Source organism: Streptomyces sp. NPDC043896, from assembly GCF_056435605.1.
In genome coordinates this window covers 616-56,448 of record NZ_JBWKEE010000010.1, presented here as the reverse complement: position 1 = coordinate 56,448, position 55,833 = coordinate 616, and the positions used below count along the sequence as shown (strand labels likewise).

General features: G+C 74.6%; 48 protein-coding genes and 1 pseudogene (1 of these 49 only partly in view). 25 read left to right on the top strand and 24 right to left on the bottom strand.

All coding sequences use genetic code 11. The features are described from left to right. Both exaC and AC069X_RS16750 read right to left on the bottom strand, forming a co-directional pair. Positions 1-1,420, bottom strand: partial view of an acetaldehyde dehydrogenase ExaC gene (gene exaC / locus AC069X_RS16755; RefSeq protein WP_478729319.1) — the 5' portion only. 104 nt of this gene lie to the left of the window's left edge; the window shows 1,420 of its 1,524 coding nt (coding positions 1-1,420); its start codon is at positions 1,418-1,420; its stop codon lies off the left edge, out of view. 56 nt (positions 1,421-1,476) lie between these two features. Then, on the bottom strand, positions 1,477-2,763 hold the full coding sequence (locus AC069X_RS16750; protein WP_478729318.1) for a helix-turn-helix domain-containing protein: 1,287 nt from the start codon (positions 2,761-2,763) through the stop codon (positions 1,477-1,479). Between the two features lie 265 nt (positions 2,764-3,028). Between AC069X_RS16750 and AC069X_RS16745 the strand changes: the two genes are divergently transcribed. Then, the gene (locus AC069X_RS16745) at positions 3,029-3,598 is read left to right on the top strand and encodes an MOSC domain-containing protein (RefSeq protein WP_478729317.1); all 570 of its coding nucleotides are present in this window, start codon (positions 3,029-3,031) and stop codon (positions 3,596-3,598) included. A 12-nt stretch (positions 3,599-3,610) separates the two neighbouring features. After that, a complete protein-coding gene (locus AC069X_RS16740) occupies positions 3,611-4,132 on the top strand; it encodes an SMI1/KNR4 family protein (protein ID WP_478729316.1) in 522 nt (173 codons plus the stop codon). A 22-nt stretch (positions 4,133-4,154) separates the two neighbouring features. Here the strand turns inward: AC069X_RS16740 and AC069X_RS16735 are convergent, their stop codons facing one another. Together AC069X_RS16735 and AC069X_RS16730 are read right to left on the bottom strand one after the other, a co-directional pair. Continuing rightward, positions 4,155-4,613: an SAM-dependent methyltransferase gene (locus AC069X_RS16735; protein WP_478729315.1), complete on the bottom strand. Its 459-nt coding sequence runs from the start codon at positions 4,611-4,613 to the stop codon at positions 4,155-4,157. 98 nt (positions 4,614-4,711) lie between these two features. After that, on the bottom strand, positions 4,712-5,500 hold the full coding sequence (locus AC069X_RS16730; protein ID WP_478729314.1) for a hypothetical protein: 789 nt from the start codon (positions 5,498-5,500) through the stop codon (positions 4,712-4,714). 134 nt (positions 5,501-5,634) lie between these two features. On the opposite strand from AC069X_RS16730, the gene AC069X_RS16725 reads away from it, so the two are divergent. After that, positions 5,635-6,549, top strand: a complete 915-nt coding sequence (locus tag AC069X_RS16725; protein WP_478729313.1) for an oxygenase MpaB family protein — start codon at positions 5,635-5,637, stop codon at positions 6,547-6,549. Between the two features lie 72 nt (positions 6,550-6,621). Here the strand turns inward: AC069X_RS16725 and AC069X_RS16720 are convergent, their stop codons facing one another. Then, positions 6,622-7,230 carry a class I SAM-dependent methyltransferase gene (locus tag AC069X_RS16720; protein WP_478729312.1) on the bottom strand — a complete coding sequence of 203 codons (609 nt, stop codon included), beginning with the start codon at positions 7,228-7,230 and terminating at the stop codon, positions 6,622-6,624. A gap of 253 nt (positions 7,231-7,483) precedes the next feature. Here AC069X_RS16720 and AC069X_RS16715 point away from each other — a divergent pair, with 253 nt between their 5' ends. From AC069X_RS16715 to AC069X_RS16695, 5 genes are read left to right on the top strand one after another with little or no spacing between them, the layout of a single operon-like run. Further along, the gene (locus AC069X_RS16715; RefSeq protein ID WP_478729311.1) at positions 7,484-8,374 is read left to right on the top strand and encodes an MHYT domain-containing protein; all 891 of its coding nucleotides are present in this window, start codon (positions 7,484-7,486) and stop codon (positions 8,372-8,374) included. A gap of 48 nt (positions 8,375-8,422) precedes the next feature. Further along, positions 8,423-11,119, top strand: coding sequence for a sensor histidine kinase (locus AC069X_RS16710; RefSeq protein ID WP_478729310.1), 2,697 nt, complete (start codon positions 8,423-8,425; stop codon positions 11,117-11,119). Next, on the top strand, positions 11,119-11,562 hold the full coding sequence (locus AC069X_RS16705; RefSeq protein WP_478729309.1) for a roadblock/LC7 domain-containing protein: 444 nt from the start codon (positions 11,119-11,121) through the stop codon (positions 11,560-11,562). Before AC069X_RS16710 ends, AC069X_RS16705 begins: the two co-directional genes overlap by 1 nt. 17 nt (positions 11,563-11,579) lie before the next feature. Next, positions 11,580-11,960 carry a DUF742 domain-containing protein gene (locus AC069X_RS16700; RefSeq protein WP_478729308.1) on the top strand — a complete coding sequence of 127 codons (381 nt, stop codon included), beginning with the start codon at positions 11,580-11,582 and terminating at the stop codon, positions 11,958-11,960. Beyond that, positions 11,960-12,691, top strand: coding sequence for a GTP-binding protein (locus tag AC069X_RS16695; RefSeq protein WP_478729307.1), 732 nt, complete (start codon positions 11,960-11,962; stop codon positions 12,689-12,691). Before AC069X_RS16700 ends, AC069X_RS16695 begins: the two co-directional genes overlap by 1 nt. 24 nt (positions 12,692-12,715) lie before the next feature. On the opposite strand, the gene AC069X_RS16690 is transcribed toward AC069X_RS16695, so the two are convergent. Then, positions 12,716-13,144 (bottom strand): PPOX class F420-dependent oxidoreductase, encoded by a 429-nt coding sequence (locus tag AC069X_RS16690; RefSeq protein WP_478729306.1) that lies wholly within the window; start codon positions 13,142-13,144, stop codon positions 12,716-12,718. A gap of 106 nt (positions 13,145-13,250) precedes the next feature. Here AC069X_RS16690 and AC069X_RS16685 point away from each other — a divergent pair, with 106 nt between their 5' ends. Further along, positions 13,251-13,649 carry a roadblock/LC7 domain-containing protein gene (locus AC069X_RS16685; RefSeq protein ID WP_042800536.1) on the top strand — a complete coding sequence of 133 codons (399 nt, stop codon included), beginning with the start codon at positions 13,251-13,253 and terminating at the stop codon, positions 13,647-13,649. A gap of 164 nt (positions 13,650-13,813) precedes the next feature. Beyond that, the gene (locus tag AC069X_RS16680; RefSeq protein ID WP_478729305.1) at positions 13,814-14,602 is read left to right on the top strand and encodes a DUF6397 family protein; all 789 of its coding nucleotides are present in this window, start codon (positions 13,814-13,816) and stop codon (positions 14,600-14,602) included. On the opposite strand, the gene AC069X_RS16675 is transcribed toward AC069X_RS16680, so the two are convergent. From AC069X_RS16675 to AC069X_RS16665, 3 genes are all read right to left on the bottom strand, one after another. Continuing rightward, positions 14,566-14,967, bottom strand: coding sequence for a YchJ family protein (locus AC069X_RS16675; protein WP_478729304.1), 402 nt, complete (start codon positions 14,965-14,967; stop codon positions 14,566-14,568). The genes AC069X_RS16680 and AC069X_RS16675 overlap by 37 nt on opposite strands. A 104-nt stretch (positions 14,968-15,071) precedes the next feature. Beyond that, the gene (locus tag AC069X_RS16670) at positions 15,072-15,974 is read right to left on the bottom strand and encodes an acyl-CoA thioesterase (protein WP_478729303.1); all 903 of its coding nucleotides are present in this window, start codon (positions 15,972-15,974) and stop codon (positions 15,072-15,074) included. Positions 15,975-16,041: 67 nt separating this feature from the next. Next, positions 16,042-18,564 (bottom strand): DEAD/DEAH box helicase, encoded by a 2,523-nt coding sequence (locus AC069X_RS16665; RefSeq protein ID WP_478729302.1) that lies wholly within the window; start codon positions 18,562-18,564, stop codon positions 16,042-16,044. Positions 18,565-18,709: 145 nt separating this feature from the next. Between AC069X_RS16665 and AC069X_RS16660 the strand changes: the two genes are divergently transcribed. Next, positions 18,710-19,501, top strand: a complete 792-nt coding sequence (locus AC069X_RS16660; protein WP_478729301.1) for a metal-dependent hydrolase — start codon at positions 18,710-18,712, stop codon at positions 19,499-19,501. Between the two features lie 101 nt (positions 19,502-19,602). On the opposite strand, the gene AC069X_RS16655 is transcribed toward AC069X_RS16660, so the two are convergent. The 4 genes from AC069X_RS16655 to AC069X_RS16640 form a co-directional block, all read right to left on the bottom strand. Continuing rightward, positions 19,603-21,384 carry an ABC transporter ATP-binding protein gene (locus tag AC069X_RS16655; RefSeq protein ID WP_478729300.1) on the bottom strand — a complete coding sequence of 594 codons (1,782 nt, stop codon included), beginning with the start codon at positions 21,382-21,384 and terminating at the stop codon, positions 19,603-19,605. Beyond that, entirely contained in the window at positions 21,381-23,225 is a 1,845-nt protein-coding gene (locus tag AC069X_RS16650; RefSeq protein WP_478729299.1) for an ABC transporter transmembrane domain-containing protein, read from the bottom strand. The genes AC069X_RS16655 and AC069X_RS16650 overlap by 4 nt, the downstream gene beginning before the upstream one ends. Positions 23,226-23,386: 161 nt before the next feature. Further along, positions 23,387-26,323: an FAD-binding and (Fe-S)-binding domain-containing protein gene (locus AC069X_RS16645; protein ID WP_478729298.1), complete on the bottom strand. Its 2,937-nt coding sequence runs from the start codon at positions 26,321-26,323 to the stop codon at positions 23,387-23,389. Between the two features lie 63 nt (positions 26,324-26,386). After that, complete coding sequence (locus tag AC069X_RS16640) at positions 26,387-26,857, bottom strand: MarR family winged helix-turn-helix transcriptional regulator (protein WP_478729297.1); 471 nt, start codon at positions 26,855-26,857, stop codon at positions 26,387-26,389. Positions 26,858-26,942: 85 nt separating this feature from the next. Between AC069X_RS16640 and AC069X_RS16635 the strand changes: the two genes are divergently transcribed. Together AC069X_RS16635 and mltG are read left to right on the top strand one after the other, a co-directional pair. Beyond that, the gene (locus AC069X_RS16635) at positions 26,943-28,883 is read left to right on the top strand and encodes an ABC transporter ATP-binding protein (protein WP_478729296.1); all 1,941 of its coding nucleotides are present in this window, start codon (positions 26,943-26,945) and stop codon (positions 28,881-28,883) included. Between the two features lie 62 nt (positions 28,884-28,945). Further along, positions 28,946-29,788 (top strand): annotated as a pseudogene (gene mltG / locus AC069X_RS16630) (endolytic transglycosylase MltG); the annotation flags it as partial. A gap of 1,134 nt (positions 29,789-30,922) precedes the next feature. On the opposite strand, the gene AC069X_RS16625 reads toward mltG, so the two are convergent. Then, the gene (locus AC069X_RS16625; protein ID WP_478729488.1) at positions 30,923-32,128 is read right to left on the bottom strand and encodes an FAD-dependent oxidoreductase; all 1,206 of its coding nucleotides are present in this window, start codon (positions 32,126-32,128) and stop codon (positions 30,923-30,925) included. A gap of 99 nt (positions 32,129-32,227) precedes the next feature. After that, a complete protein-coding gene (locus AC069X_RS16620) occupies positions 32,228-33,082 on the bottom strand; it encodes a helix-turn-helix transcriptional regulator (protein WP_478729295.1) in 855 nt (284 codons plus the stop codon). Between the two features lie 101 nt (positions 33,083-33,183). Between AC069X_RS16620 and AC069X_RS16615 the strand changes: the two genes are divergently transcribed. Beyond that, positions 33,184-34,671, top strand: coding sequence for an MFS transporter (locus AC069X_RS16615; protein ID WP_478729294.1), 1,488 nt, complete (start codon positions 33,184-33,186; stop codon positions 34,669-34,671). A gap of 260 nt (positions 34,672-34,931) precedes the next feature. On the opposite strand, the gene AC069X_RS16610 is transcribed toward AC069X_RS16615, so the two are convergent. Next, entirely contained in the window at positions 34,932-35,615 is a 684-nt protein-coding gene (locus AC069X_RS16610) for an HAD family hydrolase (protein ID WP_478729293.1), read from the bottom strand. A 46-nt stretch (positions 35,616-35,661) separates the two neighbouring features. Continuing rightward, positions 35,662-36,141, bottom strand: coding sequence for an Lrp/AsnC family transcriptional regulator (locus tag AC069X_RS16605; RefSeq protein ID WP_478729292.1), 480 nt, complete (start codon positions 36,139-36,141; stop codon positions 35,662-35,664). A gap of 120 nt (positions 36,142-36,261) precedes the next feature. Between AC069X_RS16605 and AC069X_RS16600 the strand changes: the two genes are divergently transcribed. Both AC069X_RS16600 and AC069X_RS16595 read left to right on the top strand, forming a co-directional pair. Further along, positions 36,262-37,659: a cryptochrome/photolyase family protein gene (locus tag AC069X_RS16600; RefSeq protein WP_478729291.1), complete on the top strand. Its 1,398-nt coding sequence runs from the start codon at positions 36,262-36,264 to the stop codon at positions 37,657-37,659. A gap of 4 nt (positions 37,660-37,663) precedes the next feature. Beyond that, positions 37,664-38,650 carry a MerR family transcriptional regulator gene (locus tag AC069X_RS16595; RefSeq protein WP_478729290.1) on the top strand — a complete coding sequence of 329 codons (987 nt, stop codon included), beginning with the start codon at positions 37,664-37,666 and terminating at the stop codon, positions 38,648-38,650. Here AC069X_RS16595 and AC069X_RS16590 read toward each other — a convergent pair. Continuing rightward, positions 38,574-39,182 carry an RNA polymerase sigma factor gene (locus tag AC069X_RS16590; RefSeq protein WP_478729289.1) on the bottom strand — a complete coding sequence of 203 codons (609 nt, stop codon included), beginning with the start codon at positions 39,180-39,182 and terminating at the stop codon, positions 38,574-38,576. The two genes, AC069X_RS16595 and AC069X_RS16590, sit on opposite strands and share 77 nt — an antisense overlap. A 97-nt stretch (positions 39,183-39,279) precedes the next feature. Further along, positions 39,280-40,068 carry a YoaK family protein gene (locus AC069X_RS16585; protein ID WP_478729288.1) on the bottom strand — a complete coding sequence of 263 codons (789 nt, stop codon included), beginning with the start codon at positions 40,066-40,068 and terminating at the stop codon, positions 39,280-39,282. Here AC069X_RS16585 and AC069X_RS16580 point away from each other — a divergent pair. Continuing rightward, positions 40,067-40,660 carry a histidine phosphatase family protein gene (locus AC069X_RS16580; RefSeq protein WP_478729287.1) on the top strand — a complete coding sequence of 198 codons (594 nt, stop codon included), beginning with the start codon at positions 40,067-40,069 and terminating at the stop codon, positions 40,658-40,660. The genes AC069X_RS16585 and AC069X_RS16580 overlap by 2 nt on opposite strands. 66 nt (positions 40,661-40,726) lie before the next feature. Here AC069X_RS16580 and pdxR read toward each other — a convergent pair whose 3' ends face one another. After that, complete coding sequence (pdxR, locus tag AC069X_RS16575; protein WP_478729286.1) at positions 40,727-42,178, bottom strand: MocR-like pyridoxine biosynthesis transcription factor PdxR; 1,452 nt, start codon at positions 42,176-42,178, stop codon at positions 40,727-40,729. 46 nt (positions 42,179-42,224) lie between these two features. On the opposite strand from pdxR, the gene AC069X_RS16570 reads away from it, so the two are divergent. The 3 genes from AC069X_RS16570 (at position 42,225) to AC069X_RS16560 (ending at position 44,728) form a co-directional block, all read left to right on the top strand. Continuing rightward, complete coding sequence (locus tag AC069X_RS16570) at positions 42,225-42,677, top strand: carboxymuconolactone decarboxylase family protein (protein WP_478729285.1); 453 nt, start codon at positions 42,225-42,227, stop codon at positions 42,675-42,677. Between the two features lie 95 nt (positions 42,678-42,772). Beyond that, positions 42,773-44,296, top strand: coding sequence for an APC family permease (locus AC069X_RS16565; RefSeq protein ID WP_478729284.1), 1,524 nt, complete (start codon positions 42,773-42,775; stop codon positions 44,294-44,296). 9 nt (positions 44,297-44,305) lie between these two features. Next, complete coding sequence (locus tag AC069X_RS16560) at positions 44,306-44,728, top strand: universal stress protein (protein ID WP_478729283.1); 423 nt, start codon at positions 44,306-44,308, stop codon at positions 44,726-44,728. A 115-nt stretch (positions 44,729-44,843) separates the two neighbouring features. Here the strand turns inward: AC069X_RS16560 and AC069X_RS16555 are convergent, their stop codons facing one another. Further along, complete coding sequence (locus tag AC069X_RS16555; RefSeq protein WP_478729282.1) at positions 44,844-46,463, bottom strand: FAD-dependent monooxygenase; 1,620 nt, start codon at positions 46,461-46,463, stop codon at positions 44,844-44,846. A 359-nt stretch (positions 46,464-46,822) separates the two neighbouring features. Here AC069X_RS16555 and AC069X_RS16550 point away from each other — a divergent pair, with 359 nt between their 5' ends. The 4 genes from AC069X_RS16550 (at position 46,823) to AC069X_RS16535 (ending at position 51,438) form a co-directional block, all read left to right on the top strand. After that, positions 46,823-48,319: an FUSC family protein gene (locus tag AC069X_RS16550; RefSeq protein ID WP_478729487.1), complete on the top strand. Its 1,497-nt coding sequence runs from the start codon at positions 46,823-46,825 to the stop codon at positions 48,317-48,319. Positions 48,320-48,400: 81 nt separating this feature from the next. Then, complete coding sequence (locus AC069X_RS16545) at positions 48,401-48,970, top strand: GNAT family N-acetyltransferase (RefSeq protein WP_478729281.1); 570 nt, start codon at positions 48,401-48,403, stop codon at positions 48,968-48,970. 205 nt (positions 48,971-49,175) lie between these two features. Beyond that, positions 49,176-50,315, top strand: coding sequence for a nitric oxide synthase oxygenase (locus tag AC069X_RS16540; RefSeq protein ID WP_478729280.1), 1,140 nt, complete (start codon positions 49,176-49,178; stop codon positions 50,313-50,315). A gap of 55 nt (positions 50,316-50,370) precedes the next feature. Then, the gene (locus AC069X_RS16535; protein WP_478729279.1) at positions 50,371-51,438 is read left to right on the top strand and encodes a lactonase family protein; all 1,068 of its coding nucleotides are present in this window, start codon (positions 50,371-50,373) and stop codon (positions 51,436-51,438) included. A 109-nt stretch (positions 51,439-51,547) separates the two neighbouring features. Here AC069X_RS16535 and AC069X_RS16530 read toward each other — a convergent pair whose 3' ends face one another. The 3 genes from AC069X_RS16530 to AC069X_RS16520 all read right to left on the bottom strand — a co-directional run bounded on the left by AC069X_RS16530 (position 51,548) and on the right by AC069X_RS16520 (position 54,395). After that, positions 51,548-52,468, bottom strand: coding sequence for a sirohydrochlorin chelatase family protein (locus tag AC069X_RS16530; protein ID WP_478729278.1), 921 nt, complete (start codon positions 52,466-52,468; stop codon positions 51,548-51,550). Positions 52,469-52,578: 110 nt separating this feature from the next. Then, positions 52,579-53,265, bottom strand: a complete 687-nt coding sequence (locus tag AC069X_RS16525) for a uracil-DNA glycosylase (protein WP_478729277.1) — start codon at positions 53,263-53,265, stop codon at positions 52,579-52,581. A 41-nt stretch (positions 53,266-53,306) separates the two neighbouring features. Further along, the gene (locus AC069X_RS16520) at positions 53,307-54,395 is read right to left on the bottom strand and encodes a WD40/YVTN/BNR-like repeat-containing protein (protein ID WP_478729276.1); all 1,089 of its coding nucleotides are present in this window, start codon (positions 54,393-54,395) and stop codon (positions 53,307-53,309) included. A 216-nt stretch (positions 54,396-54,611) separates the two neighbouring features. Here AC069X_RS16520 and AC069X_RS16515 point away from each other — a divergent pair, with 216 nt between their 5' ends. Continuing rightward, positions 54,612-55,712 carry an NADH:flavin oxidoreductase/NADH oxidase gene (locus AC069X_RS16515; RefSeq protein WP_478729275.1) on the top strand — a complete coding sequence of 367 codons (1,101 nt, stop codon included), beginning with the start codon at positions 54,612-54,614 and terminating at the stop codon, positions 55,710-55,712. Positions 55,713-55,833 lie beyond the last annotated feature (121 nt).

The following is a 55,833-nucleotide window of genomic DNA, read 5'->3' as shown; positions in this document are numbered from 1 at the left end:
GCTTGTAGCCGCCGAAGGCGGCGTGGGCCGGGTAGGCGTGGTAGCAGTTCGTCCAGACCCGGCCCGCCTGGATGGCGCGGCCCGCGCGGTACGCCGTGTTGATGTCGCGGCTCCAGACGCCCGCGCCCAAGCCGTAGGCCGTGTCGTTGGCGATGCGGATCGCGTCGTCGAAGTCCTGGAAGGAGGTCACCGACACCACCGGGCCGAAGATCTCCTCCTGGAAGATCCGCATCCGGTTGTCGCCCTCGAAGATGGTCGGCTCCACGTAGAAGCCGCCCGCCAGCTCCCCGCCGTGCTCGATGCGGCCGCCGCCCGTGAGGATCTTCGCGCCCTCCTGCTGGCCGATCTCCACGTACGAGAGGATCTTCCGCAGCTGCTCCTCCGAGGCCTGGGCGCCGATCATCGTGTCCGTGTCCAGCGGGTGCCCCGGGACGATGCGTTCCGTACGGGCCACCGCCGCGTCCAGGAAGTCCCCGTAGCGGCCGCGTTCGATCAGCGCGCGCGACGGGCTCGTGCACACCTCGCCCTGGTTCAGGGCGAACATCGTGAAGCCCTCCAGGGCCTTGTCGCGCAGGTCGTCGTCCGTCGCCCAGATGTCGTCGAAGAAGAGGTTCGGGCTCTTGCCGCCCAGTTCGAGGGTGACCGGCTTCAGGTGCTCCGCCGCGTACTGCATGATCAGGCGGCCCGTCGAGGTCTCCCCGGTGAAGGCCACCTTCGCCACGCGCGGGCTCGACGCCAGCGGCTTGCCGGCCTCCTCGCCGAAGCCGTTGACGATGTTGACGACGCCCGGCGGCAGCAGGTCGGACACCAGGCTCAGCCAGTAGTGCACGGACGCCGGGGTCTGTTCCGCCGGCTTGAGGACCACGGTGTTGCCCGCCGCCAGCGCCGGGGCCAGCTTCCACACGGCCATCAGGATCGGGAAGTTCCACGGGATGATCTGGGCCACCACGCCCAGCGGTTCGTGGAAGTGGTAGGCCACCGTGTCGTCGTCGAGCTGGCTGAGCGCGCCCTCCTGGGCGCGCAGCGCACCCGCGAAGTAGCGGAACTGGTCGATGGCGAGCGGAAGGTCGGCCGCGAGGGTCTCGCGCACCGGCTTGCCGTTCTCCCAGGTCTCCGCGACCGCCAGCGCCTCCAGGTTCTGCTCCATGCGGTCCGCGATGCGCAGCAGGATCGTGGACCGCTCCGCGACCGACGTACGGCCCCACGCGGGCGCCGCCGCGTGCGCGGCGTCCAGGGCCCGCTCCACGTCCTCCGCCGTACCGCGTGCGACCTCGGTGAAGGGCAGGCCGGTGACGGGGGAGGGGTTCTCGAAATACCGGCCGCGGGCGGGCTCGACGTACTCGCCGCCGATGAAGTGCCCGTAGCGGGACTCGTACGACATCAGCGCGCCCTCGGTGCCGGGTGCGGCGTAACGGGCCATGGGTGTCCTCCCCTTGCCGGGCGCCGGCCGCCGTCGGCCCGCGCTCGAGGGGGACGCTAGGGGCGCGCAGGTTGCGGGTACGTTGCACGCCCCGCGCCGAGTTCCTCGTCGAGGGAGCGTACGCGGGCCAGCGCGGCCGGCCGGCCCTGCGGCGGCAGCGCCTCGGCCAGCGCCCGCCACACCACCGGGTCCTCCGCACCCCACGGGCTGCACACCCAGTCCGCCAGCAGCCCCGCGTCCGCCCGGGCGACGACCGCCGCCCGCGCCTGGTCCTCGATCCGCCGCCGGAGCCGCACGATGCCCGGGGCGCAGGAGGACGGCAACAGCGGCCCCGGGTACCGGGTGAGCGCGGCCGACACGGCTCCCGCCGCCAAGTGCCGGGTCACGGCGGTGAAATCGGCCTCCAGCGGGGCGGCGGTGCGGTACGGGCGGGAGAGCAGGTTCCCGGCGCCGAGCAGGGCCCGCAGCCGGGACACCTCCGCCCGCAGCGTCACCGCCGCGACCGACTCGTCCTCGTACAGGGCGAAGGCCAGTTCCTCCCCGGACAGCCCCTCGGGGTGGTGCGCGAGCAGCGCCATGATCTCGCTGTGCCGCCGCCCCAGCGGGATCCGGCGGCCGCCGAGCACCAGCAGCGCCTCGTCCCGGCCGAGCGCGGTGAGGGTGTCGCGGGGGGCGGGCGGCTCCGGGGCCAGCAGCGCCAGCTGGGCCTCCGCGGCCCGCGCCACGGCCTGGACGAAGGCCAGCGAATGGGGGTGGGCCAGCCCGTCGCCGCCGGTGATGTCCACCGCCCCGAGCACTTGCCCGGTGCGCGGGTCCCGCACCGGCGCCGCCGCGCACGTCCAGGGGTGCACCAGGCGGCTGAAGTGCTCGGCGCCGAAGACCTGTACGGGCTCCCCGACGGCGACCGCCGTGCCGGGCGCGTTCGTCCCCATCGCCGATTCCGCCCAGCGCGTGCCCGGTACGAAGCCGAGCCGCTCGGCCCGCCGGAGGGTGGCCGTCTCCCCCTCGACCCAGAGCAGTTCGCCCCGCGCGTCGCACACCGCCAGCAGGTGCGCCCCGTGGGCCGCGAACGCCCCCACCAGGTCCCGGAAGAGCGGCATCACCGGGGCCAGCGGATGCTGCTCGCGGTACGCCGGCAGCTCCGCCTCCGCCCGGGCCCGCCGGGGCGCGCACTCCGGGCTGACCCGCGCCCGCGCGCACCGCCGCCAGGACTTCGCGATCACCGCCCGCACCGGCGGCTCGACCCGCCCCTCGCGGGTGAAGGCCTCGTGCGCCCGCCGCATGACGCGGGTGCGCTCGACGGGATCGGCCCCGCCCGGCAGCGCCAACGACGGATCGCCCATGTCACCCTCCCGAAGGCCGTGGAGCCGCGGTACGCGGAGCGCCCCCATCGTCATGCGGCTCCCGTACCCCGGCAAGGGCCGCGTCGGCCAGTCCGCGTCGGCCGGTCCGCGTCGGCCGGTTCGCGTCGGCCGGTTCGCGTCGGTCCGCGTCGGAACCAGGCGGCCGGCGGCCGGGCCGGGAACGATCAGCCGTCGCGCCGCGTTGACCATGGCGGAAGCACGTGCACGGCCGCCGTGGGCGGCAGGGGGGACGGACGAGGCCATCATGAACACCACCGGGCACAGCACGGGGGACGTCGCACACGTCGCGGCGGTCAGCAGCAACGCCGCATACGCGTTCACGAAGCCGAACCGGGAGAGCATCACGCTCCTCGCCGGGCTCGGCGTCGAGGGCGACGTCCACGCCGGAGTCACGGTCAAGCACCGTTCACGGGTGGCGCAGGACCCGAGCCGGCCCAATCTGCGGCAGGTCCACCTGATCCACCGGGAGCTGTTCGACGAGGTGGCCGAGGCCGGCTTCAGCGTCGCCCCGGGCCAGCTCGGGGAGAACGTGACCACCGAGGGCATAGACCTGCTCGCCCTGCCGACGGGCACACTGCTGCGCATGGGCGAGGAGGCGGTGGTGGAGGTGACGGGCCTGCGCAATCCGTGTCCGCAGATCAACGCCTTCCAGGACGGCCTGCTCAAGCAGGTCGTCGGCCGGGACGAGGAGGGCCGGGTGATCCGCAAGGCCGGGATCATGGGCGTGGTCCGCCGGGGTGGCCGCGTCCGCCCCGGCGACACCATCACGACCACCCTCCCGCCGCTGCCGCACGTCCCGCTCGAACGGGTCTGAGGGGGCCGGGCGATGGCGACGCTGCGGCAGATCACGGCCCTGCTGGGGGAGCCCGGTTTCAACTGGTCGGATCCGGCTCCGTGGAGCGAGCTGGAGCGCGAGCTGGGTGTCGGGTTCCCGGCGGACTTCCGCGAGATCGTGGACGCCTACGGTTCGGTGATCGTCAACGACCAGCTGTACCTGTCCCACCCCGCCAGCCACCTCCTGCACGACATGGGGCGGGCCATCCGGGGAGACCTCGAACTCTGGCGCGACGAGGACATGGCGGAGTACCTGCCGAGCCCGGTCGGGCCGCGGCCCGGGGAGCTGATACCCGTGGCGACGGCCACCACGGGCGAAGCGGTCTTCCTGCGCGTACCCGACGGCCCCTCGTCGCGCTGGCGCGTCGTGGTCCAGGAGTTCGACAGCCCTGCCTGGACCCTGTACGAGATGACGTTCGGGGAGTGGCTGCTGTCCTACCTCAAGGGCGGGGACGTGACGTTGTGCGCGCGCGACCGCGCGCCCGACGGCCCGTTCTGGGCGTTCCTGCCCTGAGGACGGCCACCTCGGACAACCCCTAGTAGTAGTCCCGCATCAGGGCCGTCGCCCACTCCGGCTGGCGGGTCTCGCCGCGGGGGCCGAATTCCTCCATGTACGGCTTGAGGTCGAGCACGGGGGTGCCGTCCACCGCGTCCAGGCCCTCCACGTGCACGTCCAGGCCGTCCACCTTCAGCACCCGGCACCGCGAGAGGCCGATGCGGTTGGGCCGGTTCTTGCCGCGTTGGGCGAAGATCCCGACCAGCGGCCAGTCCCGGTTGCCCCGGGGGTGCCGGGCGCCCGTCTCGATCTTCTCCGCGGGCACCCGGTCGAAGTGGTAGACCACCTCGACGTGGGAGAAGTCCTCCAGGCCGTAGAGGGCTTCCGGGCCGAAACGGCCGGCGTCCAGCCGGATCACCGCCCGCTCCCGTCCCCAGTCGTCGTCGACGACCTCCGCCCGGCCGCCCACGACCACGCCCACCGGTTCCGACTCCACCATCACGTTCCCCCGTCCTTCGCTTCCTGTGTGCTGTGTCCGTGTTGCGTGTTGCGTGTTCCCTGGTGTGTGTTGCGTGTTCCGCGGTGTGGTGCGGGTGGTCAGGCCGGCCGTGCCGCCACGCCGTCCAGTGCCGCCAGCAGGCCCGCCAGCTCCGGCAGGCCGCCCACCGGCGTGCCGGGGACGGCCAGGACACCGCCCGGTTCCTCGTCCAGCAGGACGAACGCAGGGCCGCCGGTCCGGGCCACCAGCGACCAGCCGGGCCCGTCGGCCCGGAGGGTCCGCACGCCCTCGCCCGCGAAGGCCGACCGGACCCGCCCCGGCGGCGGTGCGTCGCGCGTGTACCCGTCGGCCTCCCGCAGGGCCCGCGCGAGCCCGGGGTGCGCGGCCGCGGCCGCCCCGCCGTCCTCGGCGACGCGCCCGCTCCACTGCGCCCAATCCCGGGCGATCTGGTCCGCGCCCAGGCGCCGCTGCACCGGCCCCCACACCTCCGCCGAGGGCGGCGCCAGCGGCACCCGCCCCGTGCCGTCCGCGCCCTGCTCGGGGTCGTGCGGCTCCGGAATGCCCGCCGTCGACACCGTCAGCTCCAGCGGCCAGCCCGCCAGCGAGACCACGATCGTGTGCTCGTCGGGCGAGAGGTCGTACTCCATGCCGCAGTCCCAGGAGGCGATGGCGGAGGCCACCAGCGAGACGTCGTCCACGACGACCGTCCAGCGCGCGCCCTCCTCGTCCTGTCCCAGCACCAGCCCGTACCCGTCGGCGACCGGCGGCACCCCCAGCAGCGCGCAGGCCTCCGGGAAATCGTCGCCGAGCACCGCCGGGAACCGGGTGGGGGTCAGCAGTGCGGCCGTCAGCACGTACAGCGAGCCCCCGTCCTCCTCATCGGACACGTGGCCTCCCGATCGCGTTCTCGTCGGCGCACCTTAACCAGCGGGTAACTCGCACGTCGAGACCCGGCGGGGGCCGATTTCCAAGCCCGCTACCTGCACGTAGAGTTGGGGACCCGCCACAGAAAGGGAGACCGGTGCAGCGTTACGACCGGCTGAGGGAGATCCTCCGGCTCGACCCCGACAAGGACTTCCTGGCCATCTACCGGCTCACCGCCACCTACGAGTTCCCCTGGGACTTCACCCGTGCCCTGGAGCTCGCCCTCTTCAGGACCTACGCCGTCCCCTCCATCGGCGCCCTGCTCGCCGAGACCGCCGAGTTCACCGACCGGGCGCAGAAGCGCTACGACGACACCGCGCTGCTCCTCGACGCGGTCGTGGAGCACGGCTTCGAGAGCGACACGGCGCGCACGGCGATCCGCCGCGTCAACCAGATGCACCGCAGCTACGACATCTCCGACGACGACATGCGGTACGTCCTGTGCACGTTCGTGGTGATTCCGGCCCGCTGGCTGGACGACTACGGCTGGCGCCCGCTGACCCACCACGAGCGCCGGGCCTGCGCCAACTACTACGCCACCCTCGGCCGGCACATGGGCATCACGGACATCCCGGGCTCCTACGAGGAGTTCGAGACCACCCTGAACGCCTACGAGGAAGCCCACTTCGGCTGGGACGAGGGCGGCCGCCAGGTCGCCGACTCCACCCTCGCCCTGATGGCCTCCTGGTACCCGGCGCCGCTCGCCCCCGCCGTGCGCGGCGCGAGCCTCGCCCTGCTCGACGAGCCGCTCCTGAACGCCTTCCGGTACGCGGCCCCGCGCCCCGGCGTCCGGCGGCTGGTCCGGGGAGCCCTGCGGCTGCGCGGCCGCGCGGTACGGCTGCTGCCGCCGCGCTCGGCCCCCCACTACGCCCGGCAGAACCCGGAGATCAAGGGCTACCCCGACGGCTACGACGTCGGCGAACTCGGCACCTTCCCCGTGCCCGGTACGGGGGGCTGCCCGGTGCCGCACCCGCGCCGCCCGGCCGGAGCCGAGGCCCAGCCTCCCGCGTAGCCCCCGGGCCCGGGCGGGTGCGGGCGCGCGGGCCGACGTACGAAAGGTTCTCCGCGGGGTCGGGCGGCGCCCTCAGGCTCCGCGCACGGCCAGGACCAGGAAGCGGGCGTCCTCGTCGGCGTACGAGGTCATCCGCCAGCCGGAGCCGGACAGGAGCGGGCCGAGGTTGTGCTCGGCCCGCAGGTCGTCCGGGGTCAGCTCGCGGCCGTGGCGCGCGGCGAGGGCGGCTCGCCCGATCGGGTGAAAGAGCGCGAGCCGCCCGCCCGGGCGGACCACGCGGGCGAGCTCGCGCAGGTTCGCGGCCGGATCGGGCAGGTGGGCGATCAGCCCGGCGGCGAAGACGGCGTCCAGCACCCCGTCGCGCAGCGGCAGCCGGGCCACGTCGGCGCGGAGCAGCGTCCCCTCCCGGTCCCGCCCGGCCTCCTGCGCGGCGGCCAGCATCTCCTCGGTCAGGTCCACGCCGAGCACGGTTCCGGCCGGCCCGACGGCCGCGCGCAGCGGGACGAGCGCGCGGCCGGTCCCGCACCCCGCGTCGAGCACCCGGTCGCCGGGCCCGATGCCGAACTCCGCCACGGCGGTCGCGAAGGCGGGCGCGTCCTCGGGGAACTTCCCGTCCCAGGCGGCTGCGCGCGCCCCGAAGAACTCCTGCACCTGTGCGCGGTCTTCGTTCATACGGCTCATAGGGCTCATAGGGCTCATGCGCCCATGATCCCGCACCGTGCGGTCCGTGCGACCGTGCGGTCGGTCCGTGAGACCCGCGCGGTCTGGGCGGTCTGTGGGGTCTGCGCTGTCTGAGCGGTCCGTGCTCTCCGTGCGCAAGGTGGCACGTGGCGTGATCGGAGATGAACGTATCTCTGTCATATTCCAGCAGTTACAGCGTCTTTCGAAATGCGCCCCTTGTTCGCGCCCTCACCCGGACTAGCGTCCCGTGGCCATGGGACACCTGGACCACGCCGCCTATGGCTGGCTGACCCCCGCACTGTCATATGTGATGGCATCGATCGGCGCCGCCCTCGGCCTGCGCTGTACCGTCCGCGCGCTCGCCGCGACCGGCGCCTCCCGCCGCAACTGGCTCCTCACCGCGGCCTCCGCCATCGGCACCGGCATCTGGACGATGCACTTCATCGCCATGCTCGGCTTCCACGTCACCGGCACGGAGATCCAGTACGACGTGCCGATGACCCTCCTCAGTCTGCTCGTCGCCATGCTCGTCGTCGGCGCGGGGGTGTTCGCCGTCGGATACGGCAAGGACCGCGGCCGCTCCCTCTTCCTCGGCGGCCTCACCACCGGACTCGGCGTCGCGAGCATGCACTACCTCGGCATGGCCGCCCTGCGCCTGCACGGCCGCATCGCGTACGACCCGCTCACCGTCACGCTCTCGGTCGCCATCGCCGTCGTCGCCGCCACGGCGGCGCTCTGGGCCGCCCTCAACATCAAGTCGCCGGTGGCCGTCGCCGTGGCCTCCCTCGTCATGGGCGCCGCGGTCAGCAGCATGCACTACACGGGGATGCTGGCGGTCTCCGTACGCGTCACCCCCTCGGACGCGGCACTGCCCGGAGCCACCGCCCTGCAGTTCATCTTCCCGCTCGCGGTCGGGCTCGGCTCCTACTTGTTCATCACCGCCGCCTTCGTCGCGCTCTCCCCGACGGCGGACGAGCGGGCCGCCTCGCTCTCCGCGGCCGGTGCAGGTGCCGGTTCCGGTGCCGGTTCTGCCGCGGCCGGCTCCGGCCGCCCGGCGCCCGGGACCGAGGCGGCGCCCGGTCCCGGCCACGCCCCGGCCGCCGCCGTCCGGCGCCTCGGTGAGGGCCCCCTCCCCTCACGCTGACCCCCGCCCCGCCCCCTGTGGATCCGTACCGCCCGGAACGAGGAGCCCATGCGCAGACCCCGCAGACGACCGGAAGCACCGCCACCGAGACCCCCCGAGCCCCCGGCGCGCGGCCGCCGCGCACACGCCGGTCCCCCCGCGCCGGAGCCGACGGCGCACGCGGAGCCCGGCCCCGCCCGTTCCGCCCCGGCCGCGGGGCCGGGCCCCGGCGGGAGCGCGGGCGGCGGCGGGAGCGCGGGCGGCGGCAGCGGCGGCCAGGGCGGCCCGTGGGCCCGGCTGCGGCCCGCCACCGTCCGCGCGAAGGTCGTCTCCCTGCTGATGGTGCCGGTCGTCTCGCTCCTCGCCCTCTGGGGCTTCGCCACCGTCAGCACCGCCCAGGAGATAGCCCGGCTCAGCCGCATCCGCCAGGTCGACGCCGAGATACGCACCCCCGTCGCCGCCGCCCTCACCGAGATCCAGGCCGAACGCCGGGCCGCCGTACGGTTCCTGGCCGACCCCGCCTCCGACGGGGCGGCCGCCCTCGAACAGCAGGCCCGGCGCACCGACGCGGCCGTACGCCGGCTGCGCCTCGGCGACCGGCACACCGTCGCCGACTCCGGTGACCACCGCGCCGACACCGTCGTGCGGCTCGGCGCCTTCGTCGCCGGCGCGGAGGCGCTCGGCTCCGCCCGCAAGGACATCGCCGCCCGCCGCGCCACCCCCGAGGGCGCGTACGAGACGTACACCCGCGTCGCCGACTCCGCCCTCGCCGCCGAGGGCGCCCTGTCCGGTGGCACCGACGCCGAACTCGGCCCCGACGCCCGCGTCCTGCTGGAGTTCGCCCGCGCCGGCGAGCTGCTGTCCCGGGAGGACGCGCTGCTGGCCCTGCCCGGCCCGCGCACCGCCGAGGCGCTGCGCCGCCTGGCCGGCACCGTGGAGGCCCGCCGCTCCCTGACCGCCGCCACCGCCCGGGACCTGCCCGCCGACCGGCGATCGGTCTGGGAGTCCGCGTCGAAGAGCACCGCCTACGCCGAGCTCACCGCCGCCGAGGACAAGGCCCTCGCCGCCGGCCCCGTCCCCGCCGCCGCGAGCTCCCCGGCCGCGGCCGCGGCTGCGGCCTCCGCGCCGCGGGAGGCCCACGGGGTGCCGCCCGGCTGGGACGCCGCCCACGCCGCCGTCAGCGCTTCGATGCGCGAGGTCCGGCAGGCAGCGCCCGTCCGGGCGGCCGGGGGCTCCGGCCCGCTCGCCGAAGGCGCGTTCAGTCCGGCCGGTGCCGCCGTCCTGCTGGGCCTGGCGGCGGTGGCCGCCTCGCTCGTGATCTCCGTACGGATCGGCCGCGCTCTGGTGGTCGAGCTGGTGTCGCTGCGCAACACGGCCCTGGAGATCGCCCACCGCAAGCTCCCGCAGGCCATGGAGCGGCTGCGGGCCGGCCGGGCCGCGGACATCGACGTCGCGGCCGAGGCCCCGCCCGGGCCGCCTGCCGAGGACGAGATCACCCAGGTCGGCGAGGCCCTGTCCACCGTCCACCGGGCGGCCCTCAGCGCCGCCGTCGAGCGCGCCGAACTCGCCAGCGGCGTCAGCGGGGTCTTCGTCAACCTCGCCCGCCGCAGCCAGGTGCTCGTGCACAAGCAGCTCGACCTCCTCGACTCCATGGAGCGCCGCGCCGACGACCCGGGCGAGCTCGGCGACCTCTTCCGGCTCGACCACCTCACCACCCGGATGCGCCGCCACGCGGAGAGCCTGATCATCCTCTCGGGCGCCGCCCCGGGCCGGGCCTGGCGGATGCCGGTCCCGCTGACCAACGTCGTGCGCGCCGCCGTCTCGGAGATCGAGGACTATCCGCGCGTGGAGGTCCGCCGGCTCGCCGAGGCCGCCGTGACCGGGGGTTCGGTCGCCGACCTCACCCACCTGCTCGCCGAACTGATCGAGAACGCCACCCAGTTCTCCCCGCCGCACACCAGGGTTCGCGTCAGCGGCGAGCCCGTCGGCGCCGGGTACGTCCTGGAGGTCGAGGACCGCGGACTCGGCATGGGGCGCGAGGCGCTCGCGGAGGCCAACCGCCGGATCGAGCACTGCGAGGACCTGGACCTCTTCGACAGCGACCGGCTCGGCCTGTTCGTCGTCAGCAGGCTCTCGGCCCGCCACGGCATCCAGGTGCACCTGCGGCCCTCGCCCTACGGAGGCACCACCGCCGTGGTGCTGCTGCCCAACTCCCTCCTCCAGGGAGCCATTGAGGCCCCTCCGGCCGATGTGCCCGAGCCCGGTCCGGGATCCGGTCCGCAGCCCGCGCCCGCGCCCGGACCCGGAGCCGCTTCCCGGCCGGGTGCCGCGCCCGGAGCCGGAGCCGCGTCCCGGCCCGGTTCCGCCCCCGAACCCGGAGCCGCGTCCCGGCCGGGCGCCGTCCCCGCACCCGGCGCCGGGCCGTGGCAGGAGCCGGCTCCCGCCCCGGTGGCGCCGCTGCGGCCGCGCGGCCCCGGCGGCACGGGACTGCGTACCGCACCGGCGCCCGTGCCGGCGGCGGTGCCGGAGCCCGCCGCCCGCGCCGCCTCGGTGACCGAACTGCCGCGCCGCGTGCGCCAGGCCAGCCTGGTCCCGCAGTTGCGCGAGGCACCCGCCCCGCAGGTCCCGGCCGGCCCGCGGTCCCCGGCGGAGCCCCCGGACCGCAGCCCGGAGCAGGCGCGGGACCGGATGGCCGCCTACCGGGCGGGCTGGGCGCGCGGCTCACAGGACGAATCCCCCCACGCAGGCAGCGAAGGAGAAGTGTGATGATCGAACACCACAGGACCGCCCTCGACGGGATCCGTGGATCCGGTGAGCTGGACTGGCTGCTGGACGAGCTCGTCATGCGGGTCCGCGAGGTCCGGCACGCCGTCGTGCTGTCCAACGACGGCCTGGCGGTGGGCTCCTCCAGCGCCCTCGGCCGGGAGGACGCCGAGCACCTGGCGGCGGTCGCCTCCGGCTTCCACAGCCTCGCCAAGGGCGCGGGCCGGCACTTCCGCGCCGGGAGCGTGCGCCAGACGATGGTGGAGATGGACGAGGGGTTCCTCTTCGTCGCCGCCGCCGGGGACGGCTCCTGCCTGGCCGTCCTCAGCACCGCAGGCGCCGACATCGGGCTGATCGCCTACGAGATGGCCCGGCTGGTCAAACGGGTCGGCGAGCACCTGTACACGCCGCCCCGGTTCGCCGCCCGCCCGCCGGCCGCCGGGTGAGGACGGCGGTCCGGCACATGGAGGGCCAGTGGTACGACGCCGAGGCGGGCCCGCTGGTCCGCCCGTACGCCATGACCGGAGGGCGCACGAAGCCGGGCCCGCACGGGGTCCGGTTCGACCTGATCGCCCTGGTCGTGGTGGAGCCGGAGGCGGCCGGGGCGGGGGACGAGGCGCTGCTCGGCCCGGAGCACCGGACCCTGCTCGGGCTCTGCCGCTCCGAGACCCAGTCGGTGGCGGAGCTCGCCGCCGAGGCGGACCTCCCGGTGGGTGTGGTGCGGGTGTTGCTGGGGGATCTGCTGGAGGCGGGGCACGTGAGGGTGAGCCGGCCGGTGCCGCCCGCCCAGCTGCCGGACGAGCGGATTCTGCGGGAAGTCATCGAGGGATTGCGAGCGCTGTGATGGGACTGTACGAGAACGGCTCGGAGAGGCCCGGAAGTTCCGGGTCCGCAAACGGGGCCGTATCCGGTGCCGCTTCGGGGGCCGGGGCGAGTGCCGTGTCCGGTGCCCTGTCCGATGCGGGGAACGGCGCCGGGAACGGCGCCGGCCGGGAGGAGGAGCTCGCCGCGCTCGCCCTGAAGATCCTGGTGGCCGGAGGCTTCGGGGTCGGCAAGACCACGCTCGTGGGCGCGGTCAGCGAGATCAGGCCGCTGCGCACGGAGGAGCTGCTGAGCGAGGCGGGCGAACTGGTCGACGACACGGGCGGGGTGGCCCAGAAGACCACGACGACCGTGGCCATGGACTTCGGGCGCATCACCATCCGGTCCGGCCTCTCGCTCTACCTGTTCGGGACGCCGGGGCAGGACCGGTTCTGGTTCCTGTGGGACGAGCTCTCGCAGGGCGCGCTCGGGGCGGTCGTACTGGCCGACACCCGGCGGCTGGAGGACTGCTTCCCGGCGGTGGACTACTTCGAGCACCGGCGGATCCCCTTCGTCGTCGCCGTCAACTGCTTCAGCGGCGCCCGCGGTTACGGGTCGGACGAAGTGGCGCGGGCGCTGGACCTGGAGCAGGGGACACCGGTGGTGCTGTGCGACGCGCGGGACAAGGACTCGGGGAAGGAAGTGCTGATCAGGCTGGTGGAGTACGCCGGGCGGGTGCACACCGCCCGGCTCCTCGACTCGGTGGGGCAGTAGGCCCGTCCGGGCGGCCGGGCGGGGTCAGTCCGCGATGCCCGCCAGCGCGATCGCCCTGTCGATGCGCACCCGTACGAGGAGTTCGCCGGGAACGGCGTTGCGTCGGCCGAAGGCCTCGGCGCGCTCCTCGCCCATGTACCGGGCGCCGATCCGCGTCGCCCAGAAGAGCGACTCGTCGAGGTCCTCGCTGATTTCGGCACGGCCGTGGAGGACCACGTAGGAGAAGGGGGGACGGTCGTCGTCCACGCAGAGCGCGACGCGCCCGTCACGGGCCAGATTCCGCCCCTTGACGGTTTTCTCGCCGGTGTTGAAGACGAAGGAATCACCGTCGAGAACGAACCAGATGGGAGCGATGTGCGGGCTTCCGTCCTCGCGGACGGTGGACAGCTTTCCGGTGCGGGTGGAGTGCGAGACGAACGCCCGCCATTCCTCTTGAGTCATCTTCTGTGCCATGCGTCCATCCTCCTTGCCGGAAAGCCCCTGGTGGGGAAGGCTTGCGGCACGACCAAGCGGGGTGGGGCGCGGCCACGTCGGCCGGGTCAACGGGGAGGGGCTGGAAATGGCACTGGACAAGCAGCTCGACTGGCTGCTGGACGATCTGACGCGCAGGGTCCAGCAGGTCCGGCACGCGGTGGTCCTGTCGAACGACGGGCTGGTGACGGCGGCGAGCGCGGGGCTGGCACGGGAGGACGCGGAGCACCTGGCGGCCGTCGCGGCCGGGCTGCAGAGCCTGGCGAAGGGCTCCGGGCGGCACTTCCGGGCGGGTGAGGTGCGCCAGACGATGGTCGAGTACGACGAGGGGTTCCTCTTCGTCGTGGCGGCCGGCTCGGGCAGCTGCCTGTGCGCGCTGAGCGCCGCCGAGGCCGACATCGTGCAGGTGGCGTACGAGATGACGCTGCTGGTCAACAGGGTTGGGGAACACCTGGGCGTCGCGGAGCGGCGGATCACCGGAGGCTGACCGCCGTACCCGGCCCACCGCCTCGGCTCGCAGCCGCAGCAGCCGCCGCCGCACAGGCCTCGGGCCGGCCGGGCACGGGAGTTATCCACAGGCCTCGCGCACTGTCGTCACCCCTCGTTACGGTCTTCACACAGAGTGATCGCCATGTACGGGGGAGGACCGTGATGAAGACGGAGATGCGAGCGCGGCCGGAAGCGCCGCTCAGCGGGGTCCGCGCGGCAGGGGAACTGGGGCTGAGCCGGAGCGAGTTCGCCCGGGCCGTCCAGCTGGGGCTGGTGCGCCCGGGCCCCCGCGCCGCGAGTGGTCCCGCCCGCTTCGCCCGGGCCGAGGTGGACCGGGTCAGGGCGGCGGAGGGGTTCCCGCAGGCGCTGCGCGCGCGGGTGGAGACCGTCGCCGGTACGGACGCGGGGGCGCGGGTGCTGGAGGTGGGGCCGAGCCGGTTCACGCGGCTCGCGCGCTGCGGGCACCTCACCCCCGTCGGCTACCGGATCAACCGCTACCGGGCGGTCGTCTGGCTCTATCTGGCCGGGGAGCTGCGGGAGTTCGCCGCCCGGGCGCCGGGGATGCTGAGGGGGGCGGCGCCCCCGCCCGACCGGGAGCTGATGGCCGCCGGGGCCGACCTGAGGCCGCGCGGGTGGCGGGACCGGCACGTGGGGCTGCTGCTGAGACGGACCCCCGACCCCTGGGAGCGGGCGGCCGTACTGGCCTCCGTGCTCCCCGAGGAGGAGGTACGGGCGGCCGTGCCCGATCCGGCGGAGCGGATCGTGCTCGCCGCCCTCGCACCGCCCCTGCCGTACGGGCACCCGCAGGTGCCGGCGGCCGCGGCGGTGGCCCGGCGGCTGCTGCTGGCGGAGCCGCCGGAGGAGGTCCACCGGTACCGCGCCGGGCTGGACTCCGCGCTGGCCTGCGCGCGCGGTCAGTCGAACTCGACGGGGGAGAGGGGGCCGACGTAGACCCAGGCCCCGCCCTCGCGGGAGAAGGAGCTGTGCTCGTGCAGCGAGCCGGTGTGACCGCCCTCGCGGTAGTGCGCGCGGAACTCCACCGACCCCTCCGTCTCGAACATCCCGCCGCGCTCGGTCGCGAGGATCTCCAGGCGCTCCCAGCGCTGGTCCGGATCGAGGTCGAGCCGGCCGGGCCGGGTCGAGGGGTGCCAGGAGCGCATCAGGTAGGCGGTGTCGCCGACCGCGAAGGCGCTGAAGCGGGAGCGCATCAGCAGTTCGGCGGTGGGCGCCTGCCGGGCGCCCGAGTGGAAGCGGCCACAGCAGTCCGCGTAGGAGGCGGGCAGCCCGCAGGGGCAGGGGAGGGCCGGAGTGGACATCGGTGCGATCAGCTCTTCGGTGAGGAGGGCGGGAAGGGGGACGGCCGGCGGCCCGGGTGCGTGCCGGGCGCCGTGGGCATCGTGCAGGACTTTCGCAACACCCCCTACTGCGGGGACACGGCCGGCCGGGCCTTGTCGGCCGGGTACGGGCGGAAGAGGCCCTCCTGCACGACGGAGACCAGCAGCCTGCCCTCCAGGTCGTAGATGCGGCCACGGGCCAGACCGCGGCCGCCGTGCGCGATGGGCGCCTCCTGGTCGTACAGGAACCACTCGTCCGCACGGAAGGGCCGGTGGAACCACATGGCGTGGTCCAGTGAGGCCATGTCGAAACCGCGCATGCCCCACAGCGGTTCCACGGGGATGCGCACGGCGTCCAGGAGGGTCATGTCACTGGCGTAGGTGAGGGCGCAGGTGTGCACGAGCGGGTCGTCGCCCAGGGGGCCGACCGCCCGCATCCACACCGCGCTGCGGGGATCGGCGTCCTTGAGCTCCTCGGGGGTCCAGCGGAGCCGCTCCACGTACCGGATGTCGAAGGGCTGCCGGCGGGCCATCCGCTCCAGCGCCTCGGGCAGCGTGCCCAGGTGCTCGCGGATCTCGTCCGCGACCTTCGGGAGGGTGTCCGGGTGCGGGAAGTCGAGGCGGGGAGGCAGCTGGTGCTCGATGCTGCCCTCCTCCGGGTGATGGAAGGAGGCGGTCAGGTTGAAGATGGTCTTGCCCTGCTGGACGGCGGTGACCCGGCGCGTGGTGAAGGAGCGCCCGTCGCGCACCCGCTCCACCTGGTACACGATCGGAACCCCGGGGATGCCCGGGCGCAGGAAGTACGAGTGCAGCGAGTGGACCGGCCGGTCGCTCTCGGTGGTCCGGCCGGCGGCCACCAGCGCCTGGCCGGCGACCTGCCCGCCGAACACGCGCTGGAGGGATTCCTGGGGGCTGGCTCCCCGGAAGATGTTGACCTCGATCTGCTCCAGGTCGAGCAGGTCGACCAGTCTCTCGGCGGGGTTCGTCATCAGAGGTTCTCCACTGTCGGGTCCGGCGGGCCGGGCGGGGCCGCCCGCGGTGGCGTGCGGGTTCCGGTCAGAGCGCGCCGAGCTCGCCGACCGAGGTGACCCGGATGACGGCCCGGCCCTCCTCGTCGGACGCGGCGAGGTCGACCTCGGCGCTGATGCCCCAGCCATGGTCGCCGTTGGGATCGGCGAACGTCTGGCGGACGCGCCACAGGCCGTGCGCCGGGTCCTCCTCGATCTGGAGCAGCTTCGGGCCGCGCGCGTCGGGGCCGGTGCCCAGGTCGTCGTACTCGTCCCAGTAGGCGTCCATGGCCTCGCCCCAGGCGTCGGCGTCCCAGCCCGACTCGGCGTCCAGCTCGCCCAGCTGGTCGACGTGGTCGAGCGCCGCCAGCTCGACCCGGCGGAACATGGCGTTGCGGACCAGCACGCGGAAGGCGCGGGCGTTGGCCGTGACCGGCTTGACCTGGTCGGCCTTCTCCTGGGCCTGCTCCGCCGTCTCCACCTCCGGGTTCGCCAGCTGCTCCCACTCGTCGAGGAGGCTGGAGTCGACCTGGCGGACCAGCTCGCCCAGCCAGGCGATGAGGTCTTCGAGGTCCTCGGACTTCAGGTCGTCGGGGATGGTGTGGTCCAGCGCCTTGTACGCGCTCGCCAGGTAGCGCAGCACGATGCCCTCGGTGCGGGCCAGCTCGTAGTAGGAGGTGAACTCGGTGAAGGTCATCGCCCGCTCGTACATGTCGCGGATGATCGACTTCGGGGAGACGGGGTGGTCACGTACCCACGGGTGGCTCTTGCTGTAGACGTCGTAGGCGTGGACCAGCAGCTCTTCGAGGGGCTTGGGGTAGGTGACCTCCTGGAGGCGCTCCATCCGCTCCTCGTACTCGATGCCGTCGGCCTTCATCGCGCCGACCGCCGCGCCCCGTTCCTTGTTCTGCTGGGCCGCCAGGATCTGGCGCGGGTCGTCCAGCGTGGACTCCACGACGGAGACCATGTCCAGGGCGTAGGAGGGGGATTCCGGGTCCAGCAGGTCGAACGCGGCCAGCGCGAAGGTGGACAGCGGCTGGTTCAGCGCGAAGTCCTGCTGGAGGTCGACGGTCAGCCGGATGGTGCGGCCCTCCGCGTCCGGGGTGTCGAGCTTCTCGACGACGCCGCCGTCCAGCAGCGAGCGGTAGATCGCGATGGCCCGGCGGATGTGCCGCAGCTGGGCCTTGCGCGGCTCATGGTTGTCCTCCAGGAGGTGGCGCATCGCCTGGAAGGCGTCGCCGGGCCGGGCGATCACCGAGAGCAGCATGATGTTGGTGACCTTGAACCGCGAGGTCAGCGGCTCCGGGTCGGCGGCGATCAGCTTCTCGAAGGTGGTGTCCGACCAGGCCACGAAACCTTCGGGGGCCTTCTTGCGGACGACCTTGCGGCGCTTCTTCGGGTCGTCCCCGGCCTTCGCGAGGGCCTTCTCGTTCTCGATGACGTGCTCGGGGGCCTGCGCGACCACGAAGCCGGCCGTGTCGAAGCCGGCCCGCCCGGCCCGGCCGGCGATCTGGTGGAACTCCCGCGCGCGCAGCGTGCGGACGCGGTTGCCGTCGTACTTGGTGAGCGCGGTGAACAGCACCGTGCGGATCGGGACGTTGACGCCGACGCCGAGCGTGTCGGTGCCGCAGATCACCTTGAGCAGGCCGGCCTGGGCCAGCTTCTCCACGAGCCGGCGGTACTTGGGCAGCATGCCCGCGTGGTGCACGCCGATGCCGTGGCGGACGTACCGGGAGAGGTTCTGGCCGAACTTCGTGGTGAAGCGGAAGTTGCCGATCAGCTCCGCGATCTTGTCCTTCTCCTCGCGGGTGCACATGTTGATGCTCATCAGCGACTGCGCCCGCTCGACCGCTTGGGCCTGGGTGAAGTGCACGATGTAGACGGGCGCCTGCCGGGTCTCCAGCAGCTCGGTGATCGTGTCGGTGATCGGCGTGGTCACGTACTCGTACGAGAGCGGTACGGGCCGGGTCGCGGACCGGACCACCGACGTCGGACGGCCGGTGCGGCGGGTCAGGTCGTCCTCGAACCGCTTCACGTCGCCGAGCGTCGCCGACATCAGGACGAACTGGGCCTGCGGCAGTTCCAGCAGCGGGATCTGCCAGGCCCAGCCGCGGTCCGGCTCCGCGTAGAAGTGGAATTCGTCCATCACGACCTGGCCGATGTCGGCGTACTTGCCGTCGCGCAGGGCGATGGACGCCAGGACCTCGGCGGTGCAGCAGATCACCGGGGCGTCCGCGTTCACGGAGGCGTCACCGGTCAGCATCCCGACGTTCTCGGTGCCGAAGAGCTTGCACAGGTCGAAGAACTTCTCCGACACCAGCGCCTTGATCGGCGCGGTGTAGAAGGTGACCTTGTCCTGGGCCAGCGCGGTGAAGTGCGCTCCGGCCGCCACCAGGCTCTTGCCGGAGCCGGTCGGGGTCGACAGGATCACGTTCGCACCGGAGACGACCTCGATCAGCGCCTCCTCCTGCGCCGGGTACAGGGTGATGCCCTGGTCCTCCGCCCACGAGGAGAAGGCCTCGAAGAGGGCGTCGGGGTCGGCGGTCGGCGGGAGCTGATCAATGAGGGTCACGCCCCCCATCTTGCCTGGCTTCCTCCCGGAAGAGGGAACCGGCGGACGGAACGAAGATCATCGCAGGTACGCTGGGCCGTCGACGCGGCCCGGCCGGAACCCTCCGCCGGGCCCCACCACGACAGGACCGGGGCGGGAAACGAGCATGATGGGTCCGGCGCACTCACTGTCCGGGGCGGCCGCATGGCTGGGGGTGGGCGCCGCGGTGGCTGCCGCGGGACACCCGATGCCGTGGCCGGTACTGGTCGTCGGCGCCCTGATCTGCGCCGGCGCGGCCCTGGCCCCCGACCTCGACCACAAGTCGGCGACGATCTCACGCGCCTTCGGCCCGCTCTCCCGCGGCCTGTGCGAGGTGGTCGACAAGATCTCCTACGCCGTCTACAAGGCGACGCGCTCCCCGCGCGACGCCCGCCGCAGCGGGGGCCACCGCACCCTCACGCACACCTGGCTCTGGGCCGTCCTGATAGGCGCCGGTTCCTCGGCGGTCGCGGCCGGCTTCGACCGCTGGGGCGTGCTCGCGCTGCTCTTCGTCCACCTGGTGCTCGCCGTCGAGGGGCTGCTGTGGCGGGCGGCACGGATGTCCAGCGACGTCCTGGTCTGGCTGCTGGGCGCGACCAGCGCCTGGATCCTGGCCGGGGTGCTCGACGAGCCGGGCAACGGCGCGGGCTGGCTGTTCGGCGGGCCGGGCCAGGAGTACCTGTGGCTCGGGCTGCCGATCATGCTCGGCGCACTGGTCCACGACATCGGCGACGCGCTGACCGTCTCGGGCTGTCCGATCCTGTGGCCGCTGCCCATAGCCGGGAAGCGCTGGTACCCGGTGGGCCCGCCGAAGATGATGCGCTTCCGTGCCGGGAGCTGGGTCGAGCTCAAGGTGCTCATGCCGGTCTTCATGCTCCTCGGCGGCGTGGGCGGCGCCTCCGCGCTCGGCTTCATCTGACCCCGGGCCGGCCGACCCGGGGAGCGGGCCGGCCGCGCCGGGCCGAGGCCGCCCGGCGCGGGGGCCGGCCCGGCGGCGGCCTCCGCCCGGGCGCGGGCGCGTCAGCCGTGCCAGGAGCGCCACAGGGCCGCGTACGCCCCGCCGGCCGCCACCAGCTCGTCGTGCGAGCCGAGTTCGCTGATCCGGCCCCCCTCGACCACCGCGATCACGTCCGCGTCGTGCGCGGTGTGCAGCCGGTGCGCGATCGCGATGACCGTACGCCCGTCCAGCACCCGTGCCAGCGAACGCTCCAGGTGCCGGGCCGCGCGCGGGTCCAGCAGCGAGGTCGCCTCGTCCAGCACCAGGGTGTGCGGATCCGCCAGCACCAGCCGGGCCAGCGCGACCTGCTGCGCCTGCGCCGGGGTCAGCGCGCTCCCGCCGGACCCGACCTCCGTGTCCAGCCCCGACTCCAGGGCCCGCGCCCAGCCGTCCGCGTCCACCGCGCCCAGCGCCGCCCACAGCTCGGCGTCCTCCGCGCCCGTCCTGGCCAGGCGCAGGTTGTCCCGCAGGGTGCCCACGAACACGTGGTGCTCCTGGTTGACCAGCGCCACGTGCTCGCGGACACGCTCCGCCGGCATCCGCGACAGCCGGGCCCCGCCGAGCGTGACCTCACCGGTCCGGGGCGCGTAGATGCCCGCCAGCAGCCGGCCCAGGGTGGACTTGCCCGCCCCCGACGGGCCCACCAGCGCCATCCGGGTGCCCGGCGGCACGGACATCGACACCCGGTGCAGGACGTCCACGCCCTCCCGGTACCCGAACCGCACCTCCTCGGCCCGGACGTCCCGCCCCTCCGGGACCACCGCCCGGTCACCGGCGTCCGGCTCGATCTCCCGCACGCCCACCAGCCGCGCCAGCGACACCTGCGCGATCTGGAGCTCGTCGTACCAGCGCAGGATCAGCCCGATCGGGTCGACCATCATCTGTGCCAGCAGCGCCCCCGTGGTCAGCTGCCCCACCGACATCCAGCCCCGCAGCACGCAGTAGCCGCCGATCATCAGCACGGCGCCGAGGATGGTCACGTAGGTGACGTTCACGACGGGGAACAGGACCGTGCGCAGCCACAGCGTGTACCTTTCCCACGCCGTCCACTCCTTGATCCGCCGCTCCGACAGCTCGGTCCGGCGCCCGCCCAGCCGGTGCGCCTCGACCGTGCGCCCCGCGTCCACCGTCTCGGTCAGCGCCGCCGCCACCGCCGCGTACCCGGCCGCCTCCGACCGGTAGGCCGCGGGGGCCCGCCGGAAGTACCAGCGGCAGCCGGCGACCAGCACCGGCAGCGCCACCAGGGCGGCCAGCGCCAGTGGCGGCGCGGTCACCGCGAGAGCGCCGTAGAGCAGCCCGGCCCACACCACGCCGATAGCCAGCTGCGGCACGGCCTCGCGCATGGCGTTGGCCAGCCGGTCGATGTCGGTGGTGATCCGCGACAGCAGGTCGCCCGTGCCGGCCCGCTCCAGGACGCCCGGCGGCAGGCCGACCGAGCGCACCAGGAAGTCCTCGCGCAGGTCCGCCAGCATCTCCTCGCCGAGCATCGCCCCGCGCAGCCGCACCAGCCGCACGAAGCAGGTCTGCACGGCCAGCGCCAGTGCGAACAGCAGCGCCACCCGCTCCAGGTGCAGCTCGCGGGCCCCCGCCGACAGGTCGTCCACGACCCGGCCCAGCAGGTACGGGCCGGCCATGGACGCCACGACCGCGACCGCGTTGACCGCCACCAGCACCGTGAATGCCCGCCGGTGCCGCCGCAGCAGCCCGCGCACGTAGCCCCGTACGGTCGCGGCCGTCCCCACGGGAAGCGTCGCGGCCGTCTCCGGGGCGGCCGGATCGTATTGCGGCGGAGCCACGCCGATCATGCGGATTCCTCGATCCCTGTGAGTTCCTCTGCCGGTCCGGCCGTGCCCGTCCCGGCCGTGCCCGTCCCGGCCGACCGCTGTTCCTCTTCCGTCTCCCGGGTGACGACCGCCCGGTAGCGCGGTTCGCCGCGCAGCAGCTCCCGGTGGGTGCCCGCCGCCAGCGCCCGGCCCTCGTGGACCAGGACGACCCGGTCCGCGCGGTCCAGCAGCAGCGGCGAGGAGGCCAGCACCACCGTGGTGCGTCCGTCGCGCAGCGCGGCGACCCCGTCGGCGATCCGCGCCTCGGTGTGCGAGTCCACCGCCGAGGTCGGCTCGTCCAGCACCAGCACCTCCGGATCCGTGACCAGCGACCTGGCCAGCGCGAGCCGCTGGCGCTGCCCGCCCGACAGGGACCGGCCGCGCTCGGTGATCCGCGCCTCCATCGGGTCGTCCACCCCGTCGGGAGCCGACTGCAGCAGCGCGTCCAGCACGTCACCGCACTGGCCCGCCGCCAGCGCGGCCCCCGCCGTGACCGCCCCCGAGGCCGGTACGTCCAGCAGCTCGCGCAGCGTCCCGGACAGCAGCACCGGATCCTTGTCCTGTACGAGGACCAGCCCGCGCGCCGTGTCCAGCGCGAGTTCGTCCAGCGCGACCCCGCCGAGCAGCACCGACGGCGACCCGCCGCCGCCGTCCACGGGGTGCCCTCCCAGGCGCTCCGCGAGCCGCCCCGCCAGGTCCGGGTCCCCGCACACCACCGCCGTGAACCGCCCGGCCGGGGCCAGTACCCCCGTCGCCGGGTCGTACAGGTCCCCGCCCGGGGCCGGAGCCTCGGCCGCCGAGGCGACGGGGGCCACCGCACCGTCCTCCGTACGGGTCAGCGACAGCACCCGCGCCGCCCGCGCGGCGGAGGGGCGCGAGAAGGAGTACGCCATCGCGATCTCCTCGAAGTGCCGCAGCGGGTAGAGCATCGTGGCCACCGCGCTGAACGCCGCGACGAGCTCGCCGACCGACAGCCGCCCGTCCAGCACCAGCAGCGCCCCGTACCAGACCACGGTGATCAGCAGCGCGCCCGGCAGCAGCACCTGGATGGCGGAGATCAGCGCCCACATCCGGGCGCTGCGCACGGCGGCCTCGCGGACCTCCTGGGAGGCCTCCCGGTAGCGGCTCAGGAACAGCTCCTCACCACCGATCCCGCGCAGCACCCGCAGCCCCGCCACGGTGTCGGAGGCCAGCTCGGTGGCCCGGCCCGCCTTCTCCCGCTGGAGGTCCGCGCGCCGCGTGGCGCGCGGCAGCAGCGGCAGCACCGACAGGGCGAGCACGGGCACGCCCAGGGCGACGACCACACCGATGGCCGGGGCGTAGAAGAGCAGGCCGACGCAGAGGGCGACGACCGCGAAGGCGGCGGCGAGGAAACGGGAGACCGCCTCCACGAACCATCCGATCTTCTCGACGTCGCCCGTGGAAACGGCCGTGACTTCTCCCGCCGCGACCCGGCGGGTCAGGGCGGAGCCCAGTTCGGCGGTCTTGCGGGCGAGCAGTTGCTGCACCCGCGCGGCGGCGGTGATCCAGTTGGTGACGGCGGTGCGGTGCAGCATGGCGTCACCTGCCGCGATGGCGGCGCCGACGAGCAGGAGCAGCCCGCCGGCCAGCAGCAGCCCGGAGCCGTCGCGGTCCACGGCCGCCTCGACGCCCAGACCGACCGCGTACGGAAGTCCGGCGATCCCGCAGAAGTGCAGGAGCCCCCAGGCCAGGCTCCGGGCCTGGCCGCCGAGTTGCATGCGGCCCAGCCACCAGAGGAAGCGGGGGCCTGAGCGGGCGTCGGGTACGCCGGGATCCGGATAGGGAAGATCGCTGATCTGCATGACGCCCCACGACTGCTCGGATGACTGCGACCCGCGCAAGGTTCGTCTGCCGGACCGGACTCCGGCAATCGATTTTCCGGCCCGGGGGCGCACGCAGCGCGCGCGTTCCGGCGCACGCGCCCCCGTGTGCTCCCTGAGCAGACCAGCGTGCGCCGGTGCGCTCAGGGGCGCGTCGCGCGCTCCAGCTCGATCAGCGCCGAGTGGTAGTTCCGTCCGGTGGCCCGGTCCATGCCCACCTCGCACATCCGGTTCGCCGACAGGTGCGCGTCGAACTCCCGTGCCCTCACCTCCGCTGCCTCCCGAGCGGTCGCCGAGTCAGTCAGCTCGGGGTGCAGCATCCCCCGGTCGCCCGCGAACGCGCAGCAGCCCGCGTCGTCCGGGACCACCACCTCCCCGGCGCAGGCCTCGGCCACCGCGCGCAGCTGCGCCTCGTCGCCCAGGTGCCGCATCGAGCAGGCCGGGTGCAGGACCGCCGAACCGACGGTGCGCCGGATCTCCAGGTGCGGCAGCAGCTCCTCGGCCGCCCAGACGACGGAGTCGACGATCCGCAGCTCGGCATGGAGGGCGAGGTTGTCCGGGGTCAGGTACGGGACCACTTCGTGCGCGAGGCCCAGGGTGCAGGAGGACGCGTCCACCACCAGCGGGAGCCGGCCCCCGGCCGTCCAGCCCCAGGCGGCCTCCACGATCCGGTTGGCCATCAGCCGGTTGCCGGCCTCGTAGCCCTTGGAGTGCCAGATCGTCGCGCAGCAGGTCCCCGCCACGTCGCGCGGGATCCACACCGGCTTCCCGGCCCGCTCCGAAACGGCCACCACCGCCTCCGGGAGGGAGGGCCCGGCGTGCCCGTCGGAGCCGCCGAAGATGCGGTTGACGCACGCCGGGTAGTACACGGCCGCCGCGCCCACCCGCCGGGTCGCGGGCAGCCTGCGGGCCGCGGCGCCGGGGACCTGCGGCAGCCACTCCGGCACCAGGTCGGGGCGTACGGCCTTGCGCGCGGCCCCCGTGACGGCGCCGAGCACCCGGTCCCCGAGCCCGTGCCCGATCCTCTCGGAGGCCGCCACGGCCAGCCGGGCACCCGCCTCGACGCCGCGGAACCGCCGCGCCGCAAGCTCGGCGGCCCGCTCCTCGCGCGGGCCGTGCCTGCGGTGGCGGAAGTCCCTCATCAGCGCACCGGTGTCGATCCCGACCGGGCAGGCGAGCTTGCAGGTGGAGTCGCCCGCGCAGGTGTCGACGGCGTCGTAGCCGTAGGCGTCGAGCAGCTCGTCCAGCACGGGGGAGCCCGGCTGCTGGCGCATCATCTCCCGGCGCAGCACGATCCGCTGGCGCGGGGTGGTCGTCAGGTCCCCGCTGGGGCAGGTCGGTTCGCAGAACCCGCACTCGATGCAGGGATCGGCCACCGCCTCCACCCTCGGGATCGTCTTCAGGCCGCGCAGGTGCGCCCGCGGATCGCGGTCGAGCAGGATCCGCGGGGCGAGGACCGAGTCCGGGTCGACGAGCCGCTTGGTCCGCCACATCAGGTCGGCCGCCCGGGGCCCCCACTCCAGCTCCAGGAAGGGGGCCATGTTGCGGCCGGTGGAGTGCTCGGCCTTCAGGGAGCCGTCGAAGCGCTCCACGGTGAGGTGGCAGAAGGCGTCCATGAAGGCCGCGTACCGCTCGACGTCGGCGGGCACCGCCGCGTCGAAGGCGAGCAGGAAGTGCAGGTTGCCGTGGGCCGCGTGGCCGGCGACGGCCGCGTCGAACCCGTGCTCCGCCTGGAGCGCGAGCAGGGCCTCGCAGGCCTCCGCCAGCCGGGACGGCGGCACCGCGAAGTCCTCGGTGATCAGCGTGGTGCCGGGGGGACGGGCTCCGCCGACGGCGGTGACGAACGCCTTGCGGGCCTTCCAGTAGCCGGCGATGGCGGCCGGGTCGGTGGTGAAGGCGTTGGTCACGGAGGCGACCGGCGCCACCAGCTCCAGCGCGGGCAGGACGGCGGCCGCGCGGCGCTCGTACTCGGCGCGGCCCGCCGCGTCCGGCGCCCGGAACTCCACCAGCAGCGCGGCGGTGTCCCTCGGCAGCTCCGCCCAGTCGGCGGGCACGCCCGCGACGCTGACGGAGGCGCGCAGGGTGTTGCCGTCCATCAGCTCGACGGCGAGGGCGCCGGCGTCGTTGAAGAGCGGCACGGCGGCCGCCGCGGCCGGCAGGGAGGGGAAGAAGAGCAGCGCGCTGGTGAGCTCGCGGTCCAGGGGGAGGGTGTCGAAGACGACCTCGGCGATGAAGCCGAGCGTGCCCTCGGAGCCGACCATCAGGCCGCGCAGGATCTCCACGGGCGTGGTGCCGTCCAGGTAGGCGTCGAGGCGGTAGCCGGTCGTGTTCTTGATCTCGTACTTGGCCCGGATCCGGGCCACCAGGGCAGGGTCGGCCTCGATCTCCCGCTTGAGCTCCATCAGCCCGTGGCAGAGCGCCGGTTCGGCGCGGGCCAGCTCCTCGTCGGCGAGCGGGTCGGCGGTGTCCACGACGGTGCCGGCCGGCAGCACCAGGGTGAGGGAGGACAGGGTGCGGTACGCGTTCCTCGTGGTCCCGGCCGTCATGCCGGAGGAGTTGTTGGCGACCACCCCGCCCAGGGTGCAGGCGACGGCGCTGGCCGGGTCGGGCCCCAGGATCCGGCCGTGCCGGGCGAGGGCGGCGTTGGCCCGGAAGACGGTGGTGCCCGGCTGGATCCGGGCGCGCCGGCCCTCCTCCAGGACCTCGACTCCGGCCCAGTGGCGGCGTACGTCGACCAGGATGTCCTCGCCCTGCGCCTGGCCGTTCAGGGAGGTCCCGGCGGCGCGGAAGACCACCTCGCGCTGCCGGCCGTGCGCGTACGAGAGGACCGCGGAGATGTCGTCGATGTCCTCGGCGACCACCACGACCTGCGGGACGAAGCGGTACGGAGAGGCGTCGGTGGCGTAGCGGACCAGGTCGGAGACCTTCCACAGCACCTTCTCGGCGCCGAGCAGCTCGCTCAGCTCGGCGCGCAGCGCCGCCGGGGTGCCGCCGGCCAGCCGGTCGGGGACCCGGTCGGGGGCGGGGGCGTGCGGGCCGCGCGGGCGCAGGGCTCCCGGCTTCGGTTCGAGCAGCGGCATCAGCAGCCCCTTGTGTCTCGCGGTCCGGCACGGGCGCCGGGGCCGGCGCCCGCCCCGCCCGTCTCAGCAGCGGCGCTCCGCCGGAACGTCCGCCAGTGCGTTCAGCAGGCCGCCGAGCACCTCGCGCTGTTCGGCGGTCAATGGAGCCAGGATCTCCTCTGCCGCGTCCGTTCGCGCGTTGCGCAGACGGCGCAGCGTGGCGCGACCGGTTTCGGTGAGCTCGATCCGGATCACGCGCCGGTTCGCGGGATCGGGCGCGCGGCGCACGCAGTCGGCCGCCTCCAGCCCGTCCACGAGGGTGGTCACGGCACGCGGCACGACCTCAAGACGCGTTGCCAGGTCTGCCATCCGGGGCGGCTGGTCCCCGCCGTAGTGCGAGACGAGGCGCAGCAGCCGCCCCTGGGCGGGGGTGATCCCGAGCGGTTCCATGTGGCGCTTCTGGATGCGGTGGAGCCGCCGCGTGAGGCGCAGCAGCTGCTCGGCCAGGACGCCGTCGGTGGAATCGCGGGTGTCGGTCTCGGAACCGGTGCTCATACTGGGAACAGTACCAGGACAGGATTCATTGTGAGCATAGGTAACAATGAGCTAGGCTCATCTCAGTCCCGCCTGAAGGAGGCCCATGCCCCACGACGAACCGAACTGGACCCCATCGACCGAAGCCCTCGACCCCACCCGCCCCGGACCGGCTGACCGCCCGCGCGAGCTGCGCCGCATCCTCGGCCTGTTCCGCCCCTACCGCGGCCGGCTCGCCGTGGTCGGAGCCCTCGTCGGCGCGTCCTCGCTGGTCGGCGTGGCCTCGCCGTTCCTGCTCAAGGAGATCCTGGACGTCGCGATCCCCGAGGGCCGGACCGGACTGCTCAGCCTGCTCGCGCTCGGCATGATCCTCACGGCCGTCGTGACCAGCGTCTTCGGCGTGCTCCAGACACTGATCTCCACCACGGTCGGCCAGCGCGTCATGCACGACCTGCGCACCGCCGTCTACGCCCAGCTCCAGCGGATGCCGCTGGCCTTCTTCACCCGCACCCGCACCGGCGAGGTGCAGTCCCGCATAGCCAACGACATCGGCGGCATGCAGGCCACCGTCACCTCGACCGCGACCTCGCTCGTGTCGAACCTGACCGCCGTGATCGCCACCGTCGTCGCGATGCTCGCGCTCGACTGGCGGCTGACCGTGGTCTCCCTCCTGCTGCTGCCCGTCTTCGTGTGGATCAGCCGGCGGGTCGGTGACGAGCGCAAGAAGATCACCACGCAGCGGCAGAAGCAGATGGCCGCCATGGCCGCGACCGTCACCGAGTCCCTCTCGGTCAGCGGCATCCTGCTCGGCCGCACCATGGGCCGCTCGCAGTCCCTCACCCACGCCTTCTCCGAGGAGTCCGAGAAGCTCGTCGGGCTGGAGGTGCGCGCCAGCATGGCCGGACGCTGGCGGATGTCCACCATCGGCATCGTCATGGCCGCCATGCCCGCGCTGATCTACTGGGCCGCCGGCATAGCCCTCCAGACGGGCGCCCCCTCCCTCTCCGTCGGCACCCTCGTCGCCTTCGTCACCCTCCAGCAGGGCCTGTTCCGGCCCGCCGTGAGCCTGCTGTCGACCGGTGTGCAGATCCAGACCTCGCTCGCCCTGTTCGCCAGGATCTTCGAGTACCTCGACCTGCCGGTGGACATCACCGAGCGGGAGGAACCCGTGCGCCTGGACCGGGCGCGGGGCGAGATCCGCCTGGAGGACGTGCACTTCGCCTACGAGGCCAAGACCGGCCCCGCCCTCACGGGCATCGACATCACCGTCCCGGCCGGCGGCTCCCTCGCCGTGGTCGGACCGACCGGCTCCGGCAAGAGCACCCTCAGCTACCTGGTGCCCCGGCTCTACGACGTGACCGGCGGACGGGTCGCCCTCGACGGGGTCGACGTGCGCGACCTCGACTTCGACTCGCTGGCCCGCTCCATAGGCGTCGTCTCCCAGGAGACCTACCTCTTCCACGCCTCGGTCGCCGACAACCTGCGCTTCGCCAAACCGGACGCCACCGACGAGGAGATCGTCGAGGCCGCCCGCGCGGCACAGATCCACGAGCACATCCAGTCCCTGCCCGACGGCTACGACACCCTGGTCGGCGAACGCGGCTACCGCTTCTCCGGCGGCGAGAAGCAGCGCCTGGCCATCGCCCGCACCATCCTGCGCGACCCGCCGGTGCTCATCCTCGACGAAGCCACCAGCGCCCTCGACACCCGGACCGAGCACGCCGTGCAGCGGGCCATCGACAACCTCTCCAGGGGCCGCACCACCATCACCATCGCCCATCGCCTCTCCACCATCCGCGACGCCGACCAGATCGTGGTCCTGGACGGCGGCCGGATAGCCGAGCGCGGGACGCACGAGGAGCTGCTCGGGGCGGGCGGCCGCTACGCCGCACTCGTCCGCCGGGACCGGGACGCCGCGCGGGCTCCCCACCCGGAGCGGGCCGCCGCCGGCGCGGAGCACGGCGACTCGGGCAGAGGACCGGGAGGCAGCGGCCCAGTCGGCAGCGGCCCGGCGGGGGAGTCCGTACCCACTCCGGTGAACGTGTGATCGTACGACCGGACCGGGGCGTGGTGCCCGAAAGGCTGCGATTCGGACGTTAACGTGCCCGCATGCCTGATGAGTACCAGCCGCACCAGCCGCCACCGCGCCGCTCCCGGCTCACCCGTCGAGGCCGCGTGGTGCTCCTTCTCGGCGCGCTCCTGGGCATCGGACTCGCCACCACGGTGATCGGACCGCTGCTGCCCCAGGAGGAGAAGCCCGAGCAGCCACGCCGGTTGCTCATCCCCGAAGGCTGGCGGGCCGCACAGGTCTACGCCGCCGTCGACCGCGAACTGAAACTCCCCGCCGGCACGACCGAATCGGCCGCCGCCACCGCCGCACTGGACCTGCCCGCCGAGGCGAAGGGCAACCCGGAGGGCTACCTCTTCCCGGCCACGTACCCGGTCACCTCCACGTCCACCCCGGCCGCGCTGCTCGCCTCCATGGTGCGGACGGCCAACCACAAGCTCGCCACCAAGGCCGTCGCCGACGGCGGCAGGGCGCACGGGATGACCCCGTACCAGACGGCGACCCTCGCCAGCGTCATCGAGGCCGAGGCCGACAACCCGGCCGACATGGGCAAGGTCTCCCGGGTCGTGCACAACCGGCTGGCGAAGTCGATGCCGCTCCAGATGGACTCCACCATCAACTACGCCCTCAACCGCAGGACCGTGGACACCACGCTCGGCGACACCCGCATCGACCACCCCTTCAACACCTACGAACGCCAGGGCCTGCCGCCCACCCCCATCGACAGCCCCGGCCTGCGGGCCATGGCCGCCGCCGTCGCGCCGACGCCCGGCGACTGGCTGTTCTTCGTCACCGTCAAACCGGGGGACACCCGCTTCGCGGCCACCTACGAGGAACACAAGAAGAACGTCGCGGAGTTCAACCGGCTGCGCGCGGCCGCCGGTTCACCCCCGTCCGCCGCCTCCGGCCACGCGGCCGCCGCACCGCCCTCCTCCGCCACCACCCCCTCCGCTGCCGCCACTTCCTCCCCTGCCACCACCCCCTCCGCCAAAGCGCCCGCCCGCGCCCAGGCAGGACCGCCCCCGAAGGCCCCCGCCGTGAAATGAACAGGCGCCGCCGCCGCGCCCCGCCCTACGATCGGCCGCCTGACGGACGCGCACGACAGGGGGCGGCGAAAGCATGAGACGGCCATGGCGGACACGTCGTACGAGGACCAGCGCGGCCGCACCGCCCGCAGCGGACGGCACCGCAGCGCAGGCGGAGGGAGCGGACGGGCGGGCTGACGAGGAAAGGGCCGCGGCAGCGGAGCAGCAGGCGGACGAGGAGCCGGACGAGGAGCCGGACGAGGAGCCGGACGAGGAGCCGGAAGCGGCCGCCGACCGCCGGTACCTGGAGGAGCTCTGGGGCAGCGACGTGGCGGACTGGCAGCAGTGGCTGGCCCGCTCCCCGGAAGGGGTCGACCTGCTCCTGTGGTGGCACCGGCAGCGCGAGCTGACCTCCCTCGTGGGCGAGGAGCGCTACCGCGCAGGCCTCGCCCGGCTGCTGGCCCGGGCCGCCCCGCGCGACATCGCCGCCTTGGGCCTGGGCTGCAGCCGCCGGGTCGACCGGCGGTGCCGCGCCCCGGAGGTCTGCGGCCAGGACCCCGCCCCGCCTCCGCCCCGCGGCCCGGTTCCCCGCAGGTCCGGACCCGTACCGGGCGCGTGCAGCGGCTTCATCGACTGCTACAGCCCGCACGGGATGCGCGTCGACTTCACCGCCGACGACCGGCACAGCGCGGTGCTCCTCCTCCGGGGCGGCCCGGACGCGGCCCGCATGTGGGTGGACGGAGTGCCCGTCGGCGAGGGCCGGTGGCTGGACGACGGCGGGTGGTGGCACGACGACCGGTTCTACGTGATCCGCGTCGGCGGCCCCGAAGACCATCCGCTCCAGGGACTCGGGGACATCGGGGACTGGCTCTACAGGATCGTTTCCCTCCTGGTGTACGACGCCGAACGGGCCGTGGAGCACGTGTTCGTCCCCGGGCCCGCCGAGGAGTGGACGGACCCGGCATGGGACGTCCGCGACGGTGTCGGCCTCGTCTACGGGACCAAGGAGGCCCGCGAGACCGGCTTCCCCGACCGGAAGGTCCCGCTGGACGGCCCGGCCCCGGCCCCGGGTCCGGACGCGGACCCGGCCCCGACCCCGACCCCGGACGCGGCCCCCGTCCCGGACGCGGGCTGAGTCACCGCCGGACCCCGGGCGAGCAGGCGGCGGATCTCGCGCACGGCGGCGCCGCCCGCGCGGTTGGCGCCGATGGTGGAGGCCGACGGGCCGTAGCCCACCAGGTGGACCCGTTCGTCGCGCACCGCCCTGGTCCCCTCCAGCCGGATCCCGCCGCCCGGCTCGCGCAGCCGCAGCGGCGCCAGGTGGTCGACGGCGGCCCGGAATCCGGTGGCCCACAGGATCACGTCGGCGTCCACGCTCCGCCCGTCCGCCCACGCGACGCCGGCCGGGGTGATCCGGTCGAAGACGGGCAGCCTCTCCAGCACCCCGGAGTCCAGCCCCGCCCGCACGGCCTCCGTCAGGGCCAGCCCGGTCACGCTGACGACGCTCCGCGGGGGCAGTCCCCGCCGGACCCGCTCCTCCACCAGGGCCACCGCCGCCCGGCCCTCCGCCTCGCCGAAGGCACCGTCGCGGAACACGGGCGGCCGGCGGGTCACCCACGTGGTCCCCGCCGCCACCTCGGAGATCTCCAGCAGGTGCTGCACCGCCGAGGTGCCGCCGCCCACCACGACCACCCGGGCCCCGGCGAACGCCCCGGGCCCGGCGTAGTCCGCGGTGTGCAGCCGGCGCCCCCGGAACAGCTCCTGGCCCGGGTAGCGCGGCCAGAACGGCCGGTCCCAGGTCCCGGTGGCGTTGACCAGCGCCCGCGCCGACCAGCTGCCGGACGCGGACTCGACGAGGAGCCGGCCGCCCGACCCCTCGCGCACCGCCGATACGTCCACGGGGCGGCGTACGCGCAGGCCGAAGCGCTCCTCGTACGCCGCGAAGTACTCGCCGATCACCTCGGACGACGGCCGCAGCGGATCGGCACCGGACAGCTCCATTCCGGGCAGCGCGTGCATGCCGTGCACCTTGCCGTAGGTGAGCGAGGGCCAGCGGAACTGCCAGGCCCCGCCGGGGCGGGGAGCGTGGTCCAGCACCACGTGCCCGATGCCGGCCCGGGCCAGGTGGTAGGCGCTGGACAACCCCGCCTGTCCGGCCCCGACGACCACCACGTCCACGTCCGCCGCACCCCTCAGCATTTCGTTCACGGTTCTACCAACTCGGACCGGCGGCGGGATCTTCCCGGCGGTGGCGCCGGCCGGACCGCGTTCCTGAGCCGGCCGGGGAAGGGGGTTGGCTCAGGACTCCGCCGCTGCCAGGGCCCGGAGCCGCTCCAGGCCCCGGCGGGTCTCCTCGTCCAGCGGGACGAACGTCGTCAGCCGCGCGCCCGACGCAGGGCCCAGCCACAGGCTGGTGTGTTCCAGGCGCAGCAGCCCCACGTGGGCGTTGCGGATGTACTTGGTGTTGCCGCCCGACGCCACCACCTCGTGCCGCGCCCAGATCTCCCGGAACTCGGGCGAGGCCGCCTCCAGCCGGGCCAGCAGCGCCTTCCAGGCCGGTTCCGCGAGGTGCCCGCCCATGGAGGCCCGGAACTTGGCGACGAGCAGCCGGTTCATCCCCGGCATGTCGACCAGGGAGGCCCGCCAGTCCGGGTTGGTGAAGGACAGCCACACGCAGTTGCGCTCCTCGGGCGGCAGCGCGTCCAGATCGCACAGCAGCCGTCCGTAGGTGCTGTTGTGGGCCAGGATGTCGTAGCGGCTGTTCTGCACGCACGCCGGGATCGGGTCCAGCTGGTCGAGCACGGCCCGCAGCGCCGGGGTCACGCTCGGGCAGCGGGTGTTCGGAGCCGGGTCGGTGCTGCCCGCCAGCGCGAACAGGTGCGCTCGCTCGCTGGAGTCCAGCAGCAGGGCCCGCGCCAGCGCGTCCAGTACCTGGGGGGACACCTGGATCTCGCGGGCCTGCTCCAGCCAGGTGTACCAGGTGACGCCCACGGCGGAGAGCTGCGCGACCTCCTCGCGCCGCAGCCCGGGGGTGCGCCGGCGGGGCCCCCGGACCAGTCCGACCTGCTCGGGCGTGATCCGCTCGCGGCGGCTGCGCAGGAATTCGGCGAGCTCGTGGCGGCGCAGGTCGCGCTCGGGGGTAACGGTGGTCATGGCACCAGGGTGCCGCACCGCCCATCCCGTTGCCAGGTACTCCCGGTACCAGGATCAGGAGACTCTGGTACCAGGCTGAGTGGCGGTGGATCGTTCCTTCCGTGAGCGAAACAACCGTACGCACGACCCACCCGTCCCCGTCCCCGTCCCCGTCCGCTCCCGCGGCCCCGGCCGGCCCGGCCACCGCCGGGCCGGCGGCGGAGGAGCCCGCCGCCCTCACCCCGCTCGGGCTGTTCACCGTCCTGCTGGGCGCGGCCCTCCCCCTGGTCGACTTCTTCATCGTCAACGTGGCGCTGCCCGCCATCGAGGCCGACCTCCACGCCGGACCGGCCATGCTGGAACTGGTCGTCGGCGGCTACGGGGTCGCGTACGCGGTGCTGCTGGTGCTGGGCGGCCGGATCGGCGACACGGTCGGCCGGCGGCGGCTCTTCGTCATCGGCATGGCCGCCTTCGGGCTGACCTCGCTGGCCTGCGGTCTGGCGCCCACCGCCTGGACCCTGGTCGCCGCGCGGGTGGCGCAGGGCGCCGCGGCGGCGCTGATGCTGCCGCAGGTGCTCGCCACCATCCAGGCCACCACCCGAGGCCCCCGGCGGGCCCGGGCGATGAGCCTGTACGGGGCCACCGGCGGCCTGTCCATGGTCGCCGGGCAGATCCTCGGCGGGGTGCTGGTCGCCGCCGACGTGGCCGGCTCCGGCTGGCGGTCGGTGTTCCTCGTCAACGTGCCCGTCGTACTGGCGGGGCTGGTGCTCGCCGTCAAGGCCGTCCCCGAGACCCGCTCGGACCGTCCGGCGTCCGTGGACGTCCCCGGCACGCTGCTGCTGGGCCTGACCCTGGTGTCCCTGCTGCTGCCGCTGACCGAGGGCCGGGCGGCCGGCCGGCCGCTGTGGACCTGGGTGCTGCTGGCCGTGTCCCCCTTCGCGGCCCTGGCCTTCTACCTGACGGAGCGCCGCGCCGACCGGCTCGGGCGCAGCCCGCTGGTGCCGCCGAGCCTGCTGCGGCTGGAGTCGCTGCGGCGCGGACTCGTGATGCTGGCGCCGTTCTCGATCGGCTTCAGCGGCTTCATGTTCGTGGTCGCCGTCGCCCTCCAGCAGGGCCTGCGCATGGGCCCGGTGGAGGCGGGGCTCGCGCTGGTGCCGATGGCCCTGGGCTACTTCGGTGCCTCCCTCGCCGGCCCCCGGCTGGTCGGCAGGTTCGGCAGCCGGGTCGTCACCGCCGGCGGGCTGGTGCAGGCACTCGGCATCGCCCTCGTCCTGGCGGCCGTCGGGTACGGCTGGCCGGACCTCGGGATCGCCGGGCTGGCTCCGGGCGTCGCCGTCGCCGGCCTCGGGCAGGGGCTCCAGCAGCCGGTGCTGATGCGGCTGATGCTCTCGGACGTCCCGGCGGACCGGGCCGGCGTGGGCAGCGGGGTCATGATCACCACGCAGCAGTCCTCGCTGGCGCTGGGCGTGGCGACCGTCGGCAGCCTCTTCCTCGCGCTGGCCGGCTCGCAGGGGATGCGCGACGCCCTCGCGGTCACCCTGCTGGTCCAGCTGGGCCTGATCGCCCTGACGACCGCCCTCAGCCTGCGCCTGCCGCGCGAGGTCCGCTGAACGCTCCCCGGAGGCCCTGCTCCGGCCCGGAGGCCCGGCCCCGCGAGGGCGGCCCGGGCCCGGCGGGGGGGCGGCCGGGCCCGGCGGGGCGACGGCCCCGCGGGCGTCAGGCCCCCGGCACCCCGGCCGCCGTCCCGCGAGGGCGGCCGCGAGGCACCCCGTCCGGCGGCCCGCCCCGGCGGCAGGGGCCGCCGTCAGGCCCGGGCGGCCCCGCCCCGCGAGGCGCCGCCCGGGCTGCCGTTCCCGCCCCCCGCCGCCCCTCAGGCGCCGGCGGTTCCGTGCGAGAACAGCCACTCCTCGGCGGCGTCCGCGTCGAACTCCCGCTGGCCGCCCGCGAAGAGCAGTCCCGCCGCCGCGAAGGCCGGATCGCCGGCGGCGTCCGCCGCGTACGGCACCGCCACGCAGCCCATTCCGGCGGCGTGCGCGGCCAGCGCGCCCGGCACCGCGTCCTCGACCACCACGCAGTCGGCGGGCCGCGCGCCGAGCCGGCGGGCCGCCTCCAGGAACACGTCCGGGGCGGGCTTGCCGCGCTCCACCTCCTCGGCGGAGACCACCGTGGTCAGCAGCGGGGCCAGCCCGGTGCCCTCCAGCACGGCGTCGATCGCCTCCCGCGAGGAACCCGAGGCCACCGCCATCGGAACCCCGCGCGCGTGCAGCCGCTCCACGAAGGTCCGCATTCCGGGGAAGGCCTCGGTGCGGGTGCGGGCCAGCTCCAGGTAGGCGGCGTTCTGTTCCGCCAGCAGCTGCTCGACCGGCGCCCGCAGCCCGTAGCGGTCCTTGAGGACCTCCAGGGTCTCCAGGGTGCCGATGCCGATGAACCGGGAGTGCTGCTCCCACGTGAAATCGGGAACGCCGTGGCGCTCCAGGGTGAGGCGCCCGGACTCGTAGTAGTTCGGCTCGCTGTCCACGAGGGTGCCGTCGAGATCGAATATGACGGAGATCATCCGCTGTGCCCGTCCTGCCGGTCGTGTACCTGTCCCGGCCATCCTGTCAGGATTTGTGCGCCGCCCGTCCCACGGACTCCACCAGCGGCAGCAGCCGGTGTGCGACCCGCTCGCGCAGAGCCACCTCCGTCCGCGTGCGCACCACTCCCGGAAGCCGGATCAGCCGCTGGATCACGTCCTCCAGATGGCCGGCGTCCCGGGCCACCACCCGCGTCAGGAGGTCCCCGCCGCCGGTGATCGAGAAGGCCTCGACGATCTCCGGCACCGCCGCCAGCGCGTCCCCGACCTCGTCCAGATGCCCCTGGGTGACCTCGATGTGCACGAAGGCGAGCACCGGATGCCCCAGCGCGGCGGGCGAGAGCACGGGACCGGTGCCGGTGATCACCCCCGTGCGCTCCAGCCGGTCCAGCCGGGCCTGGAGGGTCCCGCGCGCCACTCCGAGGATCCGGGCGTACTCACGGACACTGGTGCGCGGCTGCTCGATCAGCAGGCGCAGGATCCGGGTGTCGAGCTCGTCCACCGCCATGTCAGGACTGTACCAATGGCCCGGAACGCCCGGCCGGAAGCGACCGCATCCGATCACGCACCCGGCGCCGAAGAACAGGGAGTCAGCCGCCGCCCCCAGTCCCGACACGGAGCCGAGCGCATGAACACCGCCGTGGTGCTGTACACCTCCGACCTGCGCCTGCACGACCACCCGCCGCTGCGCGCCGCCCTGTCCTCCTGCGACCGGATCGTCCCGCTCTTCGTCCGCGACCGGGCGATCGAGGAGTCCGGCTTCGCCGCGCCCAACCGGCTGGCCTTCCTCGCCGACTGCCTCGCCGACCTCGACGCGGGCCTGCGCGAACGCGGCGGCCGCCTCGTGCTGCGATCCGGGGACGCCGTCGCCGAAGTCTGCGCCCTCGTCCAGGAGGCCGACGCCGACGAGGTGCACATGGCCGCCGGCGTCAGCGGCTACGCCCAGGCCCGCGAGGAAGCGCTGCGCGAGGCGCTGGAAGCCCAGGGGCGGCGGCTTTACACCCACGACACGGTCGTCACGGCGGTCGCCCCCGGTGCCGTCGTCCCCGCCGGCTCGGGCGCCGACCACTTCTCCGTCTTCACCCCGTACCTGCGCCGCTGGACGGAACTGCCCCAGCGAGCCCTGGCCGCCGCCCCGCGCCGCGTACGCGTCCCGGAGGACATCGGCTCCGAGGATCCGCCCCGCCGCGCGGCCGTCACCGGAACCTCCCCCGGCCTCGCGCGCGGCGGGGAGCACGAGGCGCGCCGGCTTCTCACCAACTGGCTGCGCTCCGGCATCACCCGCTACGAGGACACCCACGACGACCTCGCCGCCGACGCCACCTCCCGGCTCTCACCGCACCTCCACTTCGGCACCCTCTCGCCCGCCGAGGCCGTCCAGCGCTCCCGCACGGCCGGCGGCCCCGGCGCCGAGGCCTTCGTCCGGCAGCTGTGCTGGCGCGACTTCCACCACCAGGTCCTCGCCGCCCGTCCCGCGGCCGCCGCCGAGGACTACCGCGACCGCCACGACCACTGGCGCACCGGCCCCGCGGCCGAGGAGGAGCTCCAGGCCTGGAAGGACGGCCGCACCGGCTACCCGGTCGTCGACGCGGCCATGCGCCAGCTGCGCCACGAGGGCTGGATCCACAACCGGGGCCGTCTGCTGGCCGCGAGCTTCCTCGCCAAGACCCTCTACGTGGACTGGCGCGCCGGCGCCCGCCACTTCCTCGCCCTCCTCGTGGACGGCGACCTCGCCAACAACCAGCTCAACTGGCAGTGGGTGGCCGGCACCGGCACCGACACCCGCCCCAACCGGGTCCTCAACCCCGTCCGCCAGGGCCTCAAGTACGACCCCGAGGGCCGCTACGTCCACCGCTGGGTCCCCGAGCTGGCGGGCCTGCCCGCGCCCCGCGTCCACGAACCCTGGCGGCTGCCCGAGGACGAGCGGGCCGCGTACGACTACCCGGAGCCGGTGGTGGACCTCGCCGACGCCCTCGGCCGCTTCCGCCAGGCGCGGCCCGGCGCCGCGCCCGGCGGCGTACCGTAGGCCGGTGGACCCCGAACCCGCCCTGAGCACCGGCGCCGTAGCCCGCCGCCTCGGGGTCTCCCCGACCACGCTGCGCTCCTGGGAGCGCCGCTACGCCATCGGCCCGGCCCACCGCGAGGACGGCCGGCACCGCCGCTGGACGCCCCGGGACATCGCCCGCCTGGAGGAGATGTGCCGGCTCACCGCGCGGGGCGTGCCCCCGTCCGAGGCGGCGCGGGCCGCGCTCGGCGCAGCACCCGACACCCGCGCGGGCGGGAGGGCGGCGGCCGGGGCGCCGGGCGGGCCCGGTGCCCTCCCCCTCGGGGAGGCGCGGCCGGAGGGCCGGGGGCTCGCACGGGCAGCCGTACGACTGGACGCGCCGGCGGTGGCGGAACTGCTGGAGGCCGCCCTCGCGGAACACGGCCTGGTCGCCGCGTGGGAGGAGGTCATCGCCCCCACCCTGCACGCGGTGGGCCGCAAGTGGGCCTCGGCGGGCGAGCGCTACATCGAGGTGGAGCACCTGCTGTCCTGGCAGGTCTCCGCCGCCCTGCACCGGGTCCGCCCCGCGCCGGAACAGGCCCGGGTGCCGCCGGTGCTCCTCGCCTGCGTGCCCGGCGAGCTGCACAGCCTGCCCATCGAGGCCCTGGCGGCGGCCCTCGGCGAACGGGGCGTGCCGGTACGGATGTTCGGCGCGGCCCTGCCCGCCGGGGCGCTGTGCGACGCGGTACGGCGTACGGGTCCCCGTGCCGCCGTGCTGTGGTCGCAGTCCCGCACCACCGCGGACCGGGCCCTGGCCCGTTCGGTCGCCGGGATCGAATGGGGGCTGCGCGGGGCGCGCGGCCACTCGGCGCTCCTGCTGGCGGGACCCGGCTGGGGCCCGGAGGCCCAGGGGCCGCGCACGGGACGGCTGTTCGGGCTGCGGTCCGGCCTCGGCGTCATCGCGGAACTGGTGGCCGGGCCGGCTCCAGCGACCGCCGCAGGGCGCACAGGGCCCGCCGCATGTGGCTCTTGACGGTGCCCAGCGGGAGCCCGGTGCGCTCCGCGATCTGGCTCTGGCTCAGATCGGCGTAGAAGGCGAGGCACAGCACCCGCCGCTGGGCCGCCGGCAGCCGGGCCAGCTCCCCGAGGACCAGCACCCGGTCCAGGGCCTGCTCCGGAGGCGTCGGCACCCCGGTGCGCTGCCCCCCGGCGCCCAGCAGCACGGCCCGCGCCACCCGCGCGCGCCGGCCCCGCGCCTCCAGCGCGTCGGCCACCTTGTGGCGGGTGATGCCGGTCAGCCAGGCCCCGATCCCGCCGGGCCCCGGGCGGTACCCGGCGCGGCCGCGCCAGGCGGCGAGGAACACCTGCTGGGTGACGTCCTCGGCCTCCCGGCCGTCGCCGCCCAGGGCGCGCCGGGCCAGGGAGTGCACCAGGGGCCGCCAGCGCCGGTAGACGGCCTCCGCGCAGGCCTCGTCCCCGGCGGCGAACCCCGCGGCGAACCCTGCGTCCAGCGCGGGGTCGGGGGCGGCGGCGGGGGCGGTGTCCTGGAGGGCCTCGGTGTCCATGGCACGAGCGTCCCGAGGCGGGGCGGGGGAGGCCACTTGCACCGTTTCCGCATCGATATGCGGCAGCCCCGCACGAGGCGCGCGGCCTGCCCGGCGCTCAGCACACCCCCGGGTTCCGCCAGGGCTGGACCCGGTAGGCCACGGCCACCCCGAGCACCACCACCGCCGCGGGCAGCAGCAGCCAGTTCACCGTGCACCCGGCCCGCACCAGCAGCGCCCCGGTCACCCCGCCCGTGAACATCGCGGTGATGGCCCACGCGCGCCGCCCCCACGCCCCCGTGCCGTAGCCGAAGGCGCTGTCGTGCCCCAGCGCCGACCCCCCGAGGAAGGCCGTCATCGACCGCGTGACCAGGGTCGTCGGCACCCCCGGCAGGTTGACCCGCATGCTGGTCACGTTGCGGAAGCCCATCGCCGCGGCGAGGACGGCCGCCGTCACCAGGTGCCGCGCGGCCGGGTTCCCGTACCGGGGCGGCACGCCCCAGCCGACCAGGGCGGCGGCCAGGATCAGCGCCGCCTCCGCCGTCAGGCCGATCACGAACCAGCGCCGCCCCCGGGCCTGCGCCGCCCCCTCCAGCCGGGCCGCGCACACCGCGCCGGCCGCGAACGAGAGCAGCGACACCCCCGAAGCGAGCGCGGGCAGTTTCCCCTCGTGGGCGGCGCCGAAGGCCAGGAACAGGACGTTGCCGGTCTGCATGGCGGTGAACACCGGCCCCAGCGCCAGCAGGCTGACGGCCTCGATCAGCCCGGTCACCCAGGTCAGCACCAGCAGCAGGACCGTCAGCCGCCTGCACTCACGCACGTCCATGACGCCCGACAGTGACACGCCCGCCCGGCTCCAGCGGCACGACATGCCGGGCACCAGCCCACCGCCGTAGGGTCCGGACATGAGTGAACTGCTACTGGTGAGGCACGGGGAGACGGCGTGGAGCGCGAACGGGCGCCACACGGGGCTGACCGACGTGCCGCTGACCGCGCGGGGCGCCGACGAGGCCCTCTCGCTGGCCCCCTACTTCCGCGACCGCGAGCCCGCCCTCGTGCTGACCAGCCCGCTGAGCCGGGCCGTGGCCACGGCCGAACTCGCCGGGCTGACCGACGGGATCCCCGAACCCGACCTGCACGAATGGGACTACGGCGGCTACGAGGGCGTCACCACCACCGAGATCCGGCGGACCCGGCCCCACTGGTCGCTGTGGACCGACGGCGTCCCGGCCGGCGACGCCCGCCACCCCGGCGAACAGGCCGCCGAGGTCGGAGCCCGCGCGGACCGGGTCCTCGCCCGGGTCGCCGACGTCCTGCGCGCAGGCCGGGGAGACGTCGTACTCGTCGCCCACGGCCACTTCCTGCGCGTCCTGACCGCCCGCTACCTCGGCCTGCCCCCGCAGGACGGCCGGCTCTTCCTGCTGCGCACCGGCACCGTCAGCGTCCTGTCCACCGAGCACGGGCTCCCGGTCATCGCGGGCTGGAACACCCGCCCCTGACCCACCGCCCTGACCCGCCGCCCCCGCCCCGCGCCCCTTCGGCCCGCGCCGTTCAGTCCGTGCCGTTCAGTCCGTGCCGCCGGGCCCCGGCGGCGGGTCGGGCAGGGCCAGGCACAAGGCGTCCAGCGCCGCCGCGAACGCGTGGTCGGGCGGCGTGCCGTAACCGAGGACCAGCCCGTCCCGCGGGGCCATGGCGCTGTCCGGGTGCAGGTACGGCCGCAGCCCGTCCAGGGCCACTCCGGCCCGGCGCGCCGCGTGCAGGGCGGCCCCCTCGGTCCCCGGCGGCAGCTCCAGCACCGCGTGCAGCCCCGCCGCGACCCCGCTGACCCGGACGTGCGGGGCCTCGGCCGCGAGCCGCGCCGCCAGCAGGTCCCGGCGCCGCCGGTAGACCTGACGCATCCGGCGCAGATGGCGGTCGTAGCCGCCCGAGGAGACGAACTCGGCCAGGGTGAGCTGGTCCGTCACCCCCGACCACATCTCGCGCGGCCCCTTCGCCTCCAGCACCTCGTCCACGAGCCGGCCCGGCAGCACCATCCAGCCCATCCGCAGCGCGGGCGAGAGGCTCTTGCTGACGGAGCCGACGTAGACGGTCCGCTCCGGGTCCAGACCCTGCACGGCGCCGACCGGCTGGCGGTCGTAGCGGAACTCCCCGTCGTAGTCGTCCTCGATCACCACCCCGCCGCGGGCCCGCGCCCAGTCCACCACCGCCGCCCGCCGCTCGGGGTGCAGCGGCCCCCCGGTCGGGAACTGGTGCGCGGGCGTGAGCAGTACGGCCCGCGCCCCGGTCCCCGCCAGCTCCCCGACCCGCGCCCCCCGGCCGTCCACGGTGAGCGGCACGGTCGTCCTCCCGGCCCGCTCCAGCACCTCCCGGTGGAAGGGCAGCCCGTACGACTCGACGGCGACCGGGCCCGTCAGGACGCCGCCCAGCAGTTCCAGCGCGTGTGCGAAGCCGGAGCACAGCACGATCCGGTCGGGTGCCGTCCGTACGCCCCGGGCCCGCGCGAGGTACTCCGTCAGCGCGCGGCGCAGCTCGATCCGGCCGCGCGGGTCGCCCACCCCGAAGGCGTCGTGCGGGGCGGCGGCCAGCGCCCGGCGGGCCGCGCCCAGCCAGGCCGTACGGGGGAAGGCCGAGGCGTCCGGCGAGCTGGGCAGCAGATCGTGGACGGTACGCCGTCGCACGGGCCGGGCCGGGACGCGCGGGCGCTCGGGCTCCAGCGGGACGGCCCGCTCCGCGACCCGGGTCCCCGACCCCTGGCGCGCCGCCAGCCAGCCCTCCTCGACGAGCTCGGCGTACGCGTCGGCGACGGTGTTGCGGGCGATCCCCAGGTCGGCGGCGAGCGTCCGGTACGGAGGCAGCCGGGTCCCCGGCGCGAGCCGCCCCGAGTGGACCGCCTCCCGCAGGGCGCGCATCAGCCGGGCCCGCAGACTGCCCGGGCCGCTCAGGTCCAGGTGCAGATCGCTGCCGTTGCCGTTGCCGGTGGGAGGCTCCTCCGCCGAATTGACCCATGATCCCCGCATGGGAATGAACCCTACGCCCGGTCGATCACGCCCATAGGTTCTTCACATGACCACTTTTCAGGTTCCCGAACGCATGAACTTCTCCGCCGTCGCCCCCCGGGTCTTCAAGGCCGTCCTCGCCCTCGACGCCGCCGCCCGCAAGGGGCTGGACCCGGTGCTGCTGGAACTGGTCCAGATCCGTGCCTCGCAGATCAACCGCTGCGCGTACTGCATCGACTACCACGCCGGCGACGCCCGCAAGGGCGGCGAATCGGAGGAGCGGATCTACCAGCTCTCCGCCTGGCACGACTCCAGCCTCTTCACCGAGAAGGAGCGCGCCGCCCTCGCCCTGACCGAGGAGATCACCCTGCTGCCCGGCGGCGTCTCGGACGCCGTCTACGACGAGGCCGCCCGGCACTTCGGCGAGGAGGAGCTGGCCCAGCTGATCGCCCTCGTCTTCACCGTGAACACCTGGAACCGGATGAACGTCACCACCCGCAAGACCCCCGGCACCGAGTAACCCGGCCAGCCCGCCCCGGCCGCCTCGCCCGCCTCGCCCGCCCCGGCCGCGCCGCCCGCCTCGCGCGCGGCCGCCGAGTGCGTGACGATGCGTACATGAACGACGGCGACCGCGCCGAGGCGGGCGGCACGATCCCGGACGCCGGTGCCGGGGAAGGCCTCAAGGCCAACGCGATCGGATTCCTCGACGCGCTCGTCATCGGCCTGAACTCCACCTCGCCGGCCTACTCCCTGGCCGCCGTCATCGGCCCGATCGTGGCCCTGGCCGGCATCTACGCCCCCGGCGTGATGCTGGCCTCCTTCGTGCCGATGCTGCTCATCGCGGCCGCCTTCTACTACCTCAACAAGGTCGACCAGGACTGCGGCACCACCTTCTCCTGGGTGACCCGCGCCATGGGCCCCTGGGCGGGCTGGCTCGGCGGCTGGGCCATCGCCATGACCGGGGTCCTCGTCATCGGCTCCCTCGCCGACGTCGCCGTCCACTTCGGCCTGCTCGCCGCGGGACTCGACGACTGGGCCGCCAGCCGGGTGGTCCGCCAGACGCTCACCGTGGTGGTCATCCTCGCGATGACCGCCGTCTGCGTCATCGGCACCGAACTCTCCGCCCACCTCCAGGACGTCCTGATCCTCGCCCAGGTCTTCTTCCTCCTGGTCTTCGCCGTCGTGGCCATCTACCGGGTGTACGCAGGCACCAGCACCCTCGACGAGATCCACCCCTCCTACACCTGGCTCAACCCCTTCGGGGCGGGCGGCGCCGCCCTCACCGGCGGACTGCTGCTCGGCGTGTTCATCTACTGGGGCTGGGAGTCCGCCGTCAACCTCACCGAGGAGGTCGAGGACTCCGCGACCGCGCCCGGCAAGGCCGGCATCTGGTCCACCCTGGTGCTGCTGGTCACCTACCTGTCCGTCGGCTTCGCCATCGTCGCCTACGCCGGGACGGAGTTCCTCGCGGAGAACGCCGCCGAGGAAGAGGCGATCTTCGCCGTCCTCGCGCACGAGGTGATGGGCGGCTGGGACTGGGTGGTGCTCGTCGCCGTCTGCACCTCCGCCCTCGCCTCCACCCAGACGACGATCATCCCGGCCTCGCGCACCGCCCTCTCGATGGCCCGCCGGCACGCCCTGCCCCCGCAACTGGCGCACATCCACCCCCGGTTCCACACCCCGGAGGTGAGCACCTGGTGGGTGGCCGGCATCGCCATCGCCTGGTACGTCGTCGTCAACCAGATCAGCGAGAACGCCCTCCTGGACTCCCTCACCGCGCTCTCCCTGCTGATCGCCTTCTACTACGCGCTCACCGGCGTGGCCTGCGCCGTCTACTACCGCCGCCACCTGCTGGAGAACGCCCACAACTTCTTCCTCATCGGAGTGGGCCCGCTGGTCGGCGCCGGCCTGCTGGCGTGGCTGCTGGTGGAGTCCGTCGCCGACATGTCCGACCCGGCCAACTCCGCCGGCGGGGTCTCCTGGTTCGGCATGGGACCGCCGCTGGTCATCGGCATCGGCATCGCGGCCCTCGGCGTGCTCGTCATGTGCTTCTGGCGGGTCCGCGACGGCCGGTTCTGGCAGGAGCGCCGGGGCGTGGTCGACCCGGCCCTCGTACGCGGCGGCGGGAACAAGGGCTGAGGAGGCCGGATGTCCGTGGTCCTTGGATACGACGAGTCCCCCGGCGCCGAACGGGCCCTGCGGGTCGCGCTGGAGGTGGCCACCGCCTTCGGGGAACCCCTGGTCCTCGTCTACGGAGCCGCCGCCCCCGGAGCCACGGGGGAGGAGTACCGCGCCCACCGCGAGGCCGTCCTCCAGGCCGGCCGCACCGCGCTCGCCCGGGCCGTGGACGCCGCCGACGAGGCGGGCGTCCCCTCGACGGTGGAGGTGGTGGACGACAGGCCGGCCCAGGCCCTGCTCGCCGCCGCCGAACGCCACCACGCGCGGGTCATCATCGTCGGCAGCTGGGGCGACAGCCCGCTCCGGGGCGCCCTGCTCGGCTCCACCCCGCACAAGCTGCTGCACCTGTCACCGGTCCCGGTGCTGTGCGTGCCGACGGAGGACGGCCCCTGACCCGGCAGCAGCCACCGCCGGCCCCTCCTCCGGGCGCGGCGCACCCGCGTCGGTGCCCACTCGCGTCCGGGCCCACCTGCGTCCATGCCCACGCGGCCCGCCCCGCCCGCTCGCCTCACCCGCCGAACACGCCCGCGAGGTACCCGGCCAGTCCCTCCGCCGTCGGCGGGGAGAGCCGGGCGCCGAGGTAGCCGTCGGGCCGGACCACGAACGCCGTCGGCCCCCGCACCCCGTACAGCCGGGCGAACTCGCCCCGCGCGTCGCGGTACACGGGCCACGCAGCCCCGGCGGGCGCGGTCCCGCCCTCGGAGAGGACCGCGTACGCCGTGAGCCGCCCCGCGGGCAACCCGTCCGCCAGCGCGGCGAGTGCCGGGACGTACGGGTCGTGCGCGCCGTCCGTGTGGAGCAGCAGCACGTGCTCGCGGTCCCGGAGCAGGTCGAACAGCCGCAGCGGGTAGTGCGGCACCTCCCCGGCCAGCCCGCCGCAGTCCGGGGCCCGGTCACCCGGCCGCGGCCCCTCTCCGGCCCCGCCGTCCGCCGGCCGTACGACCGGGCTGTCCGGGTAGCCGACGAGCAGCTGCGCCTCCCGCAGCAGGAAGGCGGCCGGGTCCGCCGGATCCGCGTACCCCTGGGTGGCGTGCCGGACCGTCCGCCCGACGACCTCCTCGCCCACGGGCCGCCGCTCCGCGTCGTAGCTCTCCAGGAGCCGGGGGTGTGCGTCCCCGGCCACGGCCAGGGCGAGTTTCCAGGCCAGGTTCCAGGCGTCCTGGATCCCGGTGTTCATGCCCTGCGCGCCGGTCGGCGGATGGATGTGCGCCGCGTCCCCGGCGACGAAGACCCGCCCGGCCGCGTACCGGTCCACGATCCGGTGGCTGATCCGGAAGACGGAGGACCAGCGCAGGTCCGAGGCCGTCACGGGCTGCGGCGACAGCCGGTCCAGGACGGCCTGGACGTGCGACAGCTCCGGGGCCCGGCCGCCCTCCAGCCCGTGGGCCGTCCCGTCCGCGGCCACCGACGGCGAGGACAGCTCCGGCGGCACCAGCATCGACGCCCGGTACCGGCCGGGCCCCGGCAGCGGGATGCACACCAGCAGGTCGTCCGGCCTGCCGTCGGCCCCCAGGTGCGTGGACCGTACGCCGTACCCGTGCGGGAGGTCCCAGTCCACCCGCACGTCGGCCAGCATGAACTCCTCGGGGAAGGCCCCGCCCTCGAAGGTGAGCCCGATCCCCTTGCGGACGAGGCTGTGGGCCCCGTCGCAGCCCACCAGGAAGCGGGTGCGCAGCTCCTCCTCGCCCTGCGGGCCGACGAGCCGGCAGGTCACCCCGTCCGCGTCCTGGGCGAAGGACACCAGCTCGGTGGACCGCTCGATCCGGGTCCCGAACCGGGCCAGGAACTCCTCCAGGATCCGCTCCGTCTCGTACTGCGGGAGCGCGGCGAACCCGTACGGCACCTCGGGCGGCAGCACCATCTCGATCCGGTCCCGGCGCACCCCGTCGACGTACGTCAGCTGCCCGCGCATCGGCACCGCCGCCTCCAGCGCCTCCCGCACCAGCCCCATCCGGTCCCAGACCTCCAGCGTGCGCGGCTGGATGCCCACGGCCTTCGCGTACGGCAGCCGGGCGGGCAGCCGGTCCACGAGGCGGCAGGCCACCCCGCGCCGGCGCAGCTCGACGGCCGCGGTCAGACCCACCGGGCCCGCGCCCGCGACGAGCACGTCCACCGCACTGCCTCGCACCCTTCCATCCTGTGTGCCGGGCACCCCGTCCGCACGGCGACGGGGTGCCCGGCGGTGCTCGGGCGGGGCCCGGGAACCCGCCGCCCGGGATCCCGGTCCGTTGGCCTCCCGGTGGCCGGAAATCACGCCCGTGGGCTGTGCCAACGGTCCAGAGTGACGGACGTCGCTTGAGCCATTGCCCCTGCGGATGCTTATCTGTGTCATATCCATGTACTTTCGGCGCCGCGCAGCGCCGGACGGCAACGAGGCCGGTCCGGAGCGCGGTGCCTTCGCCGTGCCCGTCCGCCGCCCACCACCCCCGGGCGGACGCGGGCCGGCGTGCGTCACTCCGAGGGGGGCGGCACACCGCCGTGAAGAGGATGTTCGTGGCTCCGGACCCGGGGCGCTTCAGACTGCGGAACTCGCTCCGCGCCGTGATCGGCACCGCGCTGGCCGTCGCCGTCGCGGAACTGGCGGGGCTCTCGCTCACCGCCTCCATCACCGGCGGGCTCGCGGCGCTGCTCGCGCTGTTCACCGTCCTCGACGCGAACGTCCGCGCCCAGCGGGTCACCACCGCCCTGCTGCCCGTCGCCGGCTTCCCGGTCCTCGCGCTGGCCACCGGACTGCACGCCACGGCACCCGCCCGCGACGCCGCCTTCATCGCGGTGGTCTTCGCCGGGGTCTACGCCCGCCGCTGGGGGCCGCGCGGCCACGCCCTCGGCATCTTCGCCTTCATGATGTTCTTCGTCACCCAGTTCCTGCACGCCGTGCCCGGACAGCTGCCCGAGCTGTACGCCGCCGTCGGACTGGCGCTGCTGTCGGCCGCGACCGTCCGCTACCTGCTGTGGCCCATCGAGCGCCGCACCCCGCCCGCCGCGGCCCCGCCCCCGCTGCCCGGCACGGGCCTGGCCCGGCCCACCACCCGCCAGGCCTTCCAGGCCACCGCCGCCTGCGCCTTCGCCCTGGCCGTCGGCCAGGTGCTCTCCGAGGACCGCTGGTACTGGGCCGTCGGCACCGCCTGGTGGATCTTCGTCAACACCGCCTCCCGCGGCGAGACCCTGGTCCGCGGCTTCCGCCGGGTCCTTGGGACCGTCGTCGGCATCGCCGCCGGCCTGCTGATCGCCGTACCGCTGCACGGCGCACCCGCGCCCACCGCCGCCCTCGTCGCCGTCTGCGTCTTCGGCATCTTCTACACGGCCGCCCCGTCCTACTCCTGGATGATGTTCTTCGTCACGGTCATGGCCGGGCTGCTCTACGGGCTCCTCGGCGTGCTCCACCCCGGGCTGCTGCTCCTGCGCTTCGAGGAGACCGCCGTCGGCGCGCTCGGTGCCGCCCTCGCCGTGGTGCTGATCCTGCCCGTGACCACCCACGGCGCCAACGACGCCTGGATCCAGCGCGCCCTGCACTGCGTGCGCGCCGCGACCGCGGCCTCCCTCGACCGTCTCGCCGGAGCCCCCGAGGCCGACCCCGCCCCGCACGCCGCCGAACTGGAACTGCTCCTCGGCCGCGCGCGCGTCGCCCTCGCCCCGCTCGTCCACCCGCTCAGCCCGCTGCGCGCCCGCAAGGCCCGGGCCCGGCAGGTCATGGCCCTGCTCGACGACTGCGCCCGCGAGGTGCGCGGGCTCGTGGCGGTCGCCGCCGACCCGCAGGCCTCGCACGACGCCCGGCTCGCCGCCGCCTGCTGGCGGGTGGAGGCCGCCGTCGCGGCGCTCACCGCCCCCGGGGCGGCCCCCGAGCCCGCCGCGCCGCGCACCACGGCCCAGGACCCGGGCGCCGAACCGGCCCTGGCGCACCTGCACGGCCTGGAGGAGGCCCTCGTGGCCCTGGCCACCCCGCTGCGCACGGACCCGAGGGCCCCGCTGGTCATCACGGCCTGAGCCGGCCGGGCACCCGATCCGTGGCCGTACCGCCCGTACCGCCCGTACCGCCCGGCGCGCGCGGGCGATACGGTCGGGTCCATGACGACCCCGCACGCGTCGGCCCTCCGGTACCGCACCGCCCGCCCCGGCGACCGGGAGGCGATCGAGGCCCTCGACGGCTCCTTCCTCACTTCCACCGTCTTCGAGGTGACCCGGTCCGACGCCGGCTTCGCCCTCCGCGAGGTCCCGGTGGACCCGCCGCTGCGCAAGGTCTTCCCACCCGCCGGGGACGACGGCGACGACGGCGCGGACGGGGAGGGCGACGGGGAGCACACGCGGACCTTCGTCGCCCTCGACGGTGCGGCGCTCTGCGGCTTCGCCGTCGTCGGTTACGCCCCCTGGAACCGGCGCCTGACGGTCGAGGACATCGAGGTGGCCCCCACCCACCGCGGACGCGGCATCGGCCGTGCCCTGATGGAGCTCGCGGACGGCTTCGCCCGCGAACGGGGCGCCGCGCACCTCTGGTTGGAGGTCAGCTCGGTCAACGCCCCCGCCGTGCACGCCTACCGGCGCATGGGCTTCACCCTCTGCGGCCTGGACACGGCCCTCTACGACGGCACGCCCGCGGCGGGCGAGCACGCCCTGTTCATGAGCCGCCCCTGCGGCTGATCCGCCAACTCACCGGAATGCCGCGGATGATACGCGCCCGCGCATTCCCACCGCAGGCCAATGGGCCGAGATCACTCGGAGGGGTGTTCCGGACCCTCCTTCGGCGCCGGGCTGACCTGCGACGTGTACAACGGGTGATTGTTCATTGCACATTCATCCGGCATGCACAGGGTGGATCTGGTCGGACAGGGGGTAACCGCCCGGAATGGAAATTCTGCAGAAGCACTCGAGCGCTGCTCAGGTGTGGGAGGAAGCCGAGGAGTTCATCCGGCTCTTCCACCGGGAGAATCCGCAGGCCGGTGATCCGCGCGCCCGGCTCGCCGCCGTACGGGCCGAGCTCGCGGAGACCGGCACCTACCGGCACACCCCGCAGGAGCTGGTCCACGGGGCCCGCGTGGCCTGGCGCAACAGCAACCGCTGCATAGGCCGGCTCTACTGGAACTCGCTGCGCGTCCGCGACCGGCGCGGACTGACCGAGGCCGAGGACATCGCCGCCGAGTGCTTCGAGCACCTGCGCGAGGCGACCAACGGCGGCCGGGTCCGGCCCACCATCACCGTCTTCGCCCCCGACGCCCCGGACCGCCCGGGCCCGCTGATCTGGAGCGAGCAGCTCGTGCGCTACGCGGGCTACGGCGACCACCACTCCATAACGGTGGGCGACGCCCGCAACGCGCCGCTCACCGAGGCCCTGCTCGGGCTCGGCTGGTCCGGCGGCGCCGGCACCCCCTTCGACCTCCTCCCGCTGGTCGTGCAGGGCGTCGACGACAAGCCCCGCTGGTTCGACACCCCCGCCGACGCCGTCCTGGAGGTGCCCATCCGGCACCCCGACGAGCGCGACGACTGGAGCGACTGGGGCCTGCGCTGGCACGCCGTCCCCGCCATCTCCAACATGTGCCTGGAGATCGGCGGCATCCACTACCCGGCCGCCCCCTTCAACGGCTGGTACATGGGCACCGAGATCGGCGCCCGCAACCTCGCCGACACCGACCGCTACAACCTCCTCCCGGCCGTCGCCCGCAGACTCGGCCTGGACACCTCCAGCGAGCGCTCGCTGTGGAAGGACCGGGCACTGGTCGAGCTCAACCGGGCGGTACTGGACTCCTTCGACCGGGCCGGGGTCACCATCGCCGACCACCACACCGAGTCCCGGCGGTTCCTTTCCCACCTGGAGCGCGAGGAGCGCAAGGGCCGGGAGGTGGGCGCGGACTGGTCGTGGATCGTCCCGCCGATGTCCGGGGCGGCGACCCCCGTCTTCCACCGCACCTACGAGGACCGGCCGAGCTCGACCGCGTACGTCCACCACCCCGGCGCCCAGGAACGGGCGAGGGGACGGGACTTGGTCTAGACCTTCTGTTACCGTCGGCTCCGGAACGGATCCGGGACGGCGGAAAGAGGCACCAGTGGGCGGCGCGCACAGCACGGACCAGGGCGGCGGACACCGGGCCTACATCGGCTCGTTCACCTCGGGGGGCGGCCGCGGTGTCACCACCGCGGCCGTGGATCCGGCCACCGGAGCGCTGACCCCGCTCACGGCCGCGGACTCCCTGGCGGACCCCTCGTACCTCACCCTCGACCGGGACTCCGGCGTGCTCTACGCGGTGAGCGAGACCGACCAGGGAGCCGTGGGCGCCTTCCGCACCACCGCCGACGGCCTCGCCCCGCTCGGCCGCCCCGTCCACGTCGGCGGCTCGGGCCCCACCCACCTCTGCCTGGCCGGCCGCCGGCTGCTCACCGCCAACTACGGCTCCGGCAGCGTCAGCAGCCTGCCCCTCGCCCCCGACGGCGGGATCACCGGGCCGGCCTCCGTCCTCACCCACCAGGGCTCCGGCCCCGACACCGCCCGGCAGGCCGCCCCGCACGCCCACCAGGTGCTCACCGACCCCACCGGCCGCTGGGTCCTCACCGTGGACCTCGGCGGCGACACCGTACGCGTCCTCGCGCTCGACCGGGACACCGGCGCGCCCCGGGAACACGCGCGGACCGCCCTGCGCGCCGGCACCGGGCCGCGCCACCTCGCCTTCCACCCGGCCGGCGAGACGGTCTACGTACTGCACGAGCTGGAGCCGCAGCTGACCGTCTGCCGCTGGGACGCGGCCGCCGGCCACCTCGAAGCCGTGACCGAGGTCCCGGTCCCCTCGGACGGCGCTCCGGGCGGCGCGCGGGCCTATCCCTCGGCCGTCACGGTGTCGCCCGACGGCCGCTTCCTCTGGGCCGCCGTCCGCGGGACGGACACCCTGGTGACCTTCTCCCTCGCCGCCGGCCCCGAGCGGCCCCGGCCTGCCGGGACGACCGGGTGCGGAGGCCGGTGGCCGCGCGACCTGGCGGCCGACCCCTCGGGGCGCAGGCTGTACGCGGCCAACGAGCGCTCCGGGGACGTCACCTGGTTCGAGGTGGACCCGCGGACGGGGCAGCCGCGCCGGGCCGGATCGGTGGCCGTGCCGGCCGCCTCCTGCGTGGTCTTCGGCTGAGGCCCGCTGCCGCTGCCGCTGCCCTTTGCGCGGCGTCCGGCCCGCCCGCCGGTACGGCCGAGGGCCCGCCCGGAACGGATTCCGGGCGGGCCCTCGTGGCGTCGCGGAGCTACTGGGCGGCCGCGCCCAGCTGGATGCCCAGGGCGGCGCTGTACTGCGCCACGGCCAGCTTGCCGAGCGCCGGGTACGCCCCGAGCACCTCGGAGGCCGAGCAGTCGGCCTCCTTGCAGGCCGTGTCCAGCAGGCCGTCGGCCGCTTCCGGGCCGATCAGGTACGGGGCCAGTGCCAGCTGCACCGAACCGGAACCGCGCAGCTCGGCGGCGACCGCCGCCACCGAGCCCTCCTGGTCCAGCGCGGCGGCGATCACGGGCACCGCGAGCCGGGCGGCCAGCAGCATGCCGGTGATCCCGGCCGCCTGGACGGCCTCCTCGCCGCCGGTGGTGGCGAGGATGATGCCGTCGGCGGCGGTGGCCACGGTGAACAGGCGGGCCCGGTCGGCGCGGGCCAGGCCGGCCTCCGAGAGCCGCACGTGCAGGCCCTCGGCGAGCAGCGGGTGCGGGCCGAGCACGTCGGCCAGCTCGGCGGCGGCCGAGGAGTCCATCAGCGCCTGGCGCATCCGGCGCAGCAGGTCCGCGTCGGGGCCGGCCAGCAGCGGCACGACCACGGCGTCGGGGCCGGTCGGGGCCGGCACCTCCAGCCCGGCGGCACGGGCGAACTCCGCGCGCGCGGTCCGCTCCTGCGCGACGGCGTTCAGGACGCCGGCCAGCGAGGGGAACTCGCTCTCCTCGCCGTCGGCACCCTCGAGGTAGCCGATCCGGGCGTCCAGGCCCGGCAGCTCGGAGCGGCCGATGCTGATGACCTCTTCGGCCAGCCCCCGCGAGGCGGCCGAGGGGGCACCGGGCACGGCGAGCACCAGCGCGGGCGCGCCCTCGGGCGCCACCGCGGGCTCGGGCCGGCGGTGCCGTCCGGTCTGGCGGGGTCGCGGCATTCGTACGGGCAGGCCGTTTGCGGGCCCAGTGGGGGAGCTCATGGCGCCGCATGCTACTGGTTTATCGGAACCACGTGTTCGGGCAGGGTCCGCTCGGGCGGCATCTGTCCGTATTTATCCATTGATTGCCGTCGTTCAATGTCATATACGGTTCAACTGACTGTGGGAAGGCGCCAGTCGACGGGCTGAGCCCCCTGGCCGGCCAGCAGCTCGTTGGTCCGGCTGAAGGGCCTGGAGCCGAAGAAACCGTTGGCGGCCGACATGGGCGAGGGGTGGACGGACTCCACGGCCGGCAGGTCCCCCAGCAGGGGGCGCAGGTTGCGGGCGTCGCGGCCCCACAGGATGGACACCAGCGGCTTCCCGCGCGCCGCCAGCGCCCGGATCGCCTGCTCGGTGACGGCCTCCCAGCCCTTGCCGCGGTGCGCGTTCGGCTTGCGCGGGGCGGTGGTCAGCGAGCGGTTCAGCAGGAGCACGCCCTGCCGGGTCCACGGGGTCAGGTCGCCGTTCAGCGGCCTGCCCGTCCCGATGTCCGCGTGCATCTCGCGGAAGATGTTGTCCAGGCTGGGCGGCCAGGGGCTCACCTCGGGCGCGACCGAGAAGGACAGGCCCATGGCGTGTCCGGGGGTCGGGTAGGGGTCCTGCCCGACGATCAGTACCTTCACCTCGTCGAAGGGCTGCTGGAACGCGCGCAGCACGTTCGCCCCTGCCGGGACGTACGTTCTGCCTGCCGCGATCTCGGTGCGCAGGAAGTCGCCCATGGCGGCGATCTGCCCCGCCACCGGCTCCAGAGCCCGGGCCCAGCCCGGCTCGACGATCTCGTTCAACGGTCGTGCTGCCATGGGTGATCACTCTACTGGCCCACACCGACAGGCGGTCCCGCTCAGCGCAGCACGGCCGCCCGTACGCACAGCACGTCCGGCAGGTGCTCGGCCAGCAGCTGCCAGGTGTCGCCGTCGTCGTGGCTGGCGTACAGCTCGCCGTTGCGGTTGCCGAAGTAGATGCCGGCCGGGTCGGCGTCGTCGGTGCACAGGGCGTCGCGCAGGACGGTGCCGTAGTGGTCGCCGGCCGGCAGGCCCTTGGAGAGGGGTTCCCAGGTGGCCCCCGCGTCCCGGGTGCGGAAGACCCGGCAGCGGTGCTCCGCGGGGACCCGGTCGGAGTCGGCGTTGAGCGGGAAGACGTACGCGGTGTCCGGGCGGTGCGGGTGGGCGGCGACCGCGAAGCCGAAGTCGGAGGGCAGGCCGGAGCCGATGTCGGTCCACTCGGCGCCGGAGTCGTCGCTGCGGTAGACGCCCCAGTGGTTCTGGAGGTACAGCCGGCCCGGGTCCCCGGCGTCCTGGGCGATCTTGTGGACGCACTGGCCGAACTCCGGGTTCGGGTCGGGCAGGAACACCGCCGAGACCCCGTGGTTGGACGGTTCCCAGCTCGCCCCGCCGTCGCGGGTGCGGAACACCCCGGCGGTGGAGACCGCCACCGTCACGGCGGCCGGGTCCTCCGGGTCGGTGATCACCGTGTGCAGGCCCTCGCCGCCGCCTCCCGGCACCCACTCCGAGCGGGTCGGGTGCTCCCACAGCGGGCGGACCAGCTCGAAGGACTCGCCCCGGTCGGCGGAGCGGAAGAGCGCGGCCGGTTCCGTCCCCGCGTAGACGACGTCCGGGGCCTCGGGGCCGGCCGGGTGGAGCTGCCAGACGCGCTCCAGCGAGGCGCCGGTGTCCTTCGGGAACCTCACGGCGGCCGCCGCGGGCTCGTGCCAGGTCGCGCCGAGGTCGTCCGAGCTGAAGACGGACGGGCCCCAGTGGGAGCTGTCCCCGCCGACGAGGAGTCTGGGCGCGGGCCCCCGGGTGTCGACGGCCACCGCCGAGACGGCCTGGGCGTTGAAGTGCGGGCCGTCGAACTCCCAGGGGCCGGCGTCCCGGCGGCGGCCGATGAACAGGCCCTTGCGGGTCCCCGCGAGCAGTACCACGTCGGTCATGGCCGACACCTCCGGACGTCGTTGTCCTTCACGGCAGCTTTTCAGCCAGTCTGCACCCGTCCGCCGACAACGGCCGGTGAGGCCGGGCCGTCGAAGGTCCGTTCGGTCGGCGGCTCGTAATACGAGGGGTCTCGTACTACGGGGGATTTCGTAGTACGGTGTTTCTCGTACTTAGCGCCGACCCCGGTGCGTGTCCGGTGACATCTGGAGTGCCCCATGAGTGCTGTGCCCACCGCCTTTGCCGCCCTCTTCCAGCCCTACACCCTCCGTTCGGTCACCATCCCGAACCGCGTCTGGATGGCCCCGATGTGCCAGTACAGCGCCGAGGCCTTCGGGCCGAACGCGGGAGTGGCCCTGGAGTGGCACTTCGCGCACTACGCGGCCCGCGCCACCGGCGGCACGGGTCTGATCATCCAGGAGGCCACCGCGATCTCCCCGGAAGGCCGGATCAGCCCTTACGACCTCGGCATCTGGAACGACACCCAGGTCGAGGCCCTCCGCCGGATCACCGCCTTCATCAAGTCCCAGGGCTCCGTCCCCGGCATCCAGATCGGGCACGCCGGCCGCAAGGCCGCCACCGACCGCACCTGGAAGGGCGGCCGCCCCGTAGGACCCGAGGGGCACGGCTGGCAGCCGGTCGCCCCGAGCGCCGTGCCGTTCGACGACGGGTACCAGGTCCCCCACGAGCTGACGGTGGCGGAGATCCACGAGATCACCGGCCGGTTCGCGGACGCCGCCGGGCGCGCCCTCGCGGCGGGCTACGAGGTCCTGGAGCTCCACGGTGCCCACGGCTACCTCATCGGGGAGTTCCTCTCCCCGCACAGCAACCGGCGCACCGACTCCTACGGCGGCTCCTTCGAGAACCGCACCCGCTTCGCCCTCGAAGTCGTCGACGCCGTACGGGCCGTGTGGCCCGAGGAGCTCCCGCTGTTCTTCCGGATCTCCGCCACCGACTGGCTTGAGGCGGACGGCTGGACGGCAGACGAGACGGTCCGGCTGGCCGGCCTGCTCCAGGAGCACGGGGTGGACCTCCTCGACGTCTCCACCGGCGGCCTCGCCCCGCACGTGAAGATCCCCACCGGCCCCGGCTACCAGGTGCCCTTCGCCGCCCGCGTCAAGGCCGCGACCACCCTCCCGGTGGCCGCGGTCGGCCTGATCACCGAGCCGGAGCAGGCCGAGAAGATCCTGGCCAACGGCGAGGCGGACGCCGTCCTCCTCGGCCGCGAACTGCTCCGCGACCCGTACTGGGCCCGCCGCGCGGCCGCCGAGCTGGGCGCGGAGATCCCCACGCCGGACCAGTACCACCGCAGCTGGTGACCCCCGGGTGGGGGGGGGGGGGGGGGGGGGGGGGGGGGGGGGGGGGGGGGGGGGGGGGGGGGGGGGGGGAGGGGGGGGGAGGGGGGGAGGGGGGGGGGGGGGGGTGGGGGGGGCTGGCGTG

What these genes read in the sequence shown, in the direction of transcription:
- AC069X_RS16750 (WP_478729318.1), bottom strand. Translation starts at nt 2,763, where the DNA reads ATGGGCGATCCGTCGTTGGCGCTGCCGGGCGGGGCCGATCCCGTCGAG.
- AC069X_RS16745 (WP_478729317.1), top strand. Translation starts at nt 3,029, where the DNA reads ATGAACACCACCGGGCACAGCACGGGGGACGTCGCACACGTCGCGGCG.
- AC069X_RS16740 (WP_478729316.1), top strand. Translation starts at nt 3,611, where the DNA reads ATGGCGACGCTGCGGCAGATCACGGCCCTGCTGGGGGAGCCCGGTTTC.
- AC069X_RS16735 (WP_478729315.1), bottom strand. Translation starts at nt 4,613, where the DNA reads ATGGTGGAGTCGGAACCGGTGGGCGTGGTCGTGGGCGGCCGGGCGGAG.
- AC069X_RS16720 (WP_478729312.1), bottom strand. Translation starts at nt 7,230, where the DNA reads ATGAGCCGTATGAACGAAGACCGCGCACAGGTGCAGGAGTTCTTCGGG.
- AC069X_RS16715 (WP_478729311.1), top strand. Translation starts at nt 7,484, where the DNA reads ATGGGACACCTGGACCACGCCGCCTATGGCTGGCTGACCCCCGCACTG.
- AC069X_RS16710 (WP_478729310.1), top strand. Translation starts at nt 8,423, where the DNA reads ATGCGCAGACCCCGCAGACGACCGGAAGCACCGCCACCGAGACCCCCC.
- AC069X_RS16705 (WP_478729309.1), top strand. Translation starts at nt 11,119, where the DNA reads ATGATCGAACACCACAGGACCGCCCTCGACGGGATCCGTGGATCCGGT.
- AC069X_RS16700 (WP_478729308.1), top strand. Translation starts at nt 11,580, where the DNA reads ATGGAGGGCCAGTGGTACGACGCCGAGGCGGGCCCGCTGGTCCGCCCG.
- AC069X_RS16695 (WP_478729307.1), top strand. Translation starts at nt 11,960, where the DNA reads ATGGGACTGTACGAGAACGGCTCGGAGAGGCCCGGAAGTTCCGGGTCC.
- AC069X_RS16690 (WP_478729306.1), bottom strand. Translation starts at nt 13,144, where the DNA reads ATGGCACAGAAGATGACTCAAGAGGAATGGCGGGCGTTCGTCTCGCAC.
- AC069X_RS16685 (WP_042800536.1), top strand. Translation starts at nt 13,251, where the DNA reads ATGGCACTGGACAAGCAGCTCGACTGGCTGCTGGACGATCTGACGCGC.
- AC069X_RS16680 (WP_478729305.1), top strand. Translation starts at nt 13,814, where the DNA reads ATGAAGACGGAGATGCGAGCGCGGCCGGAAGCGCCGCTCAGCGGGGTC.
- AC069X_RS16675 (WP_478729304.1), bottom strand. Translation starts at nt 14,967, where the DNA reads ATGTCCACTCCGGCCCTCCCCTGCCCCTGCGGGCTGCCCGCCTCCTAC.
- AC069X_RS16670 (WP_478729303.1), bottom strand. Translation starts at nt 15,974, where the DNA reads ATGACGAACCCCGCCGAGAGACTGGTCGACCTGCTCGACCTGGAGCAG.
- AC069X_RS16660 (WP_478729301.1), top strand. Translation starts at nt 18,710, where the DNA reads ATGATGGGTCCGGCGCACTCACTGTCCGGGGCGGCCGCATGGCTGGGG.
- AC069X_RS16655 (WP_478729300.1), bottom strand. Translation starts at nt 21,384, where the DNA reads ATGATCGGCGTGGCTCCGCCGCAATACGATCCGGCCGCCCCGGAGACG.
- AC069X_RS16650 (WP_478729299.1), bottom strand. Translation starts at nt 23,225, where the DNA reads ATGCAGATCAGCGATCTTCCCTATCCGGATCCCGGCGTACCCGACGCC.
- AC069X_RS16645 (WP_478729298.1), bottom strand. Translation starts at nt 26,323, where the DNA reads ATGCCGCTGCTCGAACCGAAGCCGGGAGCCCTGCGCCCGCGCGGCCCG.
- AC069X_RS16640 (WP_478729297.1), bottom strand. Translation starts at nt 26,857, where the DNA reads ATGAGCACCGGTTCCGAGACCGACACCCGCGATTCCACCGACGGCGTC.
- AC069X_RS16635 (WP_478729296.1), top strand. Translation starts at nt 26,943, where the DNA reads ATGCCCCACGACGAACCGAACTGGACCCCATCGACCGAAGCCCTCGAC.
- AC069X_RS16625 (WP_478729488.1), bottom strand. Translation starts at nt 32,128, where the DNA reads ATGCTGAGGGGTGCGGCGGACGTGGACGTGGTGGTCGTCGGGGCCGGA.
- AC069X_RS16620 (WP_478729295.1), bottom strand. Translation starts at nt 33,082, where the DNA reads ATGACCACCGTTACCCCCGAGCGCGACCTGCGCCGCCACGAGCTCGCC.
- AC069X_RS16610 (WP_478729293.1), bottom strand. Translation starts at nt 35,615, where the DNA reads ATGATCTCCGTCATATTCGATCTCGACGGCACCCTCGTGGACAGCGAG.
- AC069X_RS16605 (WP_478729292.1), bottom strand. Translation starts at nt 36,141, where the DNA reads ATGGCGGTGGACGAGCTCGACACCCGGATCCTGCGCCTGCTGATCGAG.
- AC069X_RS16600 (WP_478729291.1), top strand. Translation starts at nt 36,262, where the DNA reads ATGAACACCGCCGTGGTGCTGTACACCTCCGACCTGCGCCTGCACGAC.
- AC069X_RS16590 (WP_478729289.1), bottom strand. Translation starts at nt 39,182, where the DNA reads ATGGACACCGAGGCCCTCCAGGACACCGCCCCCGCCGCCGCCCCCGAC.
- AC069X_RS16580 (WP_478729287.1), top strand. Translation starts at nt 40,067, where the DNA reads ATGAGTGAACTGCTACTGGTGAGGCACGGGGAGACGGCGTGGAGCGCG.
- AC069X_RS16585 (WP_478729288.1), bottom strand. Translation starts at nt 40,068, where the DNA reads ATGTCCGGACCCTACGGCGGTGGGCTGGTGCCCGGCATGTCGTGCCGC.
- pdxR (WP_478729286.1), bottom strand. Translation starts at nt 42,178, where the DNA reads ATGCGGGGATCATGGGTCAATTCGGCGGAGGAGCCTCCCACCGGCAAC.
- AC069X_RS16570 (WP_478729285.1), top strand. Translation starts at nt 42,225, where the DNA reads ATGACCACTTTTCAGGTTCCCGAACGCATGAACTTCTCCGCCGTCGCC.
- AC069X_RS16565 (WP_478729284.1), top strand. Translation starts at nt 42,773, where the DNA reads ATGAACGACGGCGACCGCGCCGAGGCGGGCGGCACGATCCCGGACGCC.
- AC069X_RS16560 (WP_478729283.1), top strand. Translation starts at nt 44,306, where the DNA reads ATGTCCGTGGTCCTTGGATACGACGAGTCCCCCGGCGCCGAACGGGCC.
- AC069X_RS16550 (WP_478729487.1), top strand. Translation starts at nt 46,823, where the DNA reads ATGTTCGTGGCTCCGGACCCGGGGCGCTTCAGACTGCGGAACTCGCTC.
- AC069X_RS16545 (WP_478729281.1), top strand. Translation starts at nt 48,401, where the DNA reads ATGACGACCCCGCACGCGTCGGCCCTCCGGTACCGCACCGCCCGCCCC.
- AC069X_RS16540 (WP_478729280.1), top strand. Translation starts at nt 49,176, where the DNA reads ATGGAAATTCTGCAGAAGCACTCGAGCGCTGCTCAGGTGTGGGAGGAA.
- AC069X_RS16530 (WP_478729278.1), bottom strand. Translation starts at nt 52,468, where the DNA reads ATGAGCTCCCCCACTGGGCCCGCAAACGGCCTGCCCGTACGAATGCCG.
- AC069X_RS16525 (WP_478729277.1), bottom strand. Translation starts at nt 53,265, where the DNA reads ATGGCAGCACGACCGTTGAACGAGATCGTCGAGCCGGGCTGGGCCCGG.
- AC069X_RS16520 (WP_478729276.1), bottom strand. Translation starts at nt 54,395, where the DNA reads ATGACCGACGTGGTACTGCTCGCGGGGACCCGCAAGGGCCTGTTCATC.
- AC069X_RS16515 (WP_478729275.1), top strand. Translation starts at nt 54,612, where the DNA reads ATGAGTGCTGTGCCCACCGCCTTTGCCGCCCTCTTCCAGCCCTACACC.